Source organism: Clostridium gallinarum (assembly GCF_014836325.1).
GTDB lineage: Bacteria > Bacillota > Clostridia > Clostridiales > Clostridiaceae > Clostridium > Clostridium gallinarum.
Genome location: NZ_JACSQZ010000024.1, coordinates 1 through 45,694 on the forward strand (window position 1 = coordinate 1; position 45,694 = coordinate 45,694).

A 45,694-nucleotide genomic window follows, 5' to 3' on the forward strand; every position below is an offset into this window, starting at 1 on the left:
TTAGAATAAGATAAATTGCTTGCAATCTTTAATATTTTTTCATCAAACTCATTAGTAATTCTCATTCTAGGTTTAATACCTAAGAATTGCCCAAAAGGACAAAAAGTCGAATTGCAAGCTTTACATGTAACTCTGTACAGGTAAAATTCAATAACACCGCTACTACTACGTATTTTGCGATTTCTTTTACCACGGCGCACGAATTCACATTTTTCAAAGCAATTAGGACACTCCCATGGAACCATTTTGTTTTTTAATTCATTCCATTTACTACCTAAATGATTGTCCAATATATTTTCTTGAATACTATCTATTATAGTGCCAATAATTTCAGTAGTAGTTGTTTTTAAGGTTTTAGTAACTGTATCAATTATTTCATTGACTGATACTTTTTCTTGTGATAAATTTAAATTTACAAGAATATCAATATTTTTGTTGAGCATAGAGATCATTCCTTTCAGGTTTGTGTGCAACTCTATGCTCTTATTTTTTTATGATTTTGTCAAATGTCACAATAATATTCTACTATCAGGAAATTATATCTATGGACAAGTTGTGGATAAATTTATTAGAGTAGTAAAATTCGTAGTGTAAGAAATAGAGCTTTTATAATTTCCTTCCTTCAGTTTGTAAAGAGATAAACATTGTATGACGGCGACTTGGAGCGCATGCGACGGAGCAAGGAATATAATGTTTATCTCTTTTTTACTAATTCAATTATAAATTTAATACTATAATATAAAATATGACTGAAAAAACTTTAATACTTGATTATAATAAGGTTATGATTATAGAAGTTACTTTTTAAATTAATATATAAAATTATAAGGGGAAGAGGGATATATATGAGGAATGTAGATATATATGGATTAGTTATGATTACTATCTTTATAGGAGGATTTTTTACTTTTTTAGGGTGGGTAATTAAAAGTCAAAATGCAGGAGATATGTTAAATGGATTTGATGCAAAAAAATATAACAAAGATAAAGTATCAATGATAATAGGTAGAGATATGTTAAATGTAGGTCTATTAGTTATATTTTTAGGAATTATTGGTATGTTTTTGAGTAGTAAGTTTTATAACTATATAACTTTTTCACAAATTAGCATTTTCTTATTAGGGATTATTAAAATTATGTATGATATGGATAAAAAGTGTAGAAGAAAAAGGTAATTAGAAAATATTAAAATATTAAGAAGTAAAATGAATTATTATAATAAAATTTTAATTTATATAATAGATTTAATATATTATTCAAAAAAGGCACTCGAAAAGAGTGTCTTTAATATTTTTGGAATATTAAGAATAGATTGGAAATAGTACTTGATAATATAATGTACTTTATATTATAATGAATAAGTACTTAATAATATAAAGTACTTTATTATAAAAGGAGGCTTATGAAATGGAATTCGATAAAGAAGTTCTTAAGGGCTACGTCGATGTTATTATTTTATCTGTATTATATGATGAAGATATGTATGGATATTTAATAGCAAAGAAAATTAAAGAAAAATCAAAAGAAGAATTTGAAATGAAAGAAGCTACACTATATGTATCACTAAAGAGATTAGAAAAACGAGGTTATATAAAAGGGTATTGGAATGATACTAAAGGAACAAGTGGGGGAAGAAGAAGATATTATTCTATTACTGATGAAGGTAAAGAAAATTATCTTAGAAGCTCTAATGAGTGGAAAGCTTTAAAAAATATTTTAGATAATTTTATGGAGGTAAAGTAATATGAATAAAATAGAAGAATATGTAGAAAAAATCTACAAGAAATTTGATGAAAAAGATGAAGAAACAAAAATATTAAAAGAAGAAACTAAAGTTCATTTGTTGGAAGAAGTAAAAGAATTAAGAAAACAAGGATTAAGTGAGAATGAGAGTATTGAAAAAGCAATTACTAATTTTGGTGAAGAAAAGACTGTCATAAAAGAAATGAGTTTAATATTAAAAAAACAAAGCAAATTTATAAATGTACTTAAAAAATTTACTATAATATTATTTATCATTGCATGTGTATGTTTATCTATTAATATAGCAGATCAATTCATAAATAGGAATGAATCAGATATTTACACTGCAGATGAAAATACAACGACTTATATATTTGATGTAATAGCAAAGAAAATTAAAAATGAAGATACTCTTGATTCAAACTTAAAAAATGAAATTACTCAATTACTTGATGAGTTCAACGCTAAACATAACAACGGCTTATATTATCTTAAAATAGCAAGAGAAGATATGCCAGATATAAATTATGAATATAAAATAGATATTCCAGAAGGTAGTATAGAGGGGGAATATGGTAGTGTTATGGGGGTATATAGTGAAAAAGGAATAGAATGGGGGATTGATTCAAATACAACATATGAACAAACTAGTTATGATTATAAGGCACATTCAGATGCGAGGAATAAGATGATAAACAGAATACCAAATAGATTAGGTAGAATATCCAATTATTTATTTGTAGTTACAATAGTATTATTCTGTATCTATTTAATGAGTAATATATATCTTAAAAGAACATTTTTGAGAAATCGATTTTTAAAAATATAAATATATTAAGGATTAAAGCCCAGGAGATATTTTGAAATATTCCATGGGCTTTATATATTAGTAGGATATTATTTTAATAACTTTACTAAAATAGATTTTTGGACATGAAGTCTATTTTCAGCTTCTTCAAAAATTATATCAGCATGTTTTTCTAGGATTTCCTCAGTAATTTCTTCTTCTCTATGAGCAGGCAAACAATGCAAAACAATAGCATCATCTTTTGCAACTTTCATAAGTTCAGAATTTACTTGATAGCCTTTAAAAGCTTTTATTCTTTCCAAAGTTTCACTTTCTTGTCCCATACTTGCCCAAACATCAGTAATCACTACATCAGCATCTTTTGCAGCTTCTTTAGGATCATTAACTATATTAAAATTAAGATTATTATTTTTAGCTATTTCAATACCTTTATTAATATAATCTTCTTTAATCATGTAGTTATTAGGAATAGCTAGAGAAATATCCATTCCAGAAGTTAGGCAACCTATTAATAAGGATTGAGCCATATTATTTCCATCTCCTATATAAGCTACTTTTAAACCTTCTAGAATATTTTTATTTTCTCTTATAGTCATTAAATCGGCTAAAATTTGGCAAGGATGTTCATCATCAGTAAGTCCATTTATTATAGGAATACTAGAACATTCAGCAAGGTCTGATACTTCCTTTTGAGAAAATGTTCTTATCATAATTCCATTTAAATATCTAGATAAAACCCTTGCAGTATCTTGTATAGGCTCCCCACGACCTATCTGTAAATCACTAGAACTTAAGAAGAGCGGATATCCTCCAAGTTGATACATACCAGCTTCAAAAGACACCCTAGTTCTTGTAGAAGACTTTTCAAATATCATTCCAAGAGTTTTACCTTCAAGATGATGATGCTTAATTCCATGTTTAAGTTCATATTTTAATTGATCAGCTAAATTTAAAATATCTAAAATTTCCTCTTTAGATAAATCCTCTATTTTTAATAAATCTTTATTCATAAATACCCCCAAAATTATAATTAATAATGAAAAATTAAGAATGAAGAATTATGGAAGTAATTTGTCCCAAATTACTAAAATTTAATTTATAAAACTCCTAAAGGAGTTTTTTCCGAAATTCTACATTTTACATTCTTAACTTTTAATTTAAACATTGTTTTATTATCTCTGCGCCTTTTTTTATTTCTTCTTTGCTTATTACTAGTGGTGGAAGTAGTCTTAGGACATTTTTTCCTGCTGTTAGTATTAATAGTCCTTTTTCTAAGGCTTGTTTTTGAATTTCTGATGAGTTTCCTTCTATTTCAATTCCTATCATAAGGCCTTTTCCTCTTATTTCTTTTATAAGAGGTGAGTTAATATTTTTTAATAATGATACTAAATATTCACCTTTTTCTTTTATTTCAGTTAATGTTTCTTTAGTACATATTTTATCTAAAACTACTAAAGCACCTGCGCATGCTACAGGGTTTCCACCAAAGGTTGTTCCATGATCACCTGGATTAAAGGTTTCTGATAATTTTTCATTGCAAAGAAATCCTCCAATAGGTAGTCCAGCTCCAAGTCCTTTAGCAACTGTAACTATATCTGGGTTAATATTAAAGTGTTCATATCCAAAGAGTTTTCCAGTTCTGCCTATTCCACATTGGACTTCATCGAAGATTAGTATAATATCTTTTTCTCTACAAGTTTCATAAACACTATTAACAAAATTATAATTTAATGTATTAACACCACCTTCTCCTTGGATAGCTTCCATCATGACAGCACAAACATCAGAAGTTAATTTGTTTTTAAAATCTTCTATATTATTAGTTTCAAAATAATCAAAACCCTCAGGAAAAGGGAAGTAGTAATTATGAAACTTATCTTGTCCTGTAGCTGTCAGTGTTGCTAAGGTTCTTCCATGAAAAGATTGTTTTAAGGTTAAAATCTTATTTCTATTTTCACCATATTTATCAAAACTATATTTTCTAGCAAGTTTTATAGCCCCTTCATTTGCTTCAGCGCCTGAATTACAAAGAAAAATTTTATCCATATTAGCTAAAGTAGTTAATTTTTTTGCTAGAGAAAGAGTAGTTTGATTTAAGAATATATTTGAAGTATGCTGTAAAGTACATACAGCATTAGTTATAGCTTCAGTCCATTCATAATCAGCATATCCAAGACTATTTACACCAATTCCACTTGTAAAATCTATATATTCAACACCGTTATCATCATAAAGACAAGAACCTTCCCCTTTAACTAAGTTAACAGGAAGATAAGCATAAGTTGACATCAAAGGTAAATTATTTCCCATTTAAAAAACCCCTTTCTAAAATTAAAAATTAAGAATGAAGAATGTAGAATTGTTGTTGTAATTTGTTCCAAATTACTGAAAATATAGGAATTTATAAACTCCTTCAGGAGTTTTTTCGTTAATTTTACACTTTTCATTATTCATTTTACATTGTGCGATAGCACACTAAAATATCATTGTTCCGATTCCTTCATTTGATAGTAGTTCTAGTAATATTGAGTGGGGAAGTGTTCCATCAATTATATGAGTCTTTTTAACTCCCATTCTAATGGCTTCAACGCAGCAATCTATTTTAGGAATCATTCCTCCATTTATAACTTTATCAGCTTGAAGTTTTTTTATTTCATGTGGATGTAATATTGACATTAAGGTTGATGGATCCTTTGAATCTGTCATAACTCCTGGTACGTTAGTTAAAAGTAGTAATTTTTCAGCTTTTAAAGCAGAGGCAAGTTTTGATGCACATATATCTGCATTAATATTATAGGTTTCAGAGCAATCTTCACTTATAGCAACTGAACCTATTACAGGAATATATCCAGAGTTTAAAGCATTATTTATAATTTCAGTGTTTATAGAAGTTATTTCACCAACATAGCCTAAATCAACATTACTTTCTAGTTTCTTAGCTTTTATGAAAGCTCCATCAATTCCACATAGACCAAGAGCTTTTCCGCCTACTCTTTCTATTAAAGAAACAATGCTTTTATTTACCTTTCCTCCAAGAACCATTTGGACAATTTCCATAGTTTCTTTATCTGTATATCTAAGTCCATTTATAAACTTACTTTCTTGTCCTATTTTATTTAGAAAATTAGATATATCTGGGCCACCACCATGAACTATTACAGGCTTAATACCAACACATTGTAATAGTACTATATCAGTTGCAACGCTTTCTCTAAGTTCTTTGCTAGTCATTGCGTTACCACCATATTTTATTACTACTATTTTTCCTGAAAGGGATTGAATGTAGGGAAGTGCTTGAGTTAATATTTTAGCATGTTCTAAATGATTCATTTTTACATCTCCTTTAACTTCTATAATCTCCATTTATTTTTACATAATCATAACTAAGGTCACATCCCCAAGCTATAGATGAGCATTCACCAGAATTCATATTGATTAGAATTTTTATTTCATCTTGCAATAATATTTCTTTTGCCTTTACTTCATCAAAAGGAAGAGGCATACCATCTTTACATATTTCAATTTCTCCAGTAGAGCTTTCAAAAGATAGATCAACTTTATTTGGATTAATATTTACACCAGCATATCCTAAGGCGCATAATATTCTTCCCCAATTAGCATCACTACCAAAGATTGCAGTTTTTACTAAGGGAGAGTTTATAACACTTTTAGATAAAATTTCAGCATCTTTTTCACATTTGCAGTTGCTAACAATACATTCTATAAGCTTAGTAGCACCTTCACCATCTTTAGCAATCATTCTAGCTAATATAATATTAAGTGTGTTTAAAACATTAAGAAAAGTATAGTAGTTTTCATCTTTTTTAGTTATTTTAGAATTTTTAGCTAAGCCATTAGCTAATACTAATACCATATCATTTGTACTAGTATCACCATCAACACTAACTCTGTTATAGCTAATTTTAACGCTTTCTTTTAAAGCTTCATTTAACATTTCCCCAGAAATATTTAAGTCAGTAGTTATGAAAGATAACATAGTGCCCATATTTGGTTCTATCATCCCAGAACCTTTGGACATAGCCCCAATTGTAATTTTTTTGTTGTCTATATAAAATTCAAAAGCAAGTTGTTTTTTATAGGTATCTGTAGTCATTATTGCTTTTGCAGCATCATCAAAACCATCTTTTGATAATCTTTCTGACAATAGAGGAATTCCATCCTTTATTGCATCAATATTTAAAGGAACACCAATAACACCAGTAGAGGCTACTAAAACATCAGTAGTTTTAAGTTTAAGAGCTTTCCCCGTAAGCTCTGTCATTCTTTTAGCCTTAGACAAACCATCATCACCTGTACAAGTATTAGCATTTCCACTATTTATAATTATGGCTTGAGCCTTTTTGTTAATTAAATGCTCCTTTGTTATGTAAATAGGAGCTCCTTTAACCTTATTTTTTGTATAAACCCCAGCAGAAGAAGCTGGAACAGTTGAATATATAAGAGCTAAATCTAGCTTTAAATTATTTTTTTTAAGTCCACAATGAATTCCAGATGCAAGGAATCCCTCAGGTGAAGTTACACCACCATTAGATAATAAATTCAAGATAAGTCCCCCTTTTTTAAATGTAAAATTAAAAATTAAGAATTAAAAATTAAGGTTATAATTCAACAAGTTGAATTATGAATATATATTAAATTAATTATGATTTTTGAATATCTAGAACAACTTTATGTCCATACTCATAAAGAGGTGATATAGTTGTCTAAAAATATAGTATTAGATAAAAGTTTTAATTTTGGATTAGATATTATAAAACTATATTTAAGATTAAAAAGTGAAAAAGAATATATTCTATCAAATCAATTAGTTAGATCAGCAACATCAATAGGTGCAAATATAACTGAGGCTCAATATGCTCAAAGCAAGAAAGACTTTGTAAACAAAATGAATATTGCTTTAAAGGAAGCAAATGAATCAGAGTATTGGCTTAAATTATTATGGAGGGCTGAAATAATAAGTGATAAAGATTATAAACTATATCATGATGAATCATCACAAATAAAAGCTTTATTAATTAATATAGTAAAAAATAGTAAAGATAGGATTTAAGAATATTTAAATTTCAAAGAATGAGAAATTAATTTCTAAATTCCGATTATGAGGAATTTAATCCTTAATTCTACATTCTACATTTTACATTTTTCATTTCTTAGTGTCCTGCGGACACTAAGAACAGCCCTTGTTTTTCTTCAAATCCGCATATTATATTCATGTTTTGAATTGCTTGTCCTGCAGCTCCTTTTATCATGTTGTCTATAGCACTTACTATAATAATTCCATCTTTTCTATGGTTTAAATGTAGAGAAATATTACAGTTGTTTGTGTATTTAACGTCTTTAATTGAAGCTGTATCTCCTAAGGGTAGTATATTTATAAAGAATTCATCTTTATAAAAGTCTTTATATAAATCATAAATTTCTTGTAAGTTTATTTCTTCATTGGAATTTTTCTTTGGATTACAGTAGATTGTTGATATTATTCCTCTGTTTATTGGTAGTAGGTGAGGAGTAAAGGTGATTTGAACTTTTTCTTCTGCAATTTCTGATAGACATTGCTCTATTTCTGGTGTATGTCTATGAGCTCCTATACCGTAAGGAGAGAAGTTTTCGTTAAGTTCAGGGTAGTGGGACTTTAAAGTAAGGCCTCTACCAGCTCCTGTTGCTCCTGATTTTGAGTCGCAAATTATATTATTAGTATCAATTAAGGAGTTTTTTAGTAAGGGCATTAAGGCAAGTTCTATTGATGTAGGGTAGCAGCCCGGATTTGCGATTATTTTATATTCCTTAATTTTCTCTCTATTAAATTCAGGTAAGGCATATATACTTTTTTCATGAAGTTCTTTAAATTTATAATCTTTGCCATACCATTTTTTATATTCTTTTTCTTTTTCTAATCTAAAATCAGCCCCAAGATCTATTAAAATTTTATTTTCTTTATAAACTAAGTTTGCTATTTCCTCACTTAAGCCATGGGGAAGAGCAGCAAAAATAACTTCACATTTTTTTATTACTTCTTCTTGAGTTTCACATACTAAATTAGTTACTCCATAGAAGTTTTTATATATATTTGAAATTTCTTCACCTTCATATGAAACAGAGCTAATGGCTTCTATTTTAACTTTTGGATGATTTAATAAAAGTCTTAAAAGTTCAGCACCTACATAGCCTGTTGCCCCAATTATTCCTACTTTAAGCATTTAATAGCCTCCTTAGTTTTAGTTATTGATTCTAATAGTAATTCAAGTTGTGTTTTAACTGAAGAGGAGCTAGGTCCACCAAAGACATTTCTTTCTTCTACGCAATTTACTAAATCTATTGCTTCATATATATCTTCTTCAAATATAGGAGAGAAGTTTTTAAATTCTTCTAAACTTAAATCGTCTATCACTATATTTTCTTTTATACAATGAAGAACTATAGCACCAACTATTTCATGAGCTGTTCTAAAAGCTAAGCCTTTTTTTACTAAGTAATCTGCCACATCAGTAGCATTAGTAAAGCCTAAGGAAGCTCCTTTTCTCATATTATCTTTATTTACTTTTAATGTATTTAACATACCAGCAAAGGTTTTAAGAGAAAGGCTTGCTGTGTCTAATGCATCAAATAAAGCTTCTTTGTCTTCTTGCATATCCTTGTTATAAGCTAGTGGTAATCCTTTCATAACTGTAAGAAGAGTAATTAAATCCCCATAAACTCTTCCAGTTTTACCTCTAACAAGTTCAGCTACATCAGGATTTTTCTTTTGAGGCATTATACTACTGCCTGTACTATATTCATCTGATAATTCTATAAAACTAAATTCATTAGTTGCCCAAAGAATAATTTCTTCAGAAAATCTCGATAAATGCATCATTATCATAGATAAAACAGAAAGTGCTTCAATAGCATAGTCTCTATCTGATACTGAATCTAAACTATTTATTGTAATTTGTGCAAAGCCTAAATCTTTTGCAATCATATGTCTATCTAAATTATAGGTAGATGTAGCTAAAGCACCACTTCCTAAAGGCATTTCATCTAACCTTTTATAGCAATCTAAAATCCTACTAAGATCTCTTTTAAACATTTCTGAATAAGCTAAAAGGTGATGAGAAAAGGTTATAGGCTGAGCCTTTTGCATATGAGTGTAACCAGGCATTATAGTATTTACATTTTCACAAGCCTTTTTATATAAAATTTCTTGAAGATTAATTACATCATTAGATAAGCTTATTAATGCATTTTTTAAATAAAGCTTAGTATCTAAAGTTACTTGGTCATTTCTACTTCTTCCTGTATGAAGTTTTTTTCCTTCATCACCAATATAGTAGGTTAGAGTAGATTCAATAAAGCTATGAATATCTTCAGAAGAATCATCTATTTTAATTACTCCCTTTTCAATTCTTTTTAATATTGTTTCTAAACCTGCAGCGATTTTTGTGCTATCTTCTTTTGGAATTATATTTTGCTCTCCAAGCATTTTTACATGAGCTAAACTACCTAAAATATCTTCTTTATACATTCTTGAGTCAACTCTTATAGATGAATTAAAATCATTAACTAAAGAGTTTACTCCTTTTTCAAAACGTCCACCCCAAAGCTTCATAACTATTTACCAGCTTTCTTTAATGCTTCATTCATTTTTGATTTCACTGTGATAGGTAGTCCAAATAAATTAATAAATCCTGCAGAGTCTTTTTGATTATAAACAGCATCTTCTCCAAAGGTAGCATATTCTTCACTATATAATGAGTAAGGAGAGGTCATTCCAGCATTAACAATATTTCCTTTATATAATTTTAATTTAATTTCACCAGTTACTGTTTCTTGAGTTTTATTAACAAACTCTGTTAGTGCTTCTCTAAGAGGTGTGAACCATTGTCCATTGTAAACAAGTTCTGCAAATTTTAAAGCAATAATTTCTTTATAATGAGAAGTTTCTTTATCTAAACAAAGTTCTTCTAAATCTTTATGAGCCTTGTATAAAATACTTCCACCAGGAGTTTCATATACACCTCTTGATTTCATTCCAACTAATCTATTTTCAACCATATCCATTATTCCTATGGCATTTTCTCCACCAATTTTGTTAAGTTTTTCTATTAAAGTAGTTCCATCTAAATATTCACCATTTAAAGCAATTGGAATACCTTTTTCAAATTTCAATGTAATATAAGTTGGAACATTAGGTGCTTTTTCTAAAGTATTAGATAGTTCTAATATTTTTTCATAATTAGGTTCATTAGCTGGATCTTCTAAATCTAAGCCTTCATGACTTAAATGCCAAAGGTTTTTATCCTTGCTATAATTAGTTTCATAACTTATTGATATAGGAATTTCTCTATCTAAAGCATATTTAATTTCTTCTTCACGAGATTTAATATCCCAAATTCTCCATGGTGCTATAATATCCATATCAGGTGCAAAGGCTTTAACAGCAAGTTCAAATCTAACTTGGTCATTTCCCTTACCAGTACAACCATGACATATAGCATCAGCACCTTCAGATAATGCAATTTCTACTAATCTTTTTGCAATTATAGGTCTTGCAAAGGAAGTTCCAAGAAGATATTTACCTTCATAAATTGCATTAGCTTGAATAGTAGGGAATATATAATCTTCCACAAATTCTTTATTTAAATCCTCTATATAGCACTTAGATGCCCCAGTTTTAAGTGCTTTTTCTTCTAATCCTAGAAGCTCGTCCTTTTGACCTACATTTCCAACAACTGCAATTACTTTGCAGCCATAGTTTTCCTTAAGCCAAGAAATAATAATAGAAGTATCAAGACCTCCAGAATAAGCTAGTACCACTTTATTATATTTTTTCATATTTAATTGCCCCCTCTTTAATTATCAAAAAATTCAGTACATTCAAAATTATATTTATAATAATACGCCTTAAAGTATAATTATGCAAGGAGAATTTTTATAATTATGCAAATTATATGTATAAATAATAAAAAACAACCTATATTCATAAAAATATTTTATAAATATGTAATATTAAATTAAATATGAGTGATTTTATAATGAATAATTTATAATGTTAATAAATAATTAAGTAAAAATTTTTAGGACTTTAATAAAAAGTTATTTAAAAATTAATATAAATTACAAAATATATACTCTTTAGAACTAATAGTAGTATATTTACAAAATATGTTACAATTAACTTATAAGTATCTGATGAGAATTAATTACATCACTTTATAAAAGTGGGGAGTAAGGTAATAAATTTATAAATTTAATATCCAAAAAGAAAGTATTCTTATAACAGGGGGAAGTGTTATTTCCATTATGGAATTTATAATTGAAGGAAATTTAGAAAATCAAAAAAAATTATGATTGAATTCGAGGAGCTAAAGAGAAGATTGGAGTTTTTAGAAGATAGAATTAATGAAGAGTAAAAAGTTGCAATTGTATTAAGTTGCGATGGACTTATAATAAATGAAAGTAAATAAAGGGGATGAATTTATGTGGAAAAAAGTTGAAAGTGAAAACTACATATTTAATTTTTTAAATGGTAGCATTGCAGAAAAAGAAATAAATGAAATCATACTATGTCAAGAAGGATGTTTTAAATATATAACAAATGTTTTACAGACTAATTTTAAAGGTAAAATAGAATATTACCTTTGTGAAACAGCTAAACAGGTTGGTGAATTATATGGTGATAATGAACCTTGTAATGGATTTGCAAGATTACCTAATAAGATTTATGCAGTATATAATAATGATATAAAATGCATTGGATTTCATGAAGATGCTCATATAATTTCATATGGAATAAACATCCCTAATTCAGCTGCAATTAGGGAAGGCCTATCAATGTTTTTTGATAGAAAATGGCATGGTTTATCAAACTTAGATTGGGTACAGTTTTATGTCAATGAAAATGAATATATAAGCATTGTAGATATGATAGAGGATGAAACATTTTATAATATTGACTGCAATATTTCATATCCTATTATGGGTGCATTTACTGAATATTTAATTTTAAGACATGGGATAGAAAAATATAAAAAGTTCTACTCATTTAAAGAAATTAAAGAAGGATTTTTAAATGTATTTGGTCATGATATAGAAGTTTTTGAGAAGCAATTTAAAGAATACATGAGCCTAGTTGGAATAAGTGAAGAGTTACTTACCTTAATGAAAAAGTTAAAGTAATACCAACAACAATTTTAATTTATTAAGAATATAAAATAAATAACAAGTTATAAAAATACAGTATTATTCAAATGTGAATAGTACTGTATTTTTTAGAACTTAATTTAAAAAAATGAATCAGACATTAATATTGGGGACGCGAATTAATAAAGTGTTTACAAAATATGTTATAATAAACTTATAAATGTATTATAAAATATGTTGGTTTAGTTTAAAAAATATTCTATAAGTTAGAACTTTACATAGGAGATGAGAATAGTGAATATAGGATACATAGTTTGCATGATATTTATTGTACTTTTTACTTTGATTTGGAGTATTTTTGCTGTATTAGGAGAAAAAGCAACAGTTTTAATTAGTGGGTTTAACTTAAAATCAAAAGAAGAAAAGAAAGAATATGACACAGAACGAATGAGTAAAGATTATAGAAAGTCTATGATTATTTGGATAGTAATTTTTTTAGTAGGAGCACTAGGTTCTTATTACATAAATCAATACTGGTCAGTTATTGCATTTGTAATTTGGTTAATTATCTTTTTAAAAGATGTACATTTAGATGAAGAAAAAGCTTTTGAAAAATATAAAAGAAAATAGATTAAATAGAGTATATATGGAGGAAAAATATGAAGAAATTATCTGAACTTGCACATATATATGGAAAAATGAGATTCATATGGATTATAGTATTTATATTTATTTTACTTATTACTTTTATATCATTGAATAATTTGTATTCTAATAGTAAGTATTCAGCTTTAGAAGAGGGGAATTTATCTATAACATTTTTAAATGCAGGAAAGGCTGATGCAATAGTCTTACATACCAATAATAGTACTGTTTTAATTGATACAGGACTTAAAAGTGGTGGAAAAGATCTTGTAGAATTACTGAATAATAAAGGAATTGATACAATAGATTATTTAATTATTACACATTTTGATAAAGATCATGTTGGAGGTGCAGCAAGGATTATAAAAAGATTAAAAGTAAGTAATATTATTACTTCGGATTATTTTAAGGACAGTGATGATGTAGAAGATTATTTAAATGCATGTAATAATGCAGGGATTACACCTAAGATTTTAGAAGATGAGATAAGCTTTACTTTAGATAATGTAACATATAAAATATATCCTCATATTGCGAAAGATTATCCTGAAAAGAAAAGTAATAATAGTTCATTAATTATATCCGTGGAACATGGAGAAAATAGAATGTTATTTACTGGAGATGCAAATAATCTTAGAATCGAAGAGTTTATTACTAAGCAGGAGAGTAATTTTAAATATCAATTACTAAAAGTACCTTATCATGGGCGTTATATAGAATGTCTTTCAGAATTTTTTAATATAATAAAGCCTGAATATGCAGTTATTACTTCATCAGAAGAAGACAAGGAAGATAAAAAGACAGTTGAATTGTTAAAGGAAATAAATAGTAATATATTGCTTACAAGAGAGGGAACTATTGTAGTTAAAAGTGATGGTAAGAAATTGAATATAGAACAGTAGTTATATAAATAGTAATATAGGTAAAAACATCAGAAAAAAATAAGATGAATAAGAAGCCATAGATTAATATAGTTTATGGTAATCTGTAAAGTGATTAAATATTGGAAACTTAATGAGAATTTAAATAAGAATCTTGGTGGTGAATATTGGTGAATATTAGAGAAGCAACTATTGATGATATAGAGAAAATCTCAAATTTGTATATTAATAATTGGAAAAAAACATATATAGGTTTGTTACCTAATAAATTTTTAAATGATTTAGATGTTAATTATGGAATAAAAAAATGGACAGAATATTTTTCTAAAGAAAAACATAATATATTTGTTGCCTATGAAAAAGAGGATTTTTTAGGCTTTGTCGCTTGTAAGGAAGATGAAGAATTAAAAAATTGTTGTTATTTAGATTCGTTGCATGTTTCTGAACTTTCAAGAGGACAAGGAATTGGAAGAAAACTTATTAATACAGTAGGTAATTATGCTTATATAAAAGGTTATGAAAATATAAGTATTTGTATTGTAAAGGGAAATGATAAAGCAAAAAGATTGTATGAAAGAATGGGTGCAAAACATTATAAAGATTTTACAGATTATTTTGGAGATATAGAATCTAATTCAGAAAAGTTAATTTGGAATAATTTAAACTCTTTTAAGTAAATTCTATTTTCTTTATTAGATATGTACTAGATGGTAAAAGTGAAAATATAATATTGCAAAGACTTTTAGGTAATTAATATAGTAAGCAATATTATATTTTACTTTTTATAAAAGATTTTTTAAGTTTGGCATTTGTAAATCTCTTAAATGTTCAGCGGTTGAACGAACTGAGTGTAGTGTAGCAAGGGATTCAGCTCGATCTTCTCCTTTTATATATAATGATAGTTTTAAGGCATCGTTTTTTAAATAATCATAATCTACATGATTTAAATAAATAGCAGGTACATCTGCTTCTTCTTGTATCATATCAATTAAGGCGACTGAATCTTCATAGGCTTTATCTTCTTCGTAATTATCTAAATAATCTTCTATAATATCACATTTTACAATTATTTCATTACAAAGATTTACAAATTTATTATTTAAGAAAAAAAGACCTATAACGAGTGCAATAAAAAGAATAACAGATATAATTGAATTTCTCATCACTTAGCCTCCTTATCATTATGAAGTTGATATATAAATTTTCCATCAGTATCTGTCATGGCAATTAAGACATCCTTAATGGAATTAACTTTATGTTTTTTTAATTCTTTTATTATCCATTCATCATCCTTATCAGATGATGTTAAGGCATTTCTATTAAAATGACCATCGAGTATATAAATTACAGGTAGTCTTGGCTTAGATGAACTTGAATTACTAGAACTATTTGAAGAATTATTACTTTTATTAGATGTAAGAAAAGACATTTGTCCATTGTTTTCTAATATTCCAAATTCTATTTCACTTAAATCGAAATATCCAGCTAGTCTTATTTCCTCCATAAGTTCATCTAAATTAATTTGTTGTCTTTTTAAATTTTTAAAGTTAATTTTTCCTCTTGCAATTAGAATACAAGGTTCACCTTCAAGAATTTTTCTAGCTTTTTGACTTTTAAGCTGTAAAATAGAAAGTAAAGTTTTTATAAAAAGCAGAGTTATTATAGGTATAACCCCTAAAATTAATGGAAGCCTTGTATCTTGCATTGGTAGAGCAGCTAAATCTGAAATCATAATAGTTATTACAAATTCATAAGGTTGCAGCTCTCCAATTTGCCTTTTTCCCATTAATCTTATAACCAAAATTACTAATGCGTAAAGAAATATTGTTCTTAATAATACTATAAACATATGACCACCTCGCATAAGTATTATTTCTCTAAAGTTAATTTTTATACTTAAAAACAATACTTTTTATAACTTATAATACATAATTGATAAATTAAAGAGAAAAATTATGAACTGTGTATTTTTAAAATTAATTTGAAAATCTTAAGTGGGTGTTTTGTAGAGTTTTTTAATATTAAGTATATAATATTAAAAAAGATATTTGAGGATATTATAAGTATATAAACTTATAAGAATAGGAGAATAGAATGATAAAATTAAAATATGAAAATAAAGAGTATGAATTAGAAAATGAAATAACATATAAGGAATTTTTAGAAGATTATTTAAAGGTAAATCCATATGATATAGCATTATGTAAAGTAAATGGAGATTACTATGAATTATTTAAATTTATAAAGAAAAGTGGAGATTTAGATTTAGTTAAATTTGAAAGTGATATAGGTTATAAAATATATAGGAGAACATTGCAGTTTATATTTATAAAAGCAACTTTAGATTTATTTGAAGATTCTACAATAACTATTGAGCATAGTATTGGAAGTGGAATCTTTGGTGAAGTTCATAAGGAGGAAGTTTTAAAAGAAGAAGATATTATCAAAATAAAAGAAAAAATGATTGAAATAATAAAAAAAGATATTCCTATAAAAAAAATTAAGATGAAAAGAAAAGAAGCTATAGAAATATTTAGAAGATATGGAATGGATGATAAGGTTTCATTATTAAATCATGTTTCTTTCGAAACTGTTAGTTTGTATGAATTAGAGGGAAGATATGATTATTTTTATGGGCAAATGGCAGCATCAACAGGTATAATTAAAGCCTTTGATTTAATTTATTATAATCCAGGATTCGTATTGGTTTCTTCAAAGAAGGGTGATTTAAATGTAGTATCAGAATTTAAGGAAAATAAAAAGTTATCACAAATATTTATGGAAACTGAAAAATGGCTAAAAATTTTAGAGGTTGGAGAAGTTGGATCTTTAAATGATAAAGTAGAAAAAAGAGAAATAAAAGATTTAATAATGGTTTGTGAAGCTCTTCATGAAAAAAAGATAGCTCAAATAGCAGATATGATTAAAGATAAAAAAGAAACTAAAGTTGTCTTAATAGCTGGTCCAAGTTCTTCGGGAAAGACAACTTTTGCTAATAGACTATCTGTTCAATTAAGAGTAAATGGATATGTACCAATTCCTATTTCTTTAGATGATTATTTTGTAAATAGAGATAAAACTCCAAAAGATGAAAATGGAGAATATAACTTTGAAAGCATTTATTCATTAGATATAAATTTATTTAATTTGCATTTAAGTAGTTTATTAAAGGGAGAGGAAGTAGAAATTCCAAGTTTTAATTTTAAAAAAGGTGAAAGAGAGTGGATTGGACAAAAAATTAAATTGCCTAATAATGGGATAATATTAATAGAAGGTATTCATGCTTTAAATCCAATGTTAACTACTTCAATTTTAGATAAACAAAAGTTTAAAATATATATTTCTGCATTAACTCAATTAAATTTAGATAATCATAATAGAATTGCAACTACTGATATTAGAAGAGTTAGAAGAATTGTTAGGGATTATTTATCTAGAGGATATGGAGCAGAAGATACACTTAAAATGTGGCCGTCAATAAGAAGAGGTGAAGAGAAAAATATTTTTGTATATCAAGAAGAGGCAGACGTTATGTTTAATTCAACTTTAGTGTATGAATTATGTGTATTAAAGAAATACGCATTAGAGGAATTAGATAAAATAGGACCAGAGAGTCCCGTTTATATATTAGCAACAAGACTTAAATCATTTTTAGGATTTTTTAAAGAAATTGATAAGGATTATGTACCAACTAATAGCATATTAAGAGAATTTATAGGTGGAAGTGTATTTTATAAATATTAAACTTTTAAAAGCTACTATTATCTAATTAAAATTGGATATAGTAGCTTTTTATATTTTAGTATATAAATTTATTAGAGATTAAAATAATATTTTGATACTAGCAGCAATTATTAATAATATACCAATAATTAAAATTAATATTCCAATTATTTTAGTACCATTAATACTATTGTTTTCACCTAAATTTTTAGAATTTTTTATATGACTTAATCCACTAAATATTTGAGTTAATCCAAGAAATAAAGCTATAAAATCAAAATTTAATTTATTAAAAAAATAAAAAGATACAAGAATTAAACAAAGTATTGAAAAGATAAGTGTTAAAATAGAAAATTTATTTAATTTCATATTAATCTCCATTTTATAAATAATATTATAGATTAAATAAATAATAACACAAATTACCAAAAGGATGTATAAATTTTTTAGTATATTTATAGTTAATAAGTATAGAAATTTGAATATAGCAAATATATAATATCAGTAAGAAAAGTTAATAAAGAATAGCAAAAGGAGAAAAAACATGAGTAATATGGGTGTTTTTGATATATTAGGACCAATAATGATAGGTCCATCCTCTTCTCATACAGCAGGAGCTGCAAGACTTGGGAAAGTAGCTAGAATAATAGCTGGAGATGAAATTATAGAAGTTACGTTTTTATTACATGGGTCATTTGGAAAAACTTATAAAGGTCATGGTACAGATAGGGCTTTAGTTGCAGGAATAATGGGAATGGAGCCTTCTGATGAGAGGCTTAGGGATTCTCTTGAAATTGCAAAGGAAAGAGGAATAAAAATAACATTTAAGGATGTAGATTTAGGAGATTATCACCCAAATACAGTTAAGTTTTTAATGAAGCTTAAAAATGGGAAGGAAGCAGAAGTAATAGGATGTTCTATTGGTGGTGGAAATATTGAAATTGTTGAAATTAACGGAAATAAAGTGAAATTTACTGGTACTTATTCAACAATAATAACTTCACATAAGGATATACCTGGTACAGTAGCAAAGGTAACTAATATTTTATATGATAGTGGTGTTAATATAGCATTTTTAACTTTAGGAAGAAGTCAAAAAGGAAAAAATGCAACCATGACTTTTGAAATAGATGGGAAAATTTCTGAAGATTTAATTGAAGAAATTAAGAAGGTAAATGGAATAGAAAAGGTAATATATATAAATAAGATAGAGGATGGTGAGTAGTAGAATGGATATAGCAAGATCTGGAGAAGAGCTTATAAAGATATGTGAAGAAAATTCTATTTCATTAAGTGAATATGCTATAAGAAGAGAAATGGAAGATAGGGATTTATCAAGAGAAGAAGTAATTTCAAAAATGAAAAAAACTTTAGATGTTATGAAAAGTGGAGCAACAGAGGCAAGAGAAAAAGAAGTATATTCTGTTAGTGGATTAATAGGTGGAGATGCTTATAAGCTTCAGGAATATTTAAAAAAAGGTAAATCATTAACTGGAGATACTATGGTTTTAGCAATGGCTATGGCACTATCATCATCTGAAGTTAATGCTTCAATGGGAAGAATAGTAGCTTGTCCGACGGCTGGATCCTGTGGTATTTTACCTGCTGTAATATTAACTGCAGGAGAAAAGCTTGGAAAAAGTGATGATGATTTAATAAAAGCTTTATTTGCATCAGCAGCTGTTGGAATGATTATAGGAAGAAATGCAACATTTGCAGGAGCTGAGGGTGGATGTCAAGCTGAATGTGGTTCTGCATCTGGAATGGCTGCAGCTGCAGTAGTTGAAATGATGGGTGGAACTCCGAAGATGTCTTTAGATGCAGCAGCAATAGTATTTAAAAATATATTAGGCCTGGTTTGTGATCCTGTAGCAGGATTAGTAGAGATACCTTGTGCAAAGAGAAATTCATCTGGAGCAGTAAGTGCTTTATGTACAGTAGACTTAGTTATGGCAGGAGTGGAATCTAAAATACCATTTGATGATGCACTTTCAGCTATGTATAAGGTAGGAAAAAGTCTTCCAGCAGCTCTAAGAGAAACTGGACTTGGAGGAGTTGCAGCAACTAAAGCAGGTTTAATTCTAAAGAAAAAAGTATTCGGAGATGAAAACTAATAATAAAAACTCAAGCGATTAGCTTGAGTTTTTTCCTTAATTCTACATTTTACATTCTTCATTTTTCATTCCTGATACGTATTCTTCACCATAATCATGCATAGCTTCTAGAACAGGAATTATCTTATTTCCAATATCAGTTAATCCATATTCAACTTTAGGAGGAACTACAGGATAAACTTTTCTATAAATAAGTTTATCTTCCTCTAAGCTTCTTAATTGATTAGTTAACATTTTTTGTGTAACATTTGGCAAAGCGCGCTTAATATCACTAAATCTTAAAGGACCTTTACAAAGGTACCACAGAATAAGAATTTTCCATTTTCCTGAAATAAGTTTATGTACCAATACCATTGGACAAGTGGAAAAATCATTTGATTTTTCATTAATATAACAATCTTTATGATCGGTATAAAAGTTTTCCATATATAATCTCCTTAGAAAAAAACGTAATTTAATTGAGAAGCAGTATCATTTTGTATACTGGGTATAAAAAAAGTGTCTACTTGAAAAGTAATAATATTTAGACTATTATCATATTATAACAAATTGATACGAATTAAGAAAGTATCTGTAATGGAGGACAAAATGAAGAAAGTATTATATATAAAGGCAAACATTAAACCAGAAGGACAATCAAGAACATTTAGAGTATCAGATAATTTTATTGAAGAATATAGAAAATTAAATCCAGAAGATGAAATTATTACTTTAGATTTATATAAAGAAGGAATAGATTTCTTAAGACCTGAAGATTTAGCAGTAGTATTTGGACCAAAGACAGAAGAAAGTAAAAAGCATCCAATATTAAAATATGCTTATCAAATGGCTGAAGCAGATAAAGTAGTAGTTGCTGCACCTATGTGGAACTTAGGATCACCAGCTATACTTAAAGCTTACTTTGATTATGTAAGTGTTACAGGAATCACTTTCAAATATACAGCAGAAGGCCCAGTTGGAATGTGTAATGCAGATAAAGCATTAATAGTTTCAGGAAGAGGTGGAGACTATAGTAGCGAAATGGCTTCTCAATTTGAAATGGGGGAAAAATATATAAGAGCTATCCTTTCATTCTTTGGAATTAAAGATATAAAGAGCGTTTCAGCAGAAAGCTTAGATGTAATTGGAATAGATGTTGATAAAGTAGTTTCAGATAGTATTGAAGAAGCTAAAGAAATTGCTAAAGACTTTTAATTAGGTATTAAATTAACAATCTTAAAATCAATACCTTTTGAATAGTATTATTTTTAACGCAAATACTATTGTTGTAAGGTGGTGATTTTAATGAATAAAAATCCAAATATAAAGTGTACAGTTGAACAATGTAAGTATAATAATACACAAGAAAAATATTGTACATTATCAGTAATTGAAGTTGGAACACATGAAGCTAATCCAACTCAAGTACAATGTACAGATTGTAATTCTTTTGAATTAAAATAATAAACAAAAAGAAATGGAGCTATTTAAAAAAGTTCCATTTCTTTTTTAGGTTATAAGTAAATTTAAATTAATAATTATAAAAAATTAGTTAGATAAATCAAAAGTCCAGCCCATTTCTTGCAATTTATTTAAAGTATCTTTTGGAATATTATCTAAGGTCCCTTTTTCGATAAGTTTACAACTATATATTTGAGTTCTAGCAGGATAAGTTTCCATAATTGAATCATAAGTAATTCTAATTTTATCTCCACTTTTTAAATTATCAAAAATATTTTCTTTATTAGTTTTATTATACATTACAATGGGACTAGTATCTTCAGAAATAATAATATTATTTTCATTAGTTGATTCTAAATATATACCAATCATAGTGTTCTTTTTATTGTTGGAATATATTATAACCATAAGTACACTTAAGATTATGATAGAGAAATAAATTAATAATTTTTTCATATTATACCTCTCTTATATTTAATTATAGATTTAATTTAAAGAAAATAGAATAAAAAACGGAAAATAACAAAAAATAAGAATTAAATTAAAAAATATTAATGGAGTGTATATGGAAAAAATAGAGGATATTATTAAAGTATTATTGAAGATAAGTATAAGCAAATATATAGTAGCTCTAATAATTATAATAATTTCTATTTTTATAAATAAATATTTAGTAACGAAAATATTTGATTATTCTATTAGATTTGTAAAGAAGACTAAAAATTATGTGGATGATAGTGTAGTTAGAGCTTTAGAAAAACCTATTAAATTATATGTAACTTTTTATAGTATTTATATCTCATTAAAGTTTATAGGTTTTGATGGACTAAATGTTAATAATATTACAAGTAATAGATTAAAAAAAATATTTATAGTTATAGCTATATGTTATTTTTTTTATAATTTAACTTTAGAAAATTCTTTTATTTATAGAAAGATAAAAAAAAGAGATATTGTTTTCCCTTTTGTTTCAATAGTAATAAGATTATTAATTGTTGTTATAGGAATAAGTTGTATTGCTAAAGAATTTGGATTTACAGGTTTTATAACAGGACTTGGAATAAGTGGTATAGCTTTTGCTTTAATGGCTCAAGATGCTTTTTCAAATCTTTTTGGTGGGTTTGTTATAGTTTTAGAAAGGCCTTTTGCTATAGGGGATTGGATACAAACATCTGACATAGAAGGAATAGTTGAAGATATAACTTTTAGAAGTACAAAAATAAAGACATTTTCAATGGCAGTTGCTACAATTCCTAATTCAAAACTTGCAAATGAAAATATCATTAATTGGAGTCAAAGGAATTTAAGAAGAATACATTTTAAATTTATAATAAAGTTTAATACTCCTGTAGAAAGTATTAAAAAGTGCCTAGAAAGAATTAAAGAATTATTAAATAATCATGAAAAAATAGATAAAGAATTAATTGTAGTAAGTTTTAATGAACTATCAACCTATGGATTTGGAGTTTTTATATATTTTTATACTAATGAATTAAACTATGTTAAATATGAGGGAATAAAAGAAGAAATAAATATAGAAATACTAAGGATTCTTAGAGATGAAAAAGTTGAATTAATGTTCTTAAATTTTAATTTTGGAGCTAGTAATATGAATAGGGGATTTAATTGTGAAACACAGTGCTCAGAATTAGAGTCAATACGAAATATAACAGAAGAAGAGAGAAGGCAGTAGCTAAAGCTAAATTTATAATGCATTATGCATTAACAATTATCCATTGTAAAAAAATATGAGATTTTTTTTTACATAAATGTCTGACTATATTTTTTTACCTCTATTTAGTGGTATAATTTAAATAATAAGTAAATTATATAAAGTAATAAAAGGGGAACTAATATGGAAATAGAAAAGAAGAAGCTTATGCAATTATCTAAAAGATGTGGTTGTGCAGGTAAATTTACACCAGATGAATTAGCAAAGGTATTAAAACATATAGAAGTAAAGGAAGAAGATAGAGATCCTAATTTAATAGTTGGTTTTGATAAGTCAGATGATGCAGGTATTTATAAAATAACTGATGATTTAGCTTTAGTGCAAACTGTAGATTTTTTTACACCAGTTGCTAATGATCCATATATATTTGGTCAAATTGCAGCAGCAAACGCCTTAAGTGATGTTTATGCTATGGGAGGAAAACCTTTAACAGCTTTAAATTTATCTTGTTTTTCAGCTACAATTGGTTCTGATATTTTAGCTGAAATTTTAAAGGGTGGAGCAGATAAAATAAGAGAAGCTGGGGCAACTATAGTAGGTGGACACACCATTACAGATGAAGAAGTTAAGTATGGTGTTTCAGTTACAGGAATAGTAGATATATCAAAGGTTATATCAAATTCAGGAGCTAAGGTAGGAGATGTTCTTATATTAACAAAACCACTAGGCTCAGGAGTTTTAACAACTGCTTTAAAAATAGAATTTATAAATGATGAAGAATTTACAGAAGCTGCTAAGGTTATGGCAACTTTAAATAAAACTGCATCAGAAGAAATGCAAAAAATAGGTGTGAATTCTTGTACTGATATAACAGGCTTTGGATTTATTGGACATTCTTATGAAATGGCTGTAGGAAGTGGAGTAGCTTTAGAAATTGATAGCAAAAAGGTTCCTTTTATGGATAGAGTAAAAGATTTAGCAAAAGAATACTGCCTTCCAAGTGGAGCTTATTCAAATGAAAAACATTTTGAAAAATGGGTAAGTTTTGGAGAAAATATTGATGATGTAACTAGATTAGCATTTTTTGATCCACAAACTTCAGGTGGCTTATTGATTTCTGTAAGTGAAGAAAAGGCAGAAACTTTATTAAAAAATATAAATAATAGAAGTGAAATTAAGGCAGAAATTATAGGTAGAGTAGTTGAAGTAACTGAAAATAATAAACCTATAAATATAAATTAGGTAACATATGAAACTTTATGAAATTTTAAATATTAAAAAATATGATATAACTTCAATAGTAGGTGCAGGTGGAAAAACTACTTTAATGTTTAAATTAGCAAATGAATTAAAAGATAAAGGGAAAGTTTTATTTACTACAACAGCTAAAATTTATAGACCTAATGAAAATGAAGTAGATTACTTATATATAGGAAAAGATGGCTATGACTTTATTAAAAACAATAAAGATTATGGTATTTATGCTTATGGAGAAGAAGTTAATAAAGAAGATAAGCTAATTGGAATAAAACCTAATTTAGTAAATAATTTAAAAAGTAGTTTTGATTATATATTAATTGAAGCTGATGGATCTAAGAAAAAAGACTTAAAGGCTTGGAATGAAAATGAACCTATTATTTGTAGTAAAAATAATAAATATATAGGAGTTTTAAGTTTAAAAACTATTAATATAGAAATTAATAATGATAATATTCATAGAATAGAGGAATTTTTAAATTTAACTAATAGTAATATAGGTGAAAAAGTTAGTTTAGAAATATTAATTAAATTAATATTTAATAAAAAAGGATTATTTAAAAATTCAATGGGAGAAAATATATTATTTTTAAATAAAGCAGAAAATATAAAAGATGATATATTAACTTTATTTTTAGATAAAATAATTAATAAAAATAAGGAAGTAAAACTTTTAAATAAAATAGTTTATGGAAGTTTAAAATATAATTCTTTTAACTATATAGATTTATAATGGTGGGGTGATATAAATGAATCTAGAGTATATCGTAGTAAGAGGTGGTGGAGATATCGCTTCTGGAACAATACAAAAGCTTTATAGAAGTGGTTTCAATGTTGTTGTTTTAGAAGTTGAAAAGCCAACTGCAATAAGAAGAAATGTTGCCTTTAGTGATGCTATATATAATGGTGAAACAGAGGTTGAAGGTATAAAGGGGATTAAAGCAAATAATATAGATGAGATAAAAGAAGCACATAAAAATAAATTTATACCAATAATTGTAGATCCAGAAGGAAATATAATAAAAGAGTTAAAGCCATTAGCGGTTATAGATGCAATATTAGCTAAAAAGAATTTAGGAACAAAAAAAGAAATGGCGCCAATAACTATAGCTTTAGGACCTGGCTTTGAAGCAGGCGTAGATGTAGATGTAGTAATAGAAACAATGAGGGGGCATAACTTAGGAAGATTAATTTTCTCAGGTTATGCTAAACCCAATACAGGAGTTCCAGGAGAAATTGCTGGATTTTCTAAGGAGAGAGTAATTTATAGTGAAGCAAATGGAAAAATAAAAAATATAAGTAAAATTGGAGATATTGTAGAGAAAAATCAAGTCTTAGCTTATATTGGTGATATTGAAGTTTTATCTCCAATTAGTGGCCTTCTTAGAGGTATAATAAAGGATGGAACAGAAGTTTTTAAGGGGTTAAAAATAGGTGATGTAGATCCAAGACTAAAGGAAGTTGAAAATTATACTACTATATCTGATAAAGCAAGAAATATAGGGGGAGGAGTGTTAGAGGCTTTATTAATAATGAGGAATCTAAAGAAATTATAAAAGATATTAAAGGGTGGGGAAGAATGAGAAAGGCAGGCATATTAGGTATATCCAAAGATAAAAAAGAGCTTTTATTAAATGAAGAGTCTTATAGCACTAAAATAATAAAGAAGTATTTAGAAAATGAAGGGTATAATGTAGTTGTTACTAAAAATATAGAAAGTAAAATAGAAACTATAGAAGAAGAATTAAAGAATATGAGTGACGATTTAAATTTAGAATTAATATTCACTGTAGGTGGTATTTATAGTTATGAAGAGGATGTTACTCCTGAGGCTACAAAGAATGTAATACATAGGGAAACAAGTGGTATTTCAGAAGGAATTAGATATTTTTGTTTACAGATGAGTAAGAAAATAATGTTATCAAGAGGTATTGCAGGAATTAGAAATAAAACTTTGATAGTGAATTTACCAGAAACTACAAAGTTAATAATACCAGCTTTAGACTTTTCTTTAGAAATTATCAAGTCTTCTATAGAGATGATAAATAAGAAATAATTAAATTTATGAGGTGATAAAATGAATATTATAGATTGTCAAGGATTAGCTTGCCCAATGCCTGTTATAAAAACAAAAAAATATTTTGACTTAGAAGATTCAAAAGAAGCATTAGTAATTGTAGATAATGAAGTAGCAAAAAATAATGTATTAAGACTTGCAAAAGGAATTAATTTAAGTAGTAGTTTTATTGAAGAAGAGGGATTATATAAAATACAATTATCAAAAGGTGAGTTTAGTGATGTACAAGCCGTTTACAATAATGAAGTAGTAGAATATAAAGTATCAGCTCCAACTATATTAGTTTCATCAAATCTTCTTGGAAATGGAGATGATAGATTAGGAGAAACTTTAATGAAGATATATATTAATACCTTAGCTGAATCAGAAATTCTTCCAGAAAATTTAATGTTTATAAATGGAGGAGTAAAGTTAACTTGTACAGGCTCAGATGTTTTAGATAGCTTAAATTCAATGCAAGAAAAGGGAGTTAATATAATAAGTTGTGGTGCATGTTTAGATTTCTATAATTTAAAGGAAGAACTTAAGGTTGGGGAAATAGGAAATATGTATCAAATAATTGATCTTATGAATAAAAGTGGAAATACGATAAAACTATAAGTTTTAAATGAAGAATTAAATTTATATGATAAATAAATTAGTAAAAAACTCAGATTATAGCTGAGTTTTTTTTATTTTTTAGAGGCAGTAGTTAGTTTTGTGTAAAAATAAAACTAACTACTGCCATTTGAAAAACAAATATTATTTGATAAGAGTGATTTTTTTATTAAACTTTTCATAAAGCTTTATCATATCTTCTTCAGTAGAATAATTAGCAATTTCATTAATTGGTATCCATTTTACTCCACTATTTTCATCTTCCTTAACAGTAAGTTCATCATTTTCATCTGCTTCTAATAAATAAGCTACAGATAAATGAAGGTGTGATGAAATATTTTGTCCTTTTTTTATATGGGCTGGAACAGGGAGAACATCTAGTGAAAATATTTTTTCAGATATTGGCTTAATATGCTTTATTCCTGTTTCTTCTTTTGCTTCTTTAATTGCTACATAAAGTAAATCTTCATCTCCGTCTGCATGTCCACCAGTCCATGACCAAGAATTATATATATTATGATAAATCATAAGAACTTTTGACCTATCTTTATTTACAATATAGCCGGAGCTAGTTATATGAGCTAATGGGTTTTCTCTAGTAAGCAAATTATCACAATTATTAATAGCATAAAGAATAGTTTCTTTATCAGCAACTTCCTGATTATTATATGGTATATATTTTTTTATTTCTTCAATCCAATTCATAATACCCTCCTTAATTGTTTTAAATATTATTATATATCAATATCTATAAAAAAACTATTGATCAAAATAAGTGCACATATAAAAATAATGTCGAATAATATGTATTGATACTATTAGTATTAGTATGATTATTATTGGATGTAAGAGAGGAAACAAAATGCAAATTGGTATAAGAGCATTTGAAGATAGCTTAAACTTGCAGCAAAAAAAACAACCTCTTATACACTGTATTTCTAATCCAGTTTTTTCAGAAATTTTAGAGGAAAGTGTAGTAAATTATAATGGAAAGACTATAATTTCTAATTTTGTAAAGAAATATGTAGAAATAACATCTAAAGCTAATGCCTTAATAATTACTTTTGATGAATTAAATGAAGATAAGGTTGTAGCAATTGAAAAATCTATAAGAATTGCTAGAAGGAGTGGAATTCCAGTAATATTAGATATATTGGGGGTAGATGCATCCTTTTTTAGCAAGGAAATAGCATTAAGATTTATTAATAGATACAATATAAATATGATAATAGGTAAAACTCAAGAGTTTAAGTCTTTAGCTTTAAAAAAAGAAAAACTAGAAAAAGATATATTACTAAACTATAAAATTGAAGAGGATGCTAAATTTAGATACAATTTAAGAAAATTTTCTAAAATATATAGAACTAAATTATTGGTTAAAAGTAATAAATATTTTCTTACTGATGGGTTTAGTGAATTTTATATAGATAGATATATATATGAATTGGATAGGAAAGATAAGTGTGAAGTTGTCTTAAGTGGATTAATTTCTGTTGGAATTGCATCTGCAAGTAATACTGAAGAAAGTTTTAGAGGTATCTTAGTTGCTATTATTGCTATGGCAGTAAGTGAAAAAATTGCTAAACAAAAGAGTATGAATTGTGGGAAGGACATAGATTTATTGAAATACTTATTAAATGAGATTAAGGATATAAATTTAGATGAGTTACCACAAATTAATTATTTATTTATAAGATAATAATATTTAAATAAGGAGTTTTGTTAATAAATTCCTTATTTAAATGTTGAAGTAAATATAAATTATTAAGCTTAAATAAATTGTAATTTTATAATAAAAATATATAAAAACCTAGGACTTGAAATGTCTTTTATGAAAAAGTATAATATTTATCATGGTAATAGTAGGAAAATTCGGTATATAATAAATTCATTAAAAATGAAAAGTTCTGCTAGATTATAGATTAGTTTTACGGAGGGAAGTATGGATTTTGAATTAGATAAGTCTGTAGATAATATACATACTCTCTATAATATATTGTCTACAATGAATGATTACATATTTATAAGTGATATAGAGAATAAAGAAACATTAATCTCTAAAAATATGGCAAATGAATTTGGATTTGATAGAAAAATAATTGGAGATTTAGAAATAATTTTTTTAGAAAAAATACATGAAAGTGACAGAGCAAGAGTTAAAGAAGATATATATAAACTTTATAATAATGATATAAATCAGTTTTATGGAGAGTTTAGATTTGAAAATAATTTAGGGGTACATATATGGATCAGTTGTAAATGTAAAATTTATTATGATAAAAATGATAAAAAAAGAAAATACTTAGCTGGTATTATAGAAAACTTAGAAAGACAAGTATATATAGATCCTATAACTGAAGCACATTTTTATGATAAATGTGGAAATGATATAAGTTATTATATTAATTCTGAAAATAAAAAAGGCGGAATTATGATAATAGATTTAGATGATTTTGATCATATAAATTTACTAAATAGCTATGAATTTGGTGATAGTGTTTTAAGAAAGTCAATTTTAGATATAAGCAATATTCTACCTTGTAATAGTAAAATATACAGGCTATATGGAGATAAATTTATTATAATTTATCCTAATGCTAAAAAAGAGGATATGACAAGACTTTTCTTAGAAATACAAAAATACACATTGAAATTTCATGAAATAAATAATATAAAATATCAATTTACAGTATCAGCTGGAATTACTATGTTTGATGAAAATAATAATTCAATTAGTGAATTGGTTAGAAGAGGAAGTATAGCAATAAAAAAAGCTAAGGAAACAGGAAAAAATAAGTGTGAATTTTATAGTGAAGAAGTCTTTGTAGAAAAATTAAAAGAAAATTACTTAATAAATGAGTTTAGAAAAAATATACAAAACGAATTTAAAGGATTTAGTTTAGTATTTCAACCTATTTGTAATGTTGCTACATTACAAATAAAGGGAGCAGAAGCTCTTTTAAGATATGAAAGTGAAAAATATGGACATATTAGTCCTTTAGAATTTATACCTATACTAGAAGAAAGTGGATTGATAATAGAAGTAGGTAAATGGGTAATAGATAAGGCTCTTTCAATATGTAAAAAGTGGATAAAATATATTCCAGATTTTTTTGTGAATATAAATGTTTCACTAAAACAATCTATAGATTATGGATTTAGTACATATATATTAGAAACTTTAGATAAATATAAACTAAATTCTAACAATATTATATTAGAATTAACAGAAACATGTTTTGCAAAAGATGAAACATCCTTTATAGAAGTATTAAAGCATTTAAGAGAAAATAAAATAAGAATTGCAATAGATGATTTTGGAACAGGATATTCTTCTTTAGGGAGATTACAAAGGATACCTATAGACATAGTTAAGATAGATAAATCCTTTGTTAAATCAATGAAAAATAAGGATTATAATTATAATTTCATAAAAACAATTATAGATCTTTGTCATAGTGCATCACTTAAAGTATGTATTGAAGGAATAGAAACAAGAGATGAATTAGAGATTGTTAATAATTTTTATGCAGATAAATTTCAAGGATATTACGCTTCTAAACCAATTCCAGAAGATGAATTCTTTGATAAACACATAAAAATAAAGGATCCTTTTAAAAGTCTTAAATTAGAAAAAAATTATTTATCTACAAATAATAATGTTTTAATTGATAGTGATTTATTACTTCTTATGATGGATTCAACTCCTTTATGTTTAAATTTATGGAATGAAAACTTTGAAAATATATCTTGTAATCAAGAGGCTGTAAATTTATTTGAATTAAGAGATAAAGGAGAATACTTAAAGAGATTTTTTGAGTTATCTCCAGAATATCAGCCTTGTGGAAGATTATCTAGAGAATTAGCTTTAGAAAAAATAGAAAAAGCTTTTAAAACAGGAAAAGAAGTATTTAATTGGATGCATCGTAAATTAAATGGAGAATTAATTCCTTGTGAAATTACACTTGTGCGTATGATGTATAAAAATAAATATATAGTTGCAGGATATACAAGAGATTTAAGACATCAGATATTAGCAGAAAAAGCTATGTGCGAAGATAATGAATTATTAAATGAACTTATGGATGCAACTCCTCTTTGTTTAAATTTATGGAGTAGAGAGTATGAAAATACGCATTGTAATAATGAAGCTATAAAATTATTTGATTTAAAAGATAAAAGAGAATATACAGATAGATTTTTTGAATTATCTCCAGAATATCAACCAGATGGTGAAAAATCTGAAGAAAAGGCTAAAAAAATGATTGATATTGCTTTTGAAAGAGGAGAAAATAAATTTGAATGGATGCATTGTAATTTAAAAGGAGAGCTTATACCTTCAGAAGTAACATTAAAAAAAATAAAAATTAAAAATGAATATATGGTTGCTGGATATACAAGAGATATGAGAAGCCAAATAGATAAAGAACAAAAAATAAGGCTTATTAATAGTATAAGTACAGCAATTTTAAATAATATGCCTTTGGGATATATACAATATGATATTAATGGGAATATTATTGATTTTAATCCTGAAATAGTAAATATGGTAGGTGGAGAAGACCTAAATAATACAGAAAAATATTTTCCGGAATTTCAACCTTCAGGAGAAAGAAGTATCGAAAAATTAAATAAAAAATTCAAATATGCTATTAATGAAAAATTTTGCAAATTTGAATTTATCCTAAAACATAATAATGGAAACTTAATACATACTAATATGACGATGGTTTATTTAAATCATCAAGAAGTTATAATTTGTTTTATTCAGGATCTTAGTGAAGTTAAAAATATAGCATCCATGAATAATAAATTAAAGGAACTTGCATATTTTGATGCATTAACTGGAGTCTATAATAGAAATGCTTTTTTTGAAAAGTTAGATATAAGATTTGAAAAAATAGATAAAAAAATAGGGTATCCTTTGATATTATTAGATTTTGATCATTTCAAATTAATAAATGATACTTATGGTCATATTGCTGGAGATAAAGTTTTACAAGAAACGATAGGTGTAATAAAAAAAGCTCTTCCTAGAAATTCTTTATTTGGTAGATATGGTGGTGATGAGTTTTTAATCCAACCAGGACTTATATTAGAAAAAGATTTAGATAAAATACTTAAAAATATTATTAAAGATATTAATAAATTAAAAATTAAGTACCAAGATGATTTTATTAATATATCTGTAAGTATAGGAGTAGCATATTATAATAATGAAATTGATTATAATTCATGGATTCAAAGAGCAGACTCTGCATTGTATGAAGTTAAGGCAAATGGTAGAAATGATTATAAAATAGTAAAGTAATTTTAAATAAAAAAAGATAATGTAACAACTATTATAGTTATACATTATCTTTTTTTTGGTTGCGGGAGCAGGACTTGAACCTACGACCTTCGGGTTATGAGCCCGACGAGCTACCAACTGCTCCATCCCGCGATATTAATTACTTCTCTGTAATATTCATTATACAGCTAGTGTATGTAAAAGTAAAGAGAATATGCAAATTTATTTTAATTTTCTAAAAAGTTAGAAAATATCATTGAAAAAGATAAATATTATGATAGATTATAATTATAGGAATATATAGGGGGACATATAAATGGATGCAATTATATACAAACTAGTTTTGAACTACTTAAATAAAAAAGTAACAGTGGATCTAAAAGATGAATTTATTAATGCTTCAGTTCACTTTAATATAAATAATGATATTTATAAAAAATATTCATCTGTAGAAATAGAATATATGTTAAGCACTATAGGAGATAATAATATTATTGATTATATTGAATTATGTTCGGTTTGTGGATATATATTGTATAGATCTATAGAAAATAATGAATTAGAAGAAGAGAATAGAATAGAAGCTCTTCAAAGAATTTTAGAAATTAGTAATAGTATAAGTAGTTATTTAAGAGGCTATTTAAATGAAGAAGAATTATATAAGACTTTGTTAAGAGTAACTGAGAAATTTAATTTAAGTAAAAAAGAAGTTGAAATCTTAATTGCTAATTTAAAATAGATTTGTAAAGGTTAACTTTTTAAATAATATTGAGGGCAGTAAGTATTTAAAATTATTTACTGTCCTTGTTATTTTTTATTATATATTTATATAATAAAATATTTATTATAATTATATGTTAAATGGTTTAGGATTTAAAAAAATATGGTAAAATCTAAAGTGGAAAGGAGTGATTAACATTTTAAATAAAGCAATAGAAATTTTACAAAAGTATTATGGATATAACTCCTTTAAGGAAGGACAATATGAAATTATAAGTAATATTTTAAGAGGTTTAGATACACTTTGTATAATGCCAACAGGAGGGGGAAAGTCTGTATGCTACCAAATTCCTGCTTTAATTTTTAATGGTATAACACTTGTAGTCTCTCCTTTAATATCCTTAATGAAAGATCAGGTAGATTCAATAAATGATATAGGAATAAACGCAGCTTATATAAATAGCACTCAAAGTTTAGAAGAAATTAAGGATATAATTAATTCTTGTTATGAAGGTAAAATAAAACTTTTATATATAGCTCCGGAAAGATTAGAAAGTGAATACTTTAATAAAATGCTAAGAAGGCTTAATATAAGTCAAGTTGCAGTAGATGAAGCTCATTGCGTATCTATGTGGGGACATGATTTTAGAAAAAGTTATAGATATATATTACCCTTTGTTAATAGCTTAAGAGTAAGGCCTGTTGTTACAGCTTTTACGGCTACAGCAACTAGGGAAGTAAGAAAAGATATTTTAAATTTACTAGGGTTAATTAATCCATATACATATTTAGGTAGTTTTGATAGAGAAAACTTAGCTATATCTATTCATAAAGAAGAAGATAAACCAGAGTTTGTTAAAGATTATATAAGAGATCATGAGGAAGAAAGTGGGATTATTTACTGTTCTACTAGAAAAGAAGTAGATGCTTTATATTATTATTTAAGAGAAAGAGGTATATATGCAGCTAAATATCATGGTGGTCTTAAAGATGAAGAGAAAAATTATTATCAAGATGAATTTTTAAAAGATAATTTTAATGTAATGGTTGCAACTAATGCCTTTGGAATGGGAATAGATAAATCAAATGTAAGATACATAATACATTTTAGTCTTTGTAAAAACATTGAAAGTTATTATCAAGAAATAGGTAGAGGCGGAAGAGATGGAGAAAAAACAGAATGTCATCTTTTATTTAATAGAGATGATATAAGGACTTTAGAATATTTGATTTATACAACAGCTGGAAATGCAAGAAAAGAAATTGAAATAAAGAAACTTCAAAGTATGATTGATTTTTGTGAATATGATAAATGCTATAGAAGTTTTATATTACAATATTTTGGAGATAAAAATTTAAAAGACTATTGTAATAATTGTAGTAATTGCTTAAATAATGATGAGCTTAGAGATTATACAACAGAAGCTCAAATGATTTTATCTTGTGTATATAGAAGTAGAGAAAGATTTGGAACATCAGTGTTAGTAGATGTTTTAAGAGGATTTACAGGTCCTAAAATAATTCAAAATAGATTAAATGAGCTAACAACCTTTGGAATAATGAAGGATTATAGTAGCAAGTTTATAAGGGATTTAATAAAAACATTAATAGATTTAGGATATGTAAGCTTAAAAGAAGGAACATATTCTATGCTAAAGCTAAATTCTAGATCAATTAAGGTTTTAAAATCCCAAGAAAAAGTTATATGCAAGCTTAGTGAAGATATAGAAGAAAAGATAATTAATAAAGATTTATTTAATAAATTAAGATTATGGAGAAAAGATAAAGCAAATTCACAAGGCATTAAACCATATATTATTTTTTCAGACTCAACTCTTATGGAACTAGCTAATAAAGTTCCAAAAACTAAGGAAGAACTTCTTAGTATAAGAGGAATGGGAGAGAAGAAGTATGAAAGGTATGGGGAAGATATACTTAAGATAATGAATAATTAAGTATAGATTGTAGGTGTTAAATATAAATATAGAGAAATTAATTAATGAACTAAGTAGAAATTTTATAAAAGCTTTAGTTAAGAAAGAGGATGATAATATGTTAGTAATGAATTTAGAAGATTCAGGCTCATCTGAGATTCTTCGTATAATTTTAAAGAGTCTTATAGATAAAAAAGAATATAATAAGGCAGAAAATTTTCTTTTTGAGGAAATTGAAAAAAATAAATCAGAAGTAAATTATAAAGTTGCAGTGGATTTTTATGAAGAGCTATTAGAAAAAAGTGATGAAGATTTAATTGAAAATAATTTTTCAAGAGAAGAAGTCTTACAAGGGTTAAAGGATTTAGAATCAATATTTAAGAAAATTTAAAGGGGAAAAGCATGAGTAATTATGGTAATTTACAAAAGGTTATAGATGGAAAAAGAAAATTTGGAATAACTCCTCATATACCAGGTGGCTTTATAACTCCTGAAAATCTTGAAAAGATAGCTAAAGTAGCTAAAAAATATAATGGAGTTATAAAAATTACTTCTGGGCAAAGAATACTAATTACAAATTTAGAAGAAAGTGATTTAAAATCTATCTGGGAAGAACTTGGAATGGTACCAGCTGTTAAAACACAAAATTCAGTTAAAAATGTAGAGATTTGCCCTGCTGGTTTTTGTAAAAGATCAAAACATAATACTATTGGAATAGGAATGAGGCTTTCAAAAAAATATCAGTGGGAAGAAATGCCTTGTAGAACTAAAATAGGTGTTGCTGGTTGCAGAAATGCTTGTGGTAGTGTTTATAGTAAAGATGTTGGAGTAATAGCAGATAAAACAGGATTTATTGTAACTGTAGGAGGCTCTGCAGGTTATAATCCAAGACTGTCAGATATTATAGCAATTGACTTAGAAGAAAAAGATGCAGAAAAGTTAGTAGATATTATTTTTGAATATTATAAAGAAAATGCAGAAGCAGGGGAAAAGCTAGGCTTCTTTATAGATAGGATAGGAATAGAAAAATTTAAAGAAGATGTACTTAAAAAGATATAAACATTATATTCCTTGCTCCGTCGCATGCGCTCCAAGTCGCCGTCATACAATGTTTATATCTTTGCAAACTGAAGGAAGGAAATTATATAAATTCTACCTCTTACAATACGAATTTTACTACTCTTATAAAGTTGTCCACATATTTGACTTTATTATAATTTCCCAAACAAAAAAAATAAGAGGCTGCCTTAAAGGTGACCTCTTATAATAAAAATATTAATCTTGATAGTTACTCATTGCATTATTAGCAACTGATACTGCATTTTGTACAGCATTTAAAGTATTTTGAATTTCTTGTTTGTTACTAGCTTTTTCTACAGAGCTTACAGCTTGATTTAAAGCTGTTTGAGCATTTTGTAATTGAGAGCAAGCGTTTTGTAATTGATCCTTAGCATTTTGTTGCATGGTATTACCTCCAAAATAATTTTAATAGTGATTAATTATCACAAATATAGTATGGGTAATTTCGAAATTTATATTCTTAAATAAAATATTAACAAGTAAAGGATGGGATAGAATGTATTACTATTTTAATTTTTTTAATAAAAATTAGTGATTATATAATTTTAGGGTAGAGGAGAAATTAAATATGATTAGATTAGCAACTATAAATGATAGTAAATCCTTATTAAAGATATATTCACAATATATAGATACAGCAATTACATTTGAGTTTAACCTTCCAACAGAAGAAGAATTTGAAAAACGTATTTTTGATATTACTAAAGATTATCCTTATTTGGTATATGAAGAAAGTGGAGAAATTTTAGGATATGCTTATGCAAATAGGCAAAGAGATAGAGAAGCTTATAAGTGGAATGCAGAACTATCCATATATTTAGATAAATCTTGTACATCAAAAGGATTAGGAAAAAAACTTTATTGCTTATTAATAGAAATATTAAAATTACAAGGGATTAAAACAGTATATGGTGCAGTTACTATTCCTAATAAAAAAAGTGAAGGACTTCACTTAGGTTTAGGATTTAAAAGTCTTGGTGTCTTTCATAAAACGGGATATAAAAATAATAAATGGCATGATGTAGAATGGTTTGAAAAACAAATTATGGAATACACTATGAACCCGGAACCATTTATATCAATTAGTAAAGTTAATAAAGAAAAAATTCAAGAAATTATTAAATAAATTTTAAGTCAGAGAATTGAATTATCCTTAGCTAGCAAAGTTATATAGCTAAGGCTTTTAATTCTTTAGGAAATTGTAAAAGTATTACCATGTGAATAATAGTTTTATAATTTCCTTCCTTCAGTTTGAAAAGAGATAAACATTGTATGACGGTGACTTGGAGCGCATGCGACGGAGCAAGGAATATAATGTTTATCTCTTTTTTATTTATTAATCTAGAAACAAAGTATAATAAATTATTATTTATTATTAGAATTTTTACATATTTTATTAACTTTTTCTGTCGATATAAGCATAAGTATCATCAATATTAATAGGAAATATGGTAAAATTTTAAATCCAACAACTTGTGATAGTACTCCAAATAAAGGTGGCATAAATGTACTGCCAATATATGCAGTAGCCATCTGTATTCCCATTATTCCTTGAGATAATTCTTTTCCAAATCTATTTGGAGTTTCATGTAGCATAGCTGGATAAATAGGAGCGCAGCCAAGACCTATTGTTATTAATCCTATTAACTGAATATTACTTGAGTAAGTTATAATTAATAAAATTCCACCAATAATACAAGTAACTTGTCCTATTTTTATCATTTGCTTATTATTTAATTTAATAGATATAAAACCAGCTAAGAATCTACCTATAGTAATACCTAAATAATATAATGATACCCATTTAGCAGCTGTTTTTGCAGATAGACCATTGCTTATAACTAAATAAGAACTAACCCATAAACCAGTAGTAAGTTCTACTGCACAATAACAAAAGAAGGATATAAGTGCAGGCTTAGCTCCTGGTAATTTAAGAAGAGTAGATATTTTAATGATATCATTATTACTAACTTCGTCATTAGTATTAATATCAAATCTTTTCCATAATGGTAAAGAGATAAATAGACATATAACTAATATAGCCTGAATTATGCCTATAGTAGCGTATCCAAGTCGCCAACCATTTTCTTTTAATAAATAAATAGACATTAAAAAAGGTCCTGTTGTAGCGCCTATTCCCCAAAAACAATGAAGCCAATTCATATGTTTAGCTTTATAATGTAATGCTACAAAATTATTTAAAGCAGAGTCTACAGCTCCGGCACCTAATCCTAATGGAATTCCAAGCAAACATATCCATATAAAACTAGGTGAAAAATAAATTCCTAACAAGCCAATAGCTGTTAAAAATACACTAAAGGTTGTAACTTTACCAGTTCCAAATTTCCTTATAAATTTTTCGCTAAAGAAACTTGAAATAATTGTACCACATGAAATTATCATAGTAACTAATCCAGCATAGGATATAGAAACATTTAAATCTTGATGAATCATTGGCCAAGCGGATCCTAATATTGCATCAGGTAATCCTAAACTAATAAAAGATATATAAATTATTATTAATAGTAATGTTAACATTTCTTGTCCTCCTTCATAAGTAGAAATATATAATTTTTTTTGTTAATAAGATTAATTATATTAAGCAAAGTGTGTATTTATTAAAATTGAATAATATTATATATTATAATTATATTCCATATTTATTAGGGATGATGGATAAATATAAGGAGATTATAATGAACATTTTTAATAAATTAATTAATACAAAAAATTTAACTAATAATGAAAAACAGATAGTAGATTTTATTTTAGAAAATCCAAATGAATTTTTAAATATGAGTTCTGATACAATTTGTAAAGAGTGCTTTGTTTCAACAACTACGTTATATAGACTTTGTCAAAAGTTAGATATATCAGGATTATCTGAACTCAAAGTTAAAATATCAGGTTCAATAAATAGTTATCTAAAGGAAAATAAAGAGTTTGATTTTGATTTCCCTGTTAAGCAAAATCAAACCCATTATGAAATACTTACAAAAATCAGAGAAGATTATGATCAAACAATACTTTCAACTTTTAATCTTTTCAATCTTGATCAGTTAAAATTATCTGTTAAAGCTATGAAAAAAGCAAAACAGATTGATGTTTATACTTCAGCAGGAAATATATTTTTTGCTGAAAATTTTAAGTTTCAAATGCAAGAAATTGGTGTTAATGTTAATGTTCCTATAGAAGAGTATAATCAAAGATTAGTAGCTTCATGTAGCGATAAAACACATATAGCTATATTAATATCTTTTGGTGGTAGAGGAATTTTAGTTAATAAACTAGCAAAAATTTTAAAAAATAATGGTACGCCAATACTATTAATATCATCAACTGAAGAGAATGCGATGATGGCTCTTGCTGATTATCAATTATATCTATGCTCTAATGAAAATCATTATAATAAAATATCCTCTTTCTCTACTAGATTATCATTACTATATATTTTAGATATTCTATTTGCTTGCTACTTTGAAACAGATTATGATAATAATTTAAAAAATAAATTATCATATTATAGAAAATTAACTGAATTTTAATTTACATATAAGAAGCTATCATTATGATAGCTTCTATTTCTTAGTTATAAAATAATTCAGGCATATGTTTACGTAATGATACTGCAATACCGTTTTCTTCATTAGATAAAGTAATTTCATCAGCTATAGATTTTAATTCTTCCACAGCATTCCCCATAGCTACTCCTATACCAGCATATTTAATAATTGAAGCATCATTATGTCCATCTCCAAAAGCAATCATTTCTTCTTTAGTGTACCCCATAGGAGTTAATACTGTATCTAATGCCTTAGCTTTATCTATACCATTAGCAGTAAACTCAAAATAGAAAGGTGCTGTAAACATGCAGCTTAATTTATCTTTAAATGGCTCCATAATATATTGATAGTTTTCTTTTAAATATTCTGGATCTCCAGCAATTAAAATTTTGTTTAGTGGATAATCAGCAAAAGAAGCTAAGTCATCTTTTTCGCATAGCTTAAACTTTCCACCTCTAGATTCATATTGAATAATATTAAAAGGTTCACCATTAATTTTTATTTCATTATCAAAAACATCATTTACATACATATAGTTATCCTTATTAATCATAGGCTTAACATTGAATTTCTTCATATGTTCCAATACTGCTTGTCCATCTTCAACTTTCATAGTCTCGTTAAATAAAATATTGTTAGTCTCACAATCGATAACCATAGAACCATTAAATGAAACTAAAAGTCCATGATAATGTTCCATATTTAGCTCTTTAGCAAAATCCATTAATCCAGAAGTAGGTCTTCCAGATGCTAAAACTAATATAGCTCCATTTTCTTGTGCTTTAATTAATGCTGATTTAGTTTCCTCTGGAATTAATTTTTTACTATTAGTTAAAGTGCCATCAACATCCATTATTATTACTTTAATACTCATAATATTATTTCATCCTTTCGTATTTTTAATAAATAAATTATAGACTGGAAAGTTATTTAATTAAATATAATATGATATTAAAGAATTATTTTTTCAGTTTGGGAATTTTATAATTAATATTTATGAAAAAATTTTTTCAATTTATAAGAGTGAAAAAGTAATATAAAATGATATTTCTTGTATTAGATGAATGAAAAAAGCTTGGAAATGATAAAGTTCTAATGGTTTGTGATAAAAAATAATTCCTCTGTTATAGAGGAAGCATCTATAGTTAAAGAAAAGAGTAGTATTTTTAATGAATTCAGAAATAGTAAAAATTAATAAAATAATTTCTTTCCTTCAGTTTGAAAAGAGATGAACATTGTATGATGTTGACCTGGAGCGCATGCGACGGAGCAATGAATATAATGTTTATCTCTTATTTTATGGCGTAAATAAAAATATTATTCTAATGGGAAATTTATAAAATAGAAATAGTTATCACCATATATTGTAAATAAAAACTGCCTTTGTTATACTTAAGATTATATTTATACAAAAAAATGGTTTAAAAGTGATAAGTTGTATGGGGATATAGTGAAAAACCATATGATCAATATTTATTTAGATGAATTAAAAACGATAATACAATATTAGTATTTTATTAATATGTGAGGTAAAAAATTAACATAAATTGTTTAAATGACTATGGGGGAATAGAGGATGATTAGACTATTGGATAAGATTATTTTAGGGAGCGTTGAACAATGGATACTAGTGAGAGGTGTAGATGAACAAAAGCCTATTATTTTATTTTTACATGGTGGACCAGGGCTTCCAATGATGCCTTTTCATCAGCATTTTCAAAAGGATATTGAAAGTATGTATTTAGTTGTACATTGGGATCAAAGGGGAACAGGGAAATCATATTCAGAAAATATACCAAATGAAAGTATGAATTTATTACAGATATTATCCGATGCTCATGATTTAGTTCTCTTACTAAAAAAGAAGTATGGTAAAGAAAAAATATATTTAGCAGGTCATTCATGGGGAACTATTATTGGCATGAACTTGATTAATTTGTATCCAGAAGATTTTTATGGATTTATTAGTATAGGGCAAGTTGTTGATTTTTCACAATCATTAAATATATCCTATGATTTTGCATTAATGAAAGCAAAAGAAACGGGGTGCGAGGAAGCAGTAAATGAACTAATAGGAATTGGTAATTCACCATTTATTGAAGATGATACGAAGTTATCTATAATTCTTAAAAATGTTGGAAGATTTGGTGGTAGGATGTATAACGAAATTAATTTTCGAAATATAGCAAATAAGTGTGAAGAATACACAAAAAATGATATAGAAAATATAGCAAAAGGATTGGATTTTTTTGACAAATATCTTTGGGATGAAATAATTAAAACAAGAATGATGGATAAGATTTTAGAACTTAAAGTTCCAATATATTTTCTGTGTGGAAAATATGATTATATAACTCCAACGATATTAATAGAGGAATACTACAAGAAAATCGTTGCTAAATTTAAAAAATTAATTATATTAGAAAACTCTGCTCACTATCCTTACATTGAGGAACCAGATAAGTTTTCGCAAATAATAATAGATATTTTAAAATAAAGTTTATGTTGCATGCGGCAAGAGGAGAGAGTTTTATGAGCAAATATTATGAAACTATAGTAAATGAGAATTATAGAAGTGAAGAATTATTTTATAAAATATTTGATTATTATCTAATAAAACATGTAGAAGGAGATTTTAATAAATTAGATGAAATAGAAAAGAATTTTTTGATGGTAGGTTTATTATTAACAGAAGTAAATAGTGGAGGTTTTGATTTTTATTTCATAGATGCAGAAGGAGAAAAATATGCGAGGCAGACTCTAGATTTTTTGAATTCCATAGACGAAAAGAACTTCTCGACTTTACTTAATAAGGCTACGGAAATTTTTGAATCAGAAAAAGGATATGATGAAAAATTTAAAGAATTAGGTATTATAGATGATGAGTTTTATAAATTTAGAACTAATGAATATAATGATCTATATGAGAAATGTATTAGATATTTAAAAAATGAACTTAATAAAATACTCTAGTTAATAGAAAAAATAGTTAATATAAAAGATTATTAAAGATAGAATTTATAAATGAAAAATTAAGGAGAGATGGTTATATGCCTCATAAAATAGAGAGAGTAAATCAATATGATGATACAAGATTTTCTAGAGAAGTATTACTAGAGCATGGAGCATTTCTTATTGATGATAAATATAAATGTTCATTTAAAATTATGAATCAAAACACAGCAATAGTAGAGTTTGATAACGAAGTAAATGTTGATGAAGTAATTGATGAATTTAGATTTTATGCTGAGCATATAACTAAATTTTATGGTATAAATAATAAACTTATAAAATCATTTAAAGATATTAATATATTTAAGTTGAATATTGAAGATATTCAACCATCACAATTTTATGTTGATAAAAAGAAAGTTGAATCAGTATCATATTTTATTAAAAGTAGTGATGATATTATTATTCCTTTAGTTAAAATTAATGATGAATTAGTTTCAGTAGATGGACATACAAGATTATACGTAGCTACTAAAAGAGACTATAAACAAGTATATGGTTTTTATACTTTAACAGAAGATTATATATCAGATTTTGTTTTAGAGGCAAAAAGGAGAAATGTTTTAACTCCATATGATTTGCAAATATTAGAGCATGATGAATATAAGATAAAGTGGAATGAGTTTTGTAATAACTTTTTTAGAAATCAAATAGCTAAATAAAAATTAAGATTATAAATACAAATAAAAGGGTGAGAAAATATGTAGCAATTAAAATCGTATTATATCTATGTCATAAGGATGATTATGATAATGCTTATAATTTATCAAGAAAATAATTTAATAGATAATAAGTATTTTTATATTTTGTGAGATTTATAACAACAATTTTATAAGGAATACTTTAGGGAGTGGGATACGTGTTAAGAACAATTAATGAGGAAGATATATCTATAGCAATTGATTTTGCTTGGAAATTAAGTCAAAAACTAGAAACATCAAGTTATCCATTGTATAAGGAAAAAAGTAAACATGAAGATAATATAGAAGGAAGTATTTTTATTAAGAAAAGTGAGGAAAATACATCAGAAATTTTTGGACTTTCAGTTTCAGATAAATATAAAGGAAAAGGTATTGAAGAAATTTTATTATCTAAATCATTAGAAGAATTATTTAAATATAATCCATTAATAAATAAAACAATCTTCTTTATTGATGAATGTGAAATAGAAGATTTAAATATGGTGCAGAAAATTGGATTTAATTACTTTAGTAGTTATCGTTGCTATGAGGTATGGTTATAAATTAAAAGGGGACAAGTAGGATAATGAAGAGAATTATTATTGGAGCAGGAAATACTTCTTATGAAGGTTGGATAGGAACACAGGGGAGAGGAGTAAATAAATATGATTATTATAAAAAATGAAATTCCAATTTTAGAGTTTGATACAGATGAAAAGTCAGTTATTATGCCAGAACATGAAAAACTTGACTTGAATTTACCAAGAAAAGCTGTTTTTGCATTTCTAGGTGAACATATAGATATATATGCAAAAAATAATGAATGTGAGAAAGTAGCTGAATTTATATCAGCGACCAAAGCATATCCCATATATGTAACTAACTATAAGGGAGAAAATATTTGCTTATGCCAAGCACCTGTTGGTTCAGCACCAGCAGCACAGTTATTAGATTGGCTTATAGCATATGGTGCTAAGGAAATTATTTCAGCAGGTTCTTGTGGAGCATTAGAGGATTTTCCTGAAAATACTTTTATTATTCCTAAAAAAGCTTTAAGAGATGAGGGCACATCTTATCATTATATGAAACCATCGCGCTATGTTGATGTTAATAAGGATGCTTTAATGGCAATTGAAAAAACTTTAAAAGATCATGGTTTAAAATATGTTGAAGTTATATCCTGGTCTACTGATGGATTTTTTAGAGAAACAAAGGAAAAGGTATTATATAGAAAAGAAGAAGGATGCTCAGTTGTTGAAATGGAATGTTCTGCATTAGCTGCTTGTGCACAGATGAGAGGCGTGATATGGGGACAAATTTTGTTTACAGCGGATAGTTTAGCAGATATTGAGAGATATGATGAAAGAAATTGGGGCGGAGATTCATTTGAATATGCACTAAAACTTTGTTTAGATACTTTAATTAATATATAGAAGTTTGAGAATAGAAGGGTAATTTTATATTTTTTGAAATATATATTCCATTAATGTATTTTCTTGAAAGGAGACATTTCTATGGAGAAAGTAGCAAATTTATTTTCTATTAAAATATCATCTCTACTTATTGGAATAGGGCTTGTAATTATTATAGTATTAGCCATCATCATCTGTAGGAAAAAAATTAGCTCATAAATTGTTTCAAGTAATGATAAGTGAAATTAAAAAAGAGGGAATGACAGATTTTAGAGGAGAAACAAGGGTTACAAACTATCCTATGCAAAAAGTATTTAGTGATTTTAATTTTATAAATGTAGAAACCTTTAAAGACTATTATGATAATCCTATTGAGGATGCATTGAGATATCAGTTAAATATATGAATAGTATTTATTTTTAATACAAGCCTATTTAAGGGATTATAGGAGAGGTTTAAAATGGGAATAGAATTTTTTATTATAGCCTTAATTTTATTAATTATATTTAATGTTGTGTATTATATGCCAAATAAGTTAAAAGAATATGAAGAAAAGCAAGCACTGTATTTAAAGGAATTAAATATTAGATTAAATAGAATTGAAAATAAAATAGACGAAATAAAAAAGGAATGATAGATGATGTATTTACCTCATATCAAAAAGAGTTTTGCTTTTTTTATGGCTTATGATATTACAGATATAATAATACTAACAGTTATTATTTTATTTTTAATGGGATTTATACTTTACAAAAAGAAGCATAAGAAGTGATAAAGATTTACTATGTTATTTTAAATATTTATTTGCTCTAATCATTTTGATACTAATGAAAAAATATTAGTATTCCAATTATTATTGGGATAAATACAATTAGTAATGATATAATAAATATATTTTTTATAACT

Annotated in this window: 51 protein-coding genes and 1 tRNA gene; 34 read left to right on the top strand and 18 right to left on the bottom strand. The window is 26.4% G+C overall.

All coding sequences use genetic code 11. The features are described from left to right. Nucleotides 1-443 (bottom strand): hypothetical protein (locus H9660_RS07975; RefSeq protein ID WP_191749849.1); only part of this gene is annotated, 443 nt, incomplete at its 3' end. Nucleotides 444-845: 402 nt separating this feature from the next. Here H9660_RS07975 and H9660_RS07980 point away from each other — a divergent pair. The 3 genes from H9660_RS07980 (at nucleotide 846) to H9660_RS07990 (ending at nucleotide 2,572) form a co-directional block, all read left to right on the top strand. After that, a complete protein-coding gene (locus H9660_RS07980; protein ID WP_191749850.1) occupies nucleotides 846-1,175 on the top strand; it encodes a DUF3784 domain-containing protein in 330 nt (109 codons plus the stop codon). A gap of 232 nt (nucleotides 1,176-1,407) precedes the next feature. Continuing rightward, nucleotides 1,408-1,743: a PadR family transcriptional regulator gene (locus tag H9660_RS07985; RefSeq protein ID WP_191749851.1), complete on the top strand. Its 336-nt coding sequence runs from the start codon at nucleotides 1,408-1,410 to the stop codon at nucleotides 1,741-1,743. A gap of 1 nt (nucleotide 1,744) precedes the next feature. Continuing rightward, nucleotides 1,745-2,572 (top strand): permease prefix domain 1-containing protein, encoded by an 828-nt coding sequence (locus H9660_RS07990; protein ID WP_191749852.1) that lies wholly within the window; start codon nucleotides 1,745-1,747, stop codon nucleotides 2,570-2,572. A gap of 68 nt (nucleotides 2,573-2,640) precedes the next feature. On the opposite strand, the gene argF is transcribed toward H9660_RS07990, so the two are convergent. From argF to argJ, 4 genes are all read right to left on the bottom strand, one after another. Then, nucleotides 2,641-3,561 (bottom strand): ornithine carbamoyltransferase, encoded by a 921-nt coding sequence (gene argF, locus H9660_RS07995; RefSeq protein ID WP_191749853.1) that lies wholly within the window; start codon nucleotides 3,559-3,561, stop codon nucleotides 2,641-2,643. Nucleotides 3,562-3,703: 142 nt separating this feature from the next. Continuing rightward, nucleotides 3,704-4,861 carry an aspartate aminotransferase family protein gene (locus H9660_RS08000; protein WP_191749854.1) on the bottom strand — a complete coding sequence of 386 codons (1,158 nt, stop codon included), beginning with the start codon at nucleotides 4,859-4,861 and terminating at the stop codon, nucleotides 3,704-3,706. Between the two features lie 165 nt (nucleotides 4,862-5,026). Then, nucleotides 5,027-5,881, bottom strand: coding sequence for an acetylglutamate kinase (gene argB / locus H9660_RS08005; RefSeq protein WP_191749895.1), 855 nt, complete (start codon nucleotides 5,879-5,881; stop codon nucleotides 5,027-5,029). A 13-nt stretch (nucleotides 5,882-5,894) separates the two neighbouring features. Beyond that, nucleotides 5,895-7,115 carry a bifunctional glutamate N-acetyltransferase/amino-acid acetyltransferase ArgJ gene (argJ, locus tag H9660_RS08010; RefSeq protein WP_191749855.1) on the bottom strand — a complete coding sequence of 407 codons (1,221 nt, stop codon included), beginning with the start codon at nucleotides 7,113-7,115 and terminating at the stop codon, nucleotides 5,895-5,897. 156 nt (nucleotides 7,116-7,271) lie between these two features. On the opposite strand from argJ, the gene H9660_RS08015 reads away from it, so the two are divergent. Beyond that, nucleotides 7,272-7,622, top strand: a complete 351-nt coding sequence (locus tag H9660_RS08015) for a four helix bundle protein (RefSeq protein WP_191749856.1) — start codon at nucleotides 7,272-7,274, stop codon at nucleotides 7,620-7,622. Between the two features lie 100 nt (nucleotides 7,623-7,722). On the opposite strand, the gene argC is transcribed toward H9660_RS08015, so the two are convergent. From argC to H9660_RS08030, 3 genes are read right to left on the bottom strand one after another with little or no spacing between them, the layout of a single operon-like run. Next, nucleotides 7,723-8,769, bottom strand: coding sequence for an N-acetyl-gamma-glutamyl-phosphate reductase (gene argC, locus H9660_RS08020; protein WP_191749857.1), 1,047 nt, complete (start codon nucleotides 8,767-8,769; stop codon nucleotides 7,723-7,725). Then, a complete protein-coding gene (gene argH / locus H9660_RS08025; RefSeq protein ID WP_191749858.1) occupies nucleotides 8,757-10,157 on the bottom strand; it encodes an argininosuccinate lyase in 1,401 nt (466 codons plus the stop codon). The genes argC and argH overlap by 13 nt, the downstream gene beginning before the upstream one ends. Nucleotides 10,158-10,159: 2 nt before the next feature. Then, the gene (locus H9660_RS08030; protein ID WP_191749859.1) at nucleotides 10,160-11,383 is read right to left on the bottom strand and encodes an argininosuccinate synthase; all 1,224 of its coding nucleotides are present in this window, start codon (nucleotides 11,381-11,383) and stop codon (nucleotides 10,160-10,162) included. A 645-nt stretch (nucleotides 11,384-12,028) separates the two neighbouring features. Between H9660_RS08030 and H9660_RS08035 the strand changes: the two genes are divergently transcribed. From H9660_RS08035 to H9660_RS08050, 4 genes are all read left to right on the top strand, one after another. Next, entirely contained in the window at nucleotides 12,029-12,727 is a 699-nt protein-coding gene (locus H9660_RS08035; protein WP_207729440.1) for a gluzincin family metallopeptidase, read from the top strand. Between the two features lie 258 nt (nucleotides 12,728-12,985). Beyond that, nucleotides 12,986-13,321, top strand: a complete 336-nt coding sequence (locus tag H9660_RS08040) for a DUF3784 domain-containing protein (protein WP_191749861.1) — start codon at nucleotides 12,986-12,988, stop codon at nucleotides 13,319-13,321. Between the two features lie 29 nt (nucleotides 13,322-13,350). Further along, a complete protein-coding gene (locus H9660_RS08045; protein WP_191749862.1) occupies nucleotides 13,351-14,238 on the top strand; it encodes a ComEC/Rec2 family competence protein in 888 nt (295 codons plus the stop codon). 149 nt (nucleotides 14,239-14,387) lie between these two features. Continuing rightward, nucleotides 14,388-14,894, top strand: a complete 507-nt coding sequence (locus tag H9660_RS08050) for a GNAT family N-acetyltransferase (protein WP_341479582.1) — start codon at nucleotides 14,388-14,390, stop codon at nucleotides 14,892-14,894. Between the two features lie 105 nt (nucleotides 14,895-14,999). Here the strand turns inward: H9660_RS08050 and H9660_RS08055 are convergent, their stop codons facing one another. After that, on the bottom strand, nucleotides 15,000-15,380 hold the full coding sequence (locus H9660_RS08055) for a DUF4363 family protein (protein ID WP_191749864.1): 381 nt from the start codon (nucleotides 15,378-15,380) through the stop codon (nucleotides 15,000-15,002). Further along, nucleotides 15,380-16,066 (bottom strand): DUF421 domain-containing protein, encoded by a 687-nt coding sequence (locus H9660_RS08060; RefSeq protein WP_191749865.1) that lies wholly within the window; start codon nucleotides 16,064-16,066, stop codon nucleotides 15,380-15,382. Before H9660_RS08060 ends, H9660_RS08055 begins: the two co-directional genes overlap by 1 nt. Nucleotides 16,067-16,311: 245 nt before the next feature. Between H9660_RS08060 and H9660_RS08065 the strand changes: the two genes are divergently transcribed. Then, nucleotides 16,312-17,961: a nucleoside kinase gene (locus tag H9660_RS08065; RefSeq protein ID WP_191749866.1), complete on the top strand. Its 1,650-nt coding sequence runs from the start codon at nucleotides 16,312-16,314 to the stop codon at nucleotides 17,959-17,961. A 78-nt stretch (nucleotides 17,962-18,039) separates the two neighbouring features. Here the strand turns inward: H9660_RS08065 and H9660_RS08070 are convergent, their stop codons facing one another. Further along, entirely contained in the window at nucleotides 18,040-18,309 is a 270-nt protein-coding gene (locus H9660_RS08070) for a hypothetical protein (protein ID WP_191749867.1), read from the bottom strand. 175 nt (nucleotides 18,310-18,484) lie between these two features. Between H9660_RS08070 and sdaAB the strand changes: the two genes are divergently transcribed. Both sdaAB and sdaAA read left to right on the top strand, forming a co-directional pair. Next, nucleotides 18,485-19,165, top strand: a complete 681-nt coding sequence (gene sdaAB / locus H9660_RS08075) for an L-serine ammonia-lyase, iron-sulfur-dependent subunit beta (protein WP_191749868.1) — start codon at nucleotides 18,485-18,487, stop codon at nucleotides 19,163-19,165. Between the two features lie 4 nt (nucleotides 19,166-19,169). Further along, nucleotides 19,170-20,054: an L-serine ammonia-lyase, iron-sulfur-dependent, subunit alpha gene (gene sdaAA / locus H9660_RS08080; RefSeq protein WP_191749869.1), complete on the top strand. Its 885-nt coding sequence runs from the start codon at nucleotides 19,170-19,172 to the stop codon at nucleotides 20,052-20,054. Between the two features lie 42 nt (nucleotides 20,055-20,096). On the opposite strand, the gene H9660_RS08085 is transcribed toward sdaAA, so the two are convergent. After that, nucleotides 20,097-20,480, bottom strand: a complete 384-nt coding sequence (locus tag H9660_RS08085; protein ID WP_191749870.1) for a winged helix-turn-helix transcriptional regulator — start codon at nucleotides 20,478-20,480, stop codon at nucleotides 20,097-20,099. A 162-nt stretch (nucleotides 20,481-20,642) separates the two neighbouring features. Here H9660_RS08085 and H9660_RS08090 point away from each other — a divergent pair, with 162 nt between their 5' ends. Together H9660_RS08090 and H9660_RS08095 are read left to right on the top strand one after the other, a co-directional pair. After that, entirely contained in the window at nucleotides 20,643-21,248 is a 606-nt protein-coding gene (locus tag H9660_RS08090) for an FMN-dependent NADH-azoreductase (RefSeq protein ID WP_191749871.1), read from the top strand. Between the two features lie 90 nt (nucleotides 21,249-21,338). Then, nucleotides 21,339-21,497: a DUF1540 domain-containing protein gene (locus H9660_RS08095; RefSeq protein WP_191749872.1), complete on the top strand. Its 159-nt coding sequence runs from the start codon at nucleotides 21,339-21,341 to the stop codon at nucleotides 21,495-21,497. 84 nt (nucleotides 21,498-21,581) lie between these two features. On the opposite strand, the gene H9660_RS08100 is transcribed toward H9660_RS08095, so the two are convergent. Continuing rightward, nucleotides 21,582-21,950 (bottom strand): DUF3221 domain-containing protein, encoded by a 369-nt coding sequence (locus tag H9660_RS08100; RefSeq protein ID WP_191749873.1) that lies wholly within the window; start codon nucleotides 21,948-21,950, stop codon nucleotides 21,582-21,584. A gap of 109 nt (nucleotides 21,951-22,059) precedes the next feature. Between H9660_RS08100 and H9660_RS08105 the strand changes: the two genes are divergently transcribed. The 6 genes from H9660_RS08105 (at nucleotide 22,060) to yedF (ending at nucleotide 27,100) form a co-directional block, all read left to right on the top strand. After that, nucleotides 22,060-23,187, top strand: a complete 1,128-nt coding sequence (locus H9660_RS08105) for a mechanosensitive ion channel family protein (RefSeq protein WP_191749874.1) — start codon at nucleotides 22,060-22,062, stop codon at nucleotides 23,185-23,187. A gap of 168 nt (nucleotides 23,188-23,355) precedes the next feature. Then, complete coding sequence (gene selD, locus H9660_RS08110) at nucleotides 23,356-24,408, top strand: selenide, water dikinase SelD (RefSeq protein WP_423739003.1); 1,053 nt, start codon at nucleotides 23,356-23,358, stop codon at nucleotides 24,406-24,408. Nucleotides 24,409-24,415: 7 nt separating this feature from the next. Next, nucleotides 24,416-25,156 (top strand): selenium cofactor biosynthesis protein YqeC, encoded by a 741-nt coding sequence (yqeC, locus tag H9660_RS08115; protein WP_191749876.1) that lies wholly within the window; start codon nucleotides 24,416-24,418, stop codon nucleotides 25,154-25,156. Between the two features lie 16 nt (nucleotides 25,157-25,172). Further along, nucleotides 25,173-25,979: a selenium-dependent molybdenum cofactor biosynthesis protein YqeB gene (gene yqeB / locus H9660_RS08120; protein WP_191749877.1), complete on the top strand. Its 807-nt coding sequence runs from the start codon at nucleotides 25,173-25,175 to the stop codon at nucleotides 25,977-25,979. 23 nt (nucleotides 25,980-26,002) lie between these two features. Then, nucleotides 26,003-26,479, top strand: coding sequence for a molybdopterin-binding protein (locus H9660_RS08125; RefSeq protein WP_191749878.1), 477 nt, complete (start codon nucleotides 26,003-26,005; stop codon nucleotides 26,477-26,479). A gap of 21 nt (nucleotides 26,480-26,500) precedes the next feature. Further along, on the top strand, nucleotides 26,501-27,100 hold the full coding sequence (gene yedF / locus H9660_RS08130; protein WP_191749879.1) for a sulfurtransferase-like selenium metabolism protein YedF: 600 nt from the start codon (nucleotides 26,501-26,503) through the stop codon (nucleotides 27,098-27,100). A 141-nt stretch (nucleotides 27,101-27,241) separates the two neighbouring features. On the opposite strand, the gene H9660_RS08135 is transcribed toward yedF, so the two are convergent. After that, nucleotides 27,242-27,802, bottom strand: a complete 561-nt coding sequence (locus H9660_RS08135) for an NUDIX hydrolase (RefSeq protein WP_191749880.1) — start codon at nucleotides 27,800-27,802, stop codon at nucleotides 27,242-27,244. Between the two features lie 157 nt (nucleotides 27,803-27,959). Between H9660_RS08135 and H9660_RS08140 the strand changes: the two genes are divergently transcribed. Beyond that, a complete protein-coding gene (locus tag H9660_RS08140; protein ID WP_191749881.1) occupies nucleotides 27,960-28,796 on the top strand; it encodes a hydroxyethylthiazole kinase in 837 nt (278 codons plus the stop codon). Between the two features lie 243 nt (nucleotides 28,797-29,039). Beyond that, nucleotides 29,040-32,408 carry an EAL domain-containing protein gene (locus H9660_RS08145; RefSeq protein ID WP_191749882.1) on the top strand — a complete coding sequence of 1,123 codons (3,369 nt, stop codon included), beginning with the start codon at nucleotides 29,040-29,042 and terminating at the stop codon, nucleotides 32,406-32,408. A gap of 56 nt (nucleotides 32,409-32,464) precedes the next feature. Here H9660_RS08145 and H9660_RS08150 read toward each other — a convergent pair. Continuing rightward, nucleotides 32,465-32,540 (bottom strand) — tRNA-Met (locus H9660_RS08150). A gap of 163 nt (nucleotides 32,541-32,703) precedes the next feature. Between H9660_RS08150 and H9660_RS08155 the strand changes: the two genes are divergently transcribed. The 4 genes from H9660_RS08155 (at nucleotide 32,704) to H9660_RS08170 (ending at nucleotide 36,100) form a co-directional block, all read left to right on the top strand. Further along, complete coding sequence (locus H9660_RS08155; protein WP_191749883.1) at nucleotides 32,704-33,126, top strand: hypothetical protein; 423 nt, start codon at nucleotides 32,704-32,706, stop codon at nucleotides 33,124-33,126. Between the two features lie 172 nt (nucleotides 33,127-33,298). Further along, nucleotides 33,299-35,062, top strand: coding sequence for a DNA helicase RecQ (recQ, locus tag H9660_RS08160; RefSeq protein ID WP_191749896.1), 1,764 nt, complete (start codon nucleotides 33,299-33,301; stop codon nucleotides 35,060-35,062). Nucleotides 35,063-35,075: 13 nt separating this feature from the next. Next, complete coding sequence (locus H9660_RS08165) at nucleotides 35,076-35,432, top strand: DUF6483 family protein (protein ID WP_341479581.1); 357 nt, start codon at nucleotides 35,076-35,078, stop codon at nucleotides 35,430-35,432. Nucleotides 35,433-35,443: 11 nt separating this feature from the next. Further along, nucleotides 35,444-36,100 (top strand): nitrite/sulfite reductase domain-containing protein, encoded by a 657-nt coding sequence (locus tag H9660_RS08170; protein WP_191749884.1) that lies wholly within the window; start codon nucleotides 35,444-35,446, stop codon nucleotides 36,098-36,100. A 216-nt stretch (nucleotides 36,101-36,316) separates the two neighbouring features. On the opposite strand, the gene H9660_RS08175 is transcribed toward H9660_RS08170, so the two are convergent. Continuing rightward, on the bottom strand, nucleotides 36,317-36,505 hold the full coding sequence (locus tag H9660_RS08175; protein ID WP_191749885.1) for a hypothetical protein: 189 nt from the start codon (nucleotides 36,503-36,505) through the stop codon (nucleotides 36,317-36,319). A 184-nt stretch (nucleotides 36,506-36,689) separates the two neighbouring features. Here H9660_RS08175 and H9660_RS08180 point away from each other — a divergent pair, with 184 nt between their 5' ends. Continuing rightward, nucleotides 36,690-37,247, top strand: a complete 558-nt coding sequence (locus H9660_RS08180) for a GNAT family N-acetyltransferase (protein ID WP_191749886.1) — start codon at nucleotides 36,690-36,692, stop codon at nucleotides 37,245-37,247. Nucleotides 37,248-37,486: 239 nt separating this feature from the next. Here H9660_RS08180 and H9660_RS08185 read toward each other — a convergent pair whose 3' ends face one another. Next, nucleotides 37,487-38,659 (bottom strand): MFS transporter, encoded by a 1,173-nt coding sequence (locus H9660_RS08185; protein WP_191749887.1) that lies wholly within the window; start codon nucleotides 38,657-38,659, stop codon nucleotides 37,487-37,489. A 158-nt stretch (nucleotides 38,660-38,817) separates the two neighbouring features. Here H9660_RS08185 and H9660_RS08190 point away from each other — a divergent pair, with 158 nt between their 5' ends. Then, complete coding sequence (locus H9660_RS08190; RefSeq protein ID WP_191749888.1) at nucleotides 38,818-39,666, top strand: MurR/RpiR family transcriptional regulator; 849 nt, start codon at nucleotides 38,818-38,820, stop codon at nucleotides 39,664-39,666. A 40-nt stretch (nucleotides 39,667-39,706) separates the two neighbouring features. Here H9660_RS08190 and H9660_RS08195 read toward each other — a convergent pair whose 3' ends face one another. Further along, a complete protein-coding gene (locus H9660_RS08195) occupies nucleotides 39,707-40,561 on the bottom strand; it encodes a Cof-type HAD-IIB family hydrolase (protein ID WP_191749898.1) in 855 nt (284 codons plus the stop codon). A 699-nt stretch (nucleotides 40,562-41,260) separates the two neighbouring features. Between H9660_RS08195 and H9660_RS08200 the strand changes: the two genes are divergently transcribed. The 7 genes from H9660_RS08200 to H9660_RS08230 all read left to right on the top strand — a co-directional run bounded on the left by H9660_RS08200 (nucleotide 41,261) and on the right by H9660_RS08230 (nucleotide 45,422). Next, nucleotides 41,261-42,181 carry an alpha/beta fold hydrolase gene (locus H9660_RS08200; RefSeq protein ID WP_191749889.1) on the top strand — a complete coding sequence of 307 codons (921 nt, stop codon included), beginning with the start codon at nucleotides 41,261-41,263 and terminating at the stop codon, nucleotides 42,179-42,181. A 35-nt stretch (nucleotides 42,182-42,216) separates the two neighbouring features. Further along, a complete protein-coding gene (locus H9660_RS08205; protein ID WP_191749890.1) occupies nucleotides 42,217-42,657 on the top strand; it encodes a DMP19 family protein in 441 nt (146 codons plus the stop codon). A gap of 77 nt (nucleotides 42,658-42,734) precedes the next feature. Continuing rightward, entirely contained in the window at nucleotides 42,735-43,358 is a 624-nt protein-coding gene (locus H9660_RS08210; RefSeq protein ID WP_191749891.1) for a hypothetical protein, read from the top strand. A 197-nt stretch (nucleotides 43,359-43,555) separates the two neighbouring features. Further along, nucleotides 43,556-43,939, top strand: coding sequence for a hypothetical protein (locus tag H9660_RS08215; RefSeq protein ID WP_191749892.1), 384 nt, complete (start codon nucleotides 43,556-43,558; stop codon nucleotides 43,937-43,939). 102 nt (nucleotides 43,940-44,041) lie between these two features. Further along, nucleotides 44,042-44,809: a nucleoside phosphorylase gene (locus tag H9660_RS08220; RefSeq protein ID WP_207729444.1), complete on the top strand. Its 768-nt coding sequence runs from the start codon at nucleotides 44,042-44,044 to the stop codon at nucleotides 44,807-44,809. Between the two features lie 238 nt (nucleotides 44,810-45,047). Continuing rightward, nucleotides 45,048-45,194, top strand: a complete 147-nt coding sequence (locus tag H9660_RS08225; protein ID WP_207729445.1) for a hypothetical protein — start codon at nucleotides 45,048-45,050, stop codon at nucleotides 45,192-45,194. Between the two features lie 54 nt (nucleotides 45,195-45,248). Further along, nucleotides 45,249-45,422: a hypothetical protein gene (locus H9660_RS08230; protein WP_191749894.1), complete on the top strand. Its 174-nt coding sequence runs from the start codon at nucleotides 45,249-45,251 to the stop codon at nucleotides 45,420-45,422. The last annotated feature ends 272 nt before the right edge of the window (nucleotides 45,423-45,694 follow it).

Coding starts and splice junctions, on each gene's coding strand:
- argB (WP_191749895.1), bottom strand. CDS start 5,881: ATGAATCATTTAGAACATGCTAAAATATTAACTCAAGCACTTCCCTAC.
- H9660_RS08185 (WP_191749887.1), bottom strand. CDS start 38,659: ATGTTAACATTACTATTAATAATAATTTATATATCTTTTATTAGTTTA.
- argH (WP_191749858.1), bottom strand. CDS start 10,157: ATGAAGCTTTGGGGTGGACGTTTTGAAAAAGGAGTAAACTCTTTAGTT.
- H9660_RS08175 (WP_191749885.1), bottom strand. CDS start 36,505: ATGCAACAAAATGCTAAGGATCAATTACAAAACGCTTGCTCTCAATTA.
- H9660_RS08070 (WP_191749867.1), bottom strand. CDS start 18,309: ATGAAATTAAATAAATTTTCTATTTTAACACTTATCTTTTCAATACTT.
- H9660_RS08030 (WP_191749859.1), bottom strand. CDS start 11,383: ATGAAAAAATATAATAAAGTGGTACTAGCTTATTCTGGAGGTCTTGAT.
- yqeB (WP_191749877.1), top strand. CDS start 25,173: ATGAATCTAGAGTATATCGTAGTAAGAGGTGGTGGAGATATCGCTTCT.
- H9660_RS08055 (WP_191749864.1), bottom strand. CDS start 15,380: ATGAGAAATTCAATTATATCTGTTATTCTTTTTATTGCACTCGTTATA.
- H9660_RS07985 (WP_191749851.1), top strand. CDS start 1,408: ATGGAATTCGATAAAGAAGTTCTTAAGGGCTACGTCGATGTTATTATT.
- H9660_RS08065 (WP_191749866.1), top strand. CDS start 16,312: ATGATAAAATTAAAATATGAAAATAAAGAGTATGAATTAGAAAATGAA.
- H9660_RS08105 (WP_191749874.1), top strand. CDS start 22,060: ATGGAAAAAATAGAGGATATTATTAAAGTATTATTGAAGATAAGTATA.
- H9660_RS08135 (WP_191749880.1), bottom strand. CDS start 27,802: ATGAATTGGATTGAAGAAATAAAAAAATATATACCATATAATAATCAG.
- H9660_RS08180 (WP_191749886.1), top strand. CDS start 36,690: ATGATTAGATTAGCAACTATAAATGATAGTAAATCCTTATTAAAGATA.
- H9660_RS08205 (WP_191749890.1), top strand. CDS start 42,217: ATGAGCAAATATTATGAAACTATAGTAAATGAGAATTATAGAAGTGAA.
- H9660_RS08190 (WP_191749888.1), top strand. CDS start 38,818: ATGAACATTTTTAATAAATTAATTAATACAAAAAATTTAACTAATAAT.
- H9660_RS08200 (WP_191749889.1), top strand. CDS start 41,261: ATGATTAGACTATTGGATAAGATTATTTTAGGGAGCGTTGAACAATGG.
- H9660_RS08210 (WP_191749891.1), top strand. CDS start 42,735: ATGCCTCATAAAATAGAGAGAGTAAATCAATATGATGATACAAGATTT.
- H9660_RS08035 (WP_207729440.1), top strand. CDS start 12,029: ATGTGGAAAAAAGTTGAAAGTGAAAACTACATATTTAATTTTTTAAAT.
- H9660_RS08155 (WP_191749883.1), top strand. CDS start 32,704: ATGGATGCAATTATATACAAACTAGTTTTGAACTACTTAAATAAAAAA.
- H9660_RS08230 (WP_191749894.1), top strand. CDS start 45,249: ATGGGAATAGAATTTTTTATTATAGCCTTAATTTTATTAATTATATTT.
- argF (WP_191749853.1), bottom strand. CDS start 3,561: ATGAATAAAGATTTATTAAAAATAGAGGATTTATCTAAAGAGGAAATT.
- H9660_RS08220 (WP_207729444.1), top strand. CDS start 44,042: ATGATTATTATAAAAAATGAAATTCCAATTTTAGAGTTTGATACAGAT.
- H9660_RS08085 (WP_191749870.1), bottom strand. CDS start 20,480: ATGGAAAACTTTTATACCGATCATAAAGATTGTTATATTAATGAAAAA.
- H9660_RS08140 (WP_191749881.1), top strand. CDS start 27,960: ATGCAAATTGGTATAAGAGCATTTGAAGATAGCTTAAACTTGCAGCAA.
- sdaAA (WP_191749869.1), top strand. CDS start 19,170: ATGGATATAGCAAGATCTGGAGAAGAGCTTATAAAGATATGTGAAGAA.
- H9660_RS08100 (WP_191749873.1), bottom strand. CDS start 21,950: ATGAAAAAATTATTAATTTATTTCTCTATCATAATCTTAAGTGTACTT.
- H9660_RS08145 (WP_191749882.1), top strand. CDS start 29,040: ATGGATTTTGAATTAGATAAGTCTGTAGATAATATACATACTCTCTAT.
- H9660_RS08095 (WP_191749872.1), top strand. CDS start 21,339: ATGAATAAAAATCCAAATATAAAGTGTACAGTTGAACAATGTAAGTAT.
- H9660_RS08090 (WP_191749871.1), top strand. CDS start 20,643: ATGAAGAAAGTATTATATATAAAGGCAAACATTAAACCAGAAGGACAA.
- H9660_RS08170 (WP_191749884.1), top strand. CDS start 35,444: ATGAGTAATTATGGTAATTTACAAAAGGTTATAGATGGAAAAAGAAAA.
- H9660_RS08125 (WP_191749878.1), top strand. CDS start 26,003: ATGAGAAAGGCAGGCATATTAGGTATATCCAAAGATAAAAAAGAGCTT.
- H9660_RS07990 (WP_191749852.1), top strand. CDS start 1,745: ATGAATAAAATAGAAGAATATGTAGAAAAAATCTACAAGAAATTTGAT.
- yedF (WP_191749879.1), top strand. CDS start 26,501: ATGAATATTATAGATTGTCAAGGATTAGCTTGCCCAATGCCTGTTATA.
- yqeC (WP_191749876.1), top strand. CDS start 24,416: ATGAAACTTTATGAAATTTTAAATATTAAAAAATATGATATAACTTCA.
- H9660_RS08045 (WP_191749862.1), top strand. CDS start 13,351: ATGAAGAAATTATCTGAACTTGCACATATATATGGAAAAATGAGATTC.
- argC (WP_191749857.1), bottom strand. CDS start 8,769: ATGCTTAAAGTAGGAATAATTGGGGCAACAGGCTATGTAGGTGCTGAA.
- H9660_RS08060 (WP_191749865.1), bottom strand. CDS start 16,066: ATGTTTATAGTATTATTAAGAACAATATTTCTTTACGCATTAGTAATT.
- H9660_RS08225 (WP_207729445.1), top strand. CDS start 45,048: ATGACAGATTTTAGAGGAGAAACAAGGGTTACAAACTATCCTATGCAA.
- H9660_RS07980 (WP_191749850.1), top strand. CDS start 846: ATGAGGAATGTAGATATATATGGATTAGTTATGATTACTATCTTTATA.
- H9660_RS08000 (WP_191749854.1), bottom strand. CDS start 4,861: ATGGGAAATAATTTACCTTTGATGTCAACTTATGCTTATCTTCCTGTT.
- sdaAB (WP_191749868.1), top strand. CDS start 18,485: ATGAGTAATATGGGTGTTTTTGATATATTAGGACCAATAATGATAGGT.